The organism is Dactylosporangium sp. NPDC000521, from assembly GCF_042898305.1.
In the GTDB taxonomy this organism is placed as follows: domain Bacteria; phylum Actinomycetota; class Actinomycetes; order Mycobacteriales; family Micromonosporaceae; genus Dactylosporangium.
Genome location: NZ_JBIAYW010000009.1, coordinates 113,428 through 170,877, shown reverse-complemented (window position 1 = coordinate 170,877; position 57,450 = coordinate 113,428). Strand labels below are relative to the sequence as shown.

At 70.2% G+C, this 57,450-nt stretch carries 52 protein-coding genes and 1 pseudogene; 16 read left to right on the top strand and 37 right to left on the bottom strand.

Annotated elements, in window-relative coordinates; genetic code table 11:
• The first annotated feature begins 104 nt into the window (after positions 1-104).
• Complete coding sequence (locus tag ACFY3L_RS28695; RefSeq protein WP_389330521.1) at positions 105-911, top strand: DNA adenine methylase; 807 nt, start codon at positions 105-107, stop codon at positions 909-911.
• Here ACFY3L_RS28695 and eccB read toward each other — a convergent pair.
• Positions 898-2,205, bottom strand: a complete 1,308-nt coding sequence (gene eccB, locus ACFY3L_RS28690) for a type VII secretion protein EccB (protein WP_389330518.1) — start codon at positions 2,203-2,205, stop codon at positions 898-900. The genes ACFY3L_RS28695 and eccB overlap by 14 nt on opposite strands.
• 81 nt (positions 2,206-2,286) lie before the next feature.
• On the opposite strand from eccB, the gene eccE reads away from it, so the two are divergent.
• The 4 genes and pseudogenes from eccE (at position 2,287) to rarD (ending at position 7,172) form a co-directional block, all read left to right on the top strand.
• Complete coding sequence (gene eccE / locus ACFY3L_RS28685) at positions 2,287-4,350, top strand: type VII secretion protein EccE (RefSeq protein WP_389330515.1); 2,064 nt, start codon at positions 2,287-2,289, stop codon at positions 4,348-4,350.
• 990 nt (positions 4,351-5,340) lie between these two features.
• Complete coding sequence (locus tag ACFY3L_RS28680; protein WP_389330512.1) at positions 5,341-5,466, top strand: hypothetical protein; 126 nt, start codon at positions 5,341-5,343, stop codon at positions 5,464-5,466.
• A gap of 280 nt (positions 5,467-5,746) precedes the next feature.
• Positions 5,747-6,106 (top strand): annotated as a pseudogene (locus ACFY3L_RS28675) (phage holin family protein); the annotation flags it as partial.
• A 139-nt stretch (positions 6,107-6,245) separates the two neighbouring features.
• On the top strand, positions 6,246-7,172 hold the full coding sequence (gene rarD, locus ACFY3L_RS28670; RefSeq protein ID WP_389330509.1) for an EamA family transporter RarD: 927 nt from the start codon (positions 6,246-6,248) through the stop codon (positions 7,170-7,172).
• 55 nt (positions 7,173-7,227) lie between these two features.
• Here rarD and ACFY3L_RS28665 read toward each other — a convergent pair whose 3' ends face one another.
• Complete coding sequence (locus ACFY3L_RS28665; RefSeq protein ID WP_389330506.1) at positions 7,228-7,965, bottom strand: zf-HC2 domain-containing protein; 738 nt, start codon at positions 7,963-7,965, stop codon at positions 7,228-7,230.
• 19 nt (positions 7,966-7,984) lie between these two features.
• Positions 7,985-8,509: a sigma-70 family RNA polymerase sigma factor gene (locus ACFY3L_RS28660; RefSeq protein WP_389330503.1), complete on the bottom strand. Its 525-nt coding sequence runs from the start codon at positions 8,507-8,509 to the stop codon at positions 7,985-7,987.
• A gap of 143 nt (positions 8,510-8,652) precedes the next feature.
• Here ACFY3L_RS28660 and ACFY3L_RS28655 point away from each other — a divergent pair, with 143 nt between their 5' ends.
• The gene (locus ACFY3L_RS28655; protein WP_389330500.1) at positions 8,653-10,767 is read left to right on the top strand and encodes a PhoX family protein; all 2,115 of its coding nucleotides are present in this window, start codon (positions 8,653-8,655) and stop codon (positions 10,765-10,767) included.
• Between the two features lie 51 nt (positions 10,768-10,818).
• Here the strand turns inward: ACFY3L_RS28655 and ACFY3L_RS28650 are convergent, their stop codons facing one another.
• The 17 genes from ACFY3L_RS28650 to ACFY3L_RS28570 all read right to left on the bottom strand — a co-directional run bounded on the left by ACFY3L_RS28650 (position 10,819) and on the right by ACFY3L_RS28570 (position 30,178).
• A complete protein-coding gene (locus tag ACFY3L_RS28650) occupies positions 10,819-11,598 on the bottom strand; it encodes an IclR family transcriptional regulator (RefSeq protein WP_389330497.1) in 780 nt (259 codons plus the stop codon).
• Positions 11,599-12,034: 436 nt separating this feature from the next.
• Positions 12,035-13,108, bottom strand: coding sequence for a polyprenyl synthetase family protein (locus ACFY3L_RS28645; protein WP_389330494.1), 1,074 nt, complete (start codon positions 13,106-13,108; stop codon positions 12,035-12,037).
• Between the two features lie 52 nt (positions 13,109-13,160).
• Positions 13,161-14,699, bottom strand: coding sequence for an NADH-quinone oxidoreductase subunit NuoN (gene nuoN, locus ACFY3L_RS28640; protein ID WP_389330491.1), 1,539 nt, complete (start codon positions 14,697-14,699; stop codon positions 13,161-13,163).
• Positions 14,696-16,225, bottom strand: coding sequence for an NADH-quinone oxidoreductase subunit M (locus ACFY3L_RS28635; RefSeq protein ID WP_389330488.1), 1,530 nt, complete (start codon positions 16,223-16,225; stop codon positions 14,696-14,698). Before ACFY3L_RS28635 ends, nuoN begins: the two co-directional genes overlap by 4 nt.
• Positions 16,222-18,132, bottom strand: coding sequence for an NADH-quinone oxidoreductase subunit L (gene nuoL / locus ACFY3L_RS28630; RefSeq protein WP_389330485.1), 1,911 nt, complete (start codon positions 18,130-18,132; stop codon positions 16,222-16,224). The genes ACFY3L_RS28635 and nuoL overlap by 4 nt, the downstream gene beginning before the upstream one ends.
• A 10-nt stretch (positions 18,133-18,142) precedes the next feature.
• Positions 18,143-18,442, bottom strand: a complete 300-nt coding sequence (gene nuoK, locus ACFY3L_RS28625; RefSeq protein ID WP_033363255.1) for an NADH-quinone oxidoreductase subunit NuoK — start codon at positions 18,440-18,442, stop codon at positions 18,143-18,145.
• The gene (locus tag ACFY3L_RS28620; protein ID WP_389330482.1) at positions 18,439-19,212 is read right to left on the bottom strand and encodes an NADH-quinone oxidoreductase subunit J; all 774 of its coding nucleotides are present in this window, start codon (positions 19,210-19,212) and stop codon (positions 18,439-18,441) included. Before ACFY3L_RS28620 ends, nuoK begins: the two co-directional genes overlap by 4 nt.
• Positions 19,209-19,757, bottom strand: coding sequence for an NADH-quinone oxidoreductase subunit NuoI (gene nuoI, locus ACFY3L_RS28615; RefSeq protein ID WP_389330479.1), 549 nt, complete (start codon positions 19,755-19,757; stop codon positions 19,209-19,211). Before nuoI ends, ACFY3L_RS28620 begins: the two co-directional genes overlap by 4 nt.
• Positions 19,754-21,103 (bottom strand): NADH-quinone oxidoreductase subunit NuoH, encoded by a 1,350-nt coding sequence (nuoH, locus tag ACFY3L_RS28610; RefSeq protein ID WP_389330476.1) that lies wholly within the window; start codon positions 21,101-21,103, stop codon positions 19,754-19,756. The genes nuoI and nuoH overlap by 4 nt, the downstream gene beginning before the upstream one ends.
• The gene (locus tag ACFY3L_RS28605; RefSeq protein ID WP_389330473.1) at positions 21,100-23,559 is read right to left on the bottom strand and encodes an NADH-quinone oxidoreductase subunit G; all 2,460 of its coding nucleotides are present in this window, start codon (positions 23,557-23,559) and stop codon (positions 21,100-21,102) included. Before ACFY3L_RS28605 ends, nuoH begins: the two co-directional genes overlap by 4 nt.
• Positions 23,559-24,881 (bottom strand): NADH-quinone oxidoreductase subunit NuoF, encoded by a 1,323-nt coding sequence (gene nuoF / locus ACFY3L_RS28600; RefSeq protein ID WP_389330470.1) that lies wholly within the window; start codon positions 24,879-24,881, stop codon positions 23,559-23,561. The genes ACFY3L_RS28605 and nuoF overlap by 1 nt, the downstream gene beginning before the upstream one ends.
• Entirely contained in the window at positions 24,878-25,672 is a 795-nt protein-coding gene (gene nuoE / locus ACFY3L_RS28595) for an NADH-quinone oxidoreductase subunit NuoE (RefSeq protein ID WP_389330467.1), read from the bottom strand. Before nuoE ends, nuoF begins: the two co-directional genes overlap by 4 nt.
• Positions 25,672-26,988, bottom strand: coding sequence for an NADH-quinone oxidoreductase subunit D (locus ACFY3L_RS28590; RefSeq protein ID WP_389330464.1), 1,317 nt, complete (start codon positions 26,986-26,988; stop codon positions 25,672-25,674). The genes nuoE and ACFY3L_RS28590 overlap by 1 nt, the downstream gene beginning before the upstream one ends.
• Positions 26,985-27,683 carry an NADH-quinone oxidoreductase subunit C gene (locus ACFY3L_RS28585; RefSeq protein WP_389330461.1) on the bottom strand — a complete coding sequence of 233 codons (699 nt, stop codon included), beginning with the start codon at positions 27,681-27,683 and terminating at the stop codon, positions 26,985-26,987. The genes ACFY3L_RS28590 and ACFY3L_RS28585 overlap by 4 nt, the downstream gene beginning before the upstream one ends.
• Complete coding sequence (locus tag ACFY3L_RS28580) at positions 27,680-28,351, bottom strand: NADH-quinone oxidoreductase subunit B family protein (RefSeq protein WP_033363264.1); 672 nt, start codon at positions 28,349-28,351, stop codon at positions 27,680-27,682. The genes ACFY3L_RS28585 and ACFY3L_RS28580 overlap by 4 nt, the downstream gene beginning before the upstream one ends.
• 3 nt (positions 28,352-28,354) lie before the next feature.
• Positions 28,355-28,720, bottom strand: coding sequence for an NADH-quinone oxidoreductase subunit A (locus ACFY3L_RS28575; protein ID WP_344509015.1), 366 nt, complete (start codon positions 28,718-28,720; stop codon positions 28,355-28,357).
• Positions 28,721-28,903: 183 nt separating this feature from the next.
• Entirely contained in the window at positions 28,904-30,178 is a 1,275-nt protein-coding gene (locus ACFY3L_RS28570; RefSeq protein WP_389330458.1) for a geranylgeranyl reductase family protein, read from the bottom strand.
• A gap of 423 nt (positions 30,179-30,601) precedes the next feature.
• Here ACFY3L_RS28570 and ACFY3L_RS28565 point away from each other — a divergent pair, with 423 nt between their 5' ends.
• Positions 30,602-31,381 (top strand): hypothetical protein, encoded by a 780-nt coding sequence (locus ACFY3L_RS28565; protein ID WP_389330455.1) that lies wholly within the window; start codon positions 30,602-30,604, stop codon positions 31,379-31,381.
• Between the two features lie 728 nt (positions 31,382-32,109).
• Here ACFY3L_RS28565 and ACFY3L_RS28560 read toward each other — a convergent pair.
• Together ACFY3L_RS28560 and mqnC are read right to left on the bottom strand one after the other, a co-directional pair.
• Entirely contained in the window at positions 32,110-32,802 is a 693-nt protein-coding gene (locus tag ACFY3L_RS28560) for a demethylmenaquinone methyltransferase (RefSeq protein ID WP_389330452.1), read from the bottom strand.
• Positions 32,799-34,037, bottom strand: coding sequence for a cyclic dehypoxanthinyl futalosine synthase (gene mqnC, locus ACFY3L_RS28555; protein ID WP_389330449.1), 1,239 nt, complete (start codon positions 34,035-34,037; stop codon positions 32,799-32,801). The genes ACFY3L_RS28560 and mqnC overlap by 4 nt, the downstream gene beginning before the upstream one ends.
• Positions 34,038-34,117: 80 nt before the next feature.
• Between mqnC and ACFY3L_RS28550 the strand changes: the two genes are divergently transcribed.
• A complete protein-coding gene (locus tag ACFY3L_RS28550; RefSeq protein WP_389331376.1) occupies positions 34,118-35,065 on the top strand; it encodes an aldo/keto reductase in 948 nt (315 codons plus the stop codon).
• On the opposite strand, the gene ACFY3L_RS28545 is transcribed toward ACFY3L_RS28550, so the two are convergent.
• The 7 genes from ACFY3L_RS28545 to paaA are packed head-to-tail and all read right to left on the bottom strand — an operon-like array spanning position 35,055 to position 40,008.
• Positions 35,055-35,753, bottom strand: coding sequence for an anti-sigma factor domain-containing protein (locus tag ACFY3L_RS28545; protein ID WP_389330446.1), 699 nt, complete (start codon positions 35,751-35,753; stop codon positions 35,055-35,057). The genes ACFY3L_RS28550 and ACFY3L_RS28545 overlap by 11 nt on opposite strands.
• A complete protein-coding gene (locus tag ACFY3L_RS28540; RefSeq protein WP_389330443.1) occupies positions 35,753-36,361 on the bottom strand; it encodes a sigma-70 family RNA polymerase sigma factor in 609 nt (202 codons plus the stop codon). Before ACFY3L_RS28540 ends, ACFY3L_RS28545 begins: the two co-directional genes overlap by 1 nt.
• Positions 36,362-36,410: 49 nt before the next feature.
• Positions 36,411-37,544, bottom strand: a complete 1,134-nt coding sequence (gene paaE / locus ACFY3L_RS28535; protein WP_389330440.1) for a 1,2-phenylacetyl-CoA epoxidase subunit PaaE — start codon at positions 37,542-37,544, stop codon at positions 36,411-36,413.
• The gene (gene paaD / locus ACFY3L_RS28530) at positions 37,541-37,999 is read right to left on the bottom strand and encodes a 1,2-phenylacetyl-CoA epoxidase subunit PaaD (RefSeq protein WP_389331373.1); all 459 of its coding nucleotides are present in this window, start codon (positions 37,997-37,999) and stop codon (positions 37,541-37,543) included. Before paaD ends, paaE begins: the two co-directional genes overlap by 4 nt.
• Positions 37,993-38,733 (bottom strand): 1,2-phenylacetyl-CoA epoxidase subunit PaaC, encoded by a 741-nt coding sequence (gene paaC, locus ACFY3L_RS28525; protein ID WP_389330437.1) that lies wholly within the window; start codon positions 38,731-38,733, stop codon positions 37,993-37,995. The genes paaD and paaC overlap by 7 nt, the downstream gene beginning before the upstream one ends.
• Positions 38,730-38,999 (bottom strand): 1,2-phenylacetyl-CoA epoxidase subunit PaaB, encoded by a 270-nt coding sequence (gene paaB / locus ACFY3L_RS28520; RefSeq protein ID WP_389330434.1) that lies wholly within the window; start codon positions 38,997-38,999, stop codon positions 38,730-38,732. The genes paaC and paaB overlap by 4 nt, the downstream gene beginning before the upstream one ends.
• On the bottom strand, positions 38,989-40,008 hold the full coding sequence (gene paaA, locus ACFY3L_RS28515; RefSeq protein ID WP_389330431.1) for a 1,2-phenylacetyl-CoA epoxidase subunit PaaA: 1,020 nt from the start codon (positions 40,006-40,008) through the stop codon (positions 38,989-38,991). The genes paaB and paaA overlap by 11 nt, the downstream gene beginning before the upstream one ends.
• A 260-nt stretch (positions 40,009-40,268) precedes the next feature.
• On the opposite strand from paaA, the gene ACFY3L_RS28510 reads away from it, so the two are divergent.
• Positions 40,269-41,123 (top strand): hypothetical protein, encoded by an 855-nt coding sequence (locus ACFY3L_RS28510; RefSeq protein WP_389330428.1) that lies wholly within the window; start codon positions 40,269-40,271, stop codon positions 41,121-41,123.
• Between the two features lie 587 nt (positions 41,124-41,710).
• On the opposite strand, the gene ACFY3L_RS28505 is transcribed toward ACFY3L_RS28510, so the two are convergent.
• Positions 41,711-42,559, bottom strand: a complete 849-nt coding sequence (locus ACFY3L_RS28505) for a menaquinone biosynthetic enzyme MqnA/MqnD family protein (protein WP_389330425.1) — start codon at positions 42,557-42,559, stop codon at positions 41,711-41,713.
• A gap of 298 nt (positions 42,560-42,857) precedes the next feature.
• Between ACFY3L_RS28505 and ACFY3L_RS28500 the strand changes: the two genes are divergently transcribed.
• Positions 42,858-43,532 carry a hypothetical protein gene (locus tag ACFY3L_RS28500; RefSeq protein WP_389330422.1) on the top strand — a complete coding sequence of 225 codons (675 nt, stop codon included), beginning with the start codon at positions 42,858-42,860 and terminating at the stop codon, positions 43,530-43,532.
• Here the strand turns inward: ACFY3L_RS28500 and ACFY3L_RS28495 are convergent.
• Positions 43,438-44,688: an MFS transporter gene (locus ACFY3L_RS28495; protein ID WP_389330419.1), complete on the bottom strand. Its 1,251-nt coding sequence runs from the start codon at positions 44,686-44,688 to the stop codon at positions 43,438-43,440. The two genes, ACFY3L_RS28500 and ACFY3L_RS28495, sit on opposite strands and share 95 nt — an antisense overlap.
• 46 nt (positions 44,689-44,734) lie before the next feature.
• Positions 44,735-45,319 (bottom strand): ArsR/SmtB family transcription factor, encoded by a 585-nt coding sequence (locus ACFY3L_RS28490; RefSeq protein WP_389330416.1) that lies wholly within the window; start codon positions 45,317-45,319, stop codon positions 44,735-44,737.
• 85 nt (positions 45,320-45,404) lie between these two features.
• On the opposite strand from ACFY3L_RS28490, the gene ACFY3L_RS28485 reads away from it, so the two are divergent.
• The 4 genes from ACFY3L_RS28485 (at position 45,405) to ACFY3L_RS28470 (ending at position 50,142) form a co-directional block, all read left to right on the top strand.
• Entirely contained in the window at positions 45,405-46,175 is a 771-nt protein-coding gene (locus tag ACFY3L_RS28485) for a VOC family protein (RefSeq protein ID WP_389330413.1), read from the top strand.
• Positions 46,176-46,492: 317 nt separating this feature from the next.
• A complete protein-coding gene (locus tag ACFY3L_RS28480) occupies positions 46,493-47,446 on the top strand; it encodes a ricin-type beta-trefoil lectin domain protein (protein WP_389330410.1) in 954 nt (317 codons plus the stop codon).
• Between the two features lie 218 nt (positions 47,447-47,664).
• Positions 47,665-48,546, top strand: coding sequence for an endonuclease III domain-containing protein (gene nth, locus ACFY3L_RS28475; protein ID WP_389330407.1), 882 nt, complete (start codon positions 47,665-47,667; stop codon positions 48,544-48,546).
• Between the two features lie 372 nt (positions 48,547-48,918).
• Positions 48,919-50,142 carry a glycosyltransferase family 2 protein gene (locus ACFY3L_RS28470; protein WP_389330404.1) on the top strand — a complete coding sequence of 408 codons (1,224 nt, stop codon included), beginning with the start codon at positions 48,919-48,921 and terminating at the stop codon, positions 50,140-50,142.
• 306 nt (positions 50,143-50,448) lie between these two features.
• Here ACFY3L_RS28470 and ACFY3L_RS28465 read toward each other — a convergent pair whose 3' ends face one another.
• Both ACFY3L_RS28465 and ACFY3L_RS28460 read right to left on the bottom strand, forming a co-directional pair.
• The gene (locus ACFY3L_RS28465; RefSeq protein WP_389330401.1) at positions 50,449-50,769 is read right to left on the bottom strand and encodes a helix-turn-helix domain-containing protein; all 321 of its coding nucleotides are present in this window, start codon (positions 50,767-50,769) and stop codon (positions 50,449-50,451) included.
• Positions 50,756-51,139 (bottom strand): type II toxin-antitoxin system RelE/ParE family toxin, encoded by a 384-nt coding sequence (locus ACFY3L_RS28460; protein WP_389330398.1) that lies wholly within the window; start codon positions 51,137-51,139, stop codon positions 50,756-50,758. Before ACFY3L_RS28460 ends, ACFY3L_RS28465 begins: the two co-directional genes overlap by 14 nt.
• A 211-nt stretch (positions 51,140-51,350) precedes the next feature.
• Between ACFY3L_RS28460 and ACFY3L_RS28455 the strand changes: the two genes are divergently transcribed.
• Together ACFY3L_RS28455 and ACFY3L_RS28450 are read left to right on the top strand one after the other, a co-directional pair.
• Positions 51,351-53,285 (top strand): HelD family protein, encoded by a 1,935-nt coding sequence (locus ACFY3L_RS28455; RefSeq protein ID WP_389331370.1) that lies wholly within the window; start codon positions 51,351-51,353, stop codon positions 53,283-53,285.
• A 54-nt stretch (positions 53,286-53,339) separates the two neighbouring features.
• Complete coding sequence (locus tag ACFY3L_RS28450) at positions 53,340-54,092, top strand: VOC family protein (protein ID WP_389330395.1); 753 nt, start codon at positions 53,340-53,342, stop codon at positions 54,090-54,092.
• A gap of 6 nt (positions 54,093-54,098) precedes the next feature.
• Here ACFY3L_RS28450 and ACFY3L_RS28445 read toward each other — a convergent pair whose 3' ends face one another.
• Genes ACFY3L_RS28445 through mqnE form a run of 3 tightly spaced genes read right to left on the bottom strand, consistent with a single transcriptional unit; the run spans position 54,099 to position 57,391 of the window.
• Positions 54,099-55,886, bottom strand: coding sequence for a M14 family metallopeptidase (locus ACFY3L_RS28445; RefSeq protein ID WP_389330392.1), 1,788 nt, complete (start codon positions 55,884-55,886; stop codon positions 54,099-54,101).
• Positions 55,887-55,930: 44 nt separating this feature from the next.
• Positions 55,931-56,212: a DUF4229 domain-containing protein gene (locus ACFY3L_RS28440; RefSeq protein WP_389330389.1), complete on the bottom strand. Its 282-nt coding sequence runs from the start codon at positions 56,210-56,212 to the stop codon at positions 55,931-55,933.
• 9 nt (positions 56,213-56,221) lie between these two features.
• The gene (gene mqnE, locus ACFY3L_RS28435; RefSeq protein ID WP_360566418.1) at positions 56,222-57,391 is read right to left on the bottom strand and encodes an aminofutalosine synthase MqnE; all 1,170 of its coding nucleotides are present in this window, start codon (positions 57,389-57,391) and stop codon (positions 56,222-56,224) included.
• Positions 57,392-57,450 lie beyond the last annotated feature (59 nt).

Below are 57,450 nucleotides of genomic sequence, written 5' to 3'. Positions count from 1 at the left end.
TCTCTCGTGTCGCGGACCCGCCGACCGTATCGGCAGTCACCGATCCGCAACCAGACGTAATTCCTCCCTGTGGATAACTTCCGGCATTTCGCCTCTCCTTTACGATGGAGCGCGTGGCGGATGGCCGGTCGTTCATCAAGTGGGCCGGCGGGAAGACCCGGTATGCGACGCAGTTGGTCGCGATGGCGCCACCGTTCACGGGGCGCTATTGGGAGCCCTTCATGGGCAGTGCCGCGGTGTTCTTCGAGTTACGGCCGGCCAAGGCGGTGCTGTCTGACGCCAATCCCGAGCTCGTCGCCTGTTTCCGCGCCGTGGCCGCGCAGCCGGAAGCGGTCATGCGGCGGCTGGACGCGTTGCCGAACACGGCTGAGCGGTTCGCCGCGGTCCGGGCGCAGGACCCCGCCGGATTGACCGACATCGAGCGGGCCGCCCGGGTGATCTACCTCAACAAGACCGCGTTTCGCGGGCTGTGGCGGGTCAATCGGCAGGGCGGGTTCAACGCGCCTTATGGCGCTTACGACCGCCCGTACTATCGCCGGGAAACGCTGCTCGCGGCGTCGGCGGCACTCGCCGGGGTGGACATCCGGCTCTGCGATTTCGAGGAGCCGCTGCGCGAGGCGGCGGCGGGTGACTGGGTGTTTCTCGACCCGCCGTACCTGCCCGAGGGCGGGTTCGCGGATTTCAAGCGGTACACGCCGGGGCAGTTCCGCGACACGGACCACGAGCGCCTCGCCGCCGCGATGCGGGCCGCCACCGGACGCGGAGTCCTGATCACGATGACCAACAGCGACACCGACGCCACCCGCCGCATCTACGGCGACTTCACCGCCACGACGATGGCCACGCGCCGCGACATCAACCTGCGGTCCGACGCGCGGGCCAGCTCGGATCTGGTCCTCACGAACTACTGAGCGCGGCCTCCGGGTCGAGCGCGGGCCCGGCCGGCAGCAGCGCGACGAACTCGCCGGGCACGACGAACGGCTCCACGCCCTGATAGCCGAGGCCGGGCAGGGCGCCCGCCACGGGGAGGGCGTGTCTGCGGCCCAGATCGGTGACCAGTGTGAGGTTTCCGGAGTCGGTACGGACAAGCGCGCCCCCGCCCGGTGCCACCACGATCCGGTCGGCCAGCACGGTGCCCGAGGCCGACGCCGAGGGCGTCCGCAGTGCCGCCCCCAGGTCGGGCAGCGTGTTGCCGGTCGTGATGGTGGCCTCACTGGTCGTACACGCGACGCCGGAGACATCATCGAGAAGCTCGGGCACCTCGGAGGGCAGGCCGGCGCCGGGCGCGAGCGGGTGGACGGGCCGGTCCCGCACCAGCGCGGCGAACTCCCCCGGCGTCAGCGGCTGCGGCCTGACCTGCAGGAGCGCGGCCTGCAACGGTGTCACGGAGGCGAGCCCGCCGGCCGTCACGACGAACGCGTCGACCCTGTCCCCGGTCCGGACCTCGAACAACTGCCCGACCGTGCCCGCGGCGACCTTGCGCCCGCGCTCGGCGATGTCGGGAACGACCAGGTCAGGGCCGGATGGGATGGCGTGCAGGAGCGCTTGGGCGACCTTGACCTGGCCGCGTCCCGACCACACCAGCGCCGGCAGGATGCTGCCAGGTTGTCTGATGAGGTGTTTTCGCCCGTGTACGACCAGGTACAGGCTTTCTGTCGTTCCTTTCGCGAGCAGCGCCCTGGCCCCGAGCGGCGCGCCGTCGCGTGGCGCTCGCGCGCCGATGAACAGCACCGACTCGGCCTGCTGCGCGCAGATCGCCCAGGTCCCGCGATGGAGGTTCCTGGCGGGCGGCAGCGACGCGGGCGCACCCGGAATGCCGAGCGGCGCGCCGCGGGGCGCCTGGGCGAGCGCCTTGCTGCTGACCGAGACGGTTTTCGCTCCGGCGCGGTTGATGATGAGCAGCGCGGATGCCTGATTCAGGACTGGATGGACGCGTTGGTCGCGATATACAAATAGTGCGCCGGACTCCTTCTCCACAATGATCGCTGTTTCGTCACGCCATTTGCCGGAGGTGCCGGGGACGATCAGCGCGTAAGCCGCGGCAGCCCCGATGCCGAGCGCAGCGAGCAGCACCCCGACCAGCGTTGCCCCTGCTACGCGCCGAAACGGCGATCTCGGCGGGTCGCTCTCGCGCATGACCAACGCGGCCACGACGCGCTGGACCATGAACTGGTACGAATGCAGCTGGTCCTGCCGCGACGCCATGCGGCCCCCTCCGAAAATGTCGTACCGGCGCTTTACGATATTCCGTGGATCGCATAGGCGGGGGGCGATATGAGGAAAGTCGTGTACGTCGTGCTGGCCCAGGCCGCGCTGGGACTGTCCGTCCTGGCCTGGACGGTGCACCCGGCGTGGGCCCTGGGGTTCGTGGTGGCGCCGGTCGGCCTGCTCGGGCGCTTGCGTGGCACCGGGCCGTTGAGCGCCGTCCGGCCGTTCATGACGTCCGTCGACATCGACGGCGTGTCCGCGGGCGTGGTCGAGGACGCCGACGGGCTGGCCGTGATGATCCAGGTCGGCGACCTGTCCGACCTGCTCGGTGACGCCCCGCCGCCGCTCCCGCCCCTGAGCACGCTGCTGCCCCCGCCGACCCCGGACCTTCCGGAGACTCGCGTCCAGCTGCTGATCAGCGCGACCGCCGCCCTCAACCGCGACGCGTCCCCCTCCGCCGTGTCCTACCGGCAGCTCACCGATGGTCAGGTCCTCGCGCACCAGCGGGTCCTGCTGTGCGTGCGCGCCCGCCGCGCCGGCGGCTATCAGCGCGAGGACCTGGAGCACACCCTTGTCGCCGCGGTCCGCCGCGCGTGCCGCCAGCTCGCCAAGGCGCGCCTGCCCGCGCACCCGCTGACATCGCAGTCGGCCTCGGCCGCACTCGCAGAGGCCGCCGGCCAGCGGCCCGGCGTGCCGATCCGCGAGACGAGGCGCGGCCTGGAGATCGGCGGCCTGCACCAGGCGGTGTTCAGGCTGCGCCGCCACCCGAGCGAAGGCCGGTTCGCCACGCACCTGCTGACGCTGCCGTGCGCCGCCGTGACGGTCGCCCTCACCGCCGCCGGCGACGACCCGTGCCATGCCGAGCTGACGATCCGCCTCGCGGCCCCGACCCCGGCCGCCCTGGACCAGGCGACCGCCGCGCTGCACCGCCTGGCCACCGCCCACGGCGCCGCCGTCACCCGGCTGCGCGGTGCCCAGCTCGACGGATTGGCCGCCACGCTCCCTCTCGGCGGCGGCGCCACTTCGCCCGCCGCCGCGCTGGCCGGCCTGCTCACCGGCCGCGACGACCTGACCCCTGACGGCACACCGGCCCGCCCCGTCACCACCGCCGACCTCGCCTACCTCCAGCCCGCCCCCGCCCCGTCGGGCCTGATGCTCGGCCGCGACCGCCACGGCGCCCCGGCCGTCATCCACCCGTTCCGCAGCGAGCCCACCCGCGCCGTCCTGATCGGCGGCGCCCGCTGCGCCCAGCTCCTGACCCTGCGCGTCCTGGCCGTCGGCGCCCACGTCACGGTTCAGTCGTCCCGCCCCGACACCTGGTCCCCGTTCCTGCGCTCTCTTACCGGCGAGCAGATCACGCTGCTCCCAGCCGGCCAGCCCGCCGCCCTTCCCGCTCCGACACCCACGCACCCCCAGCTCCTCGTCCTCGACGCCGCTCCCAATGCCCGCTCCGCTCCCCCTGCTCGCTCCGCTCCCGCTGCTCAGCCCACTTCCGCTGCTCAGCCCACGCCAGCTGATCGGTCCGCTTCGGCGACTCGGCCCGCAGCAGGTGCTTGGCCCGCTCCTGCTGCTCGGTCCACCCGTGCTGGTCGGCCCGCATCTGCCGCTCAGCCCACCTCCGCTGCTCGGCCCACGCCCGCCGCTCAGCCCACGCCGGCTGCTTGGTCCGCTCCTGCTGCTCGGGCTGCTTCCGACTCGACTGCCACCGCCGGTTTCAGGGCAGCCGCTCCTGCTCACGCCAGCGGCCCCACGCCCGCTTCCGCTCCTGCACCGACGCCGTCGACCGGCTTCACGTCCACTTCCACGTCCACCGGCGGCCCTGACGCAGACCTCGTTGCGGGGGCTGGCTTCCCCGCCGTCTCGACCGAGTCCCCGTGGCGCGCCACACTCGTGATCCGTGACGAGCTGACGCTTGCCGACGCCGACCTGCTGACCGAGGCCGACCTCGTCTTCCTTCAGCCCTTGACCCCAGCCGAGGCCACCGTCGCCACCGACGTGCTCGGCCTGACCGCCTCAGCGTCCTGGCTGACCCGCATCCCACCCGAGATGCTCGGCACCGTGATCGACCACCACACCCTCCGCTGGACCCACCTGTCCCCGACACCCATCGAGCTCCAGCTCACCGGCGGCCCCACCCGCTGAGCACCGCCAACCCGGTCCAGCCAGAGACGCCGACCGCGACCAACACACATCGACCCCGACGACACCCTCGTCCCGCAGACCGGGTCCATCCACCACCCGCGACCACAACCACCGCGCATCGATCCCGACAACGCCCACGTCCGCGCACCGAAATCAGAACCGAGTTCGGCGGCACCTCCGGCACAGTCACCCGGGCGACGGCCCGGCGACGGCCCCGGAGCCGCGCGGCACCGTCGGCGACGCACCCCAACCCCGGCACCACCATCAGCACCACCGCGCGGTGATGTCCGCTTCGCCCACAGCGGTTCCGTGCCACAGCTGAGCACCGCCAACCCGGTCCAGCCAGAGACGCCGACCGCAACCAAAACACATCGACCCCGACGACACCCTCGTCCCGCAGACCGGGTCCATCCACCACCCGCGACCACAACCACCGCGCATCGATCCCGACAACGCCCACATCCGCGCACCGAAATCAGAACCGAGTTCGGCGGTACCCCCGGCACAGCCACCCGACGCCACCCCGGCGACGGCCCCGGAGCCGCGCGGCACCGTCGGCGACGCACCCCAACCCCGGCACCACCATCAGCACCACCGCGCGGTGATGTCCGCTTCGCCCCACAGCGGTTCCGCGCCACGCCGGCTGCTGCGCCGTAGCGGCTCCCGGACTTGTTCACCACCTGACTTCAACCGACGGGCCGCGTACCCCGCCGACGGCGGCCGCCTCGACCACCATCCATCCACCGCACCGGCCGAGAACCACCATCCCTGCCGGCCGTTCCCAACCCGGCAACGCCCGCGATCGACGCACCGCATCCCGCCCCAACCACGGAAGCATCACCGGCACCGTCCGCCGGGACCCGCTCCCGCTCGCCACTGGATCTCAACTCACCGGACGTGTACCTCGCCCGCCAGCCGTCCGCCGCGACTCTGCGCTGACCACAAACGTTCGTTGTGTCGCTCCGGGACGTACGTCGTCATGCTTCCCTCATGGGCCACCGCGACGATCTGGACTCCGACGTTCAACGGCTTCTCAACGAGCTGTGCATCAAGCTGGGATTCTGCCTGCCGCCGGACGAGCACCGCCGGCTTCAATGGTCGTCGATCAGCACATGAGCCGCTGGGCGGAGAACGAGCTTCGGGCGGGCGGAGCCTCAACCCCGTGAACATTCGTGGTCACCGCACGAGCAGCCCGGTAGCCGGCGGCTTGATCGAAGGATGGATCCGGCTGCCGACACGACCGGATCCATCCTTCGATCAACGTGCCGATGGGCACCGTGCCGATGGGCACCACGCCGGGTGAGCATCGCCGCCGGGGCCAGCCGCGGCAGCGGTGGGGCGGAAGTACAGCGCCGCAGCTAGCAGAGGGTTGGTGGGGCGTGGCACGATCACCGGCATGGGAATCCTGATCCGGCTCGGCGTGAGTGCGTTCACGGTGTGGCTGGCAACGCTGGTGATCCCGGGCATCACTGTTGAGGGGACGACCGGGCGCACCGTGCTCACCGTGCTCGTCGTCGCCGCGATCTTCGGGATCGTCAATGCGGTGCTGCGCCCGATCATCAAGACCATTGGGTGCATGGCGTATCTGCTGACGCTCGGGCTGATCTCGCTGGTCGTCAACGGGCTGCTGTTGATGCTGACGAGCTGGATCGCCGAGCAGCTGGACCTGGCGTTCCACGTCGACGACTTCTGGCCGTCGGCGGTGCTCGGGGCGCTCTTCATCGGTGTCGTCAGCTGGGTCATCAACCTCGTGATCCCCGACGGTGGCGACAATGACAGGAATCAGCGCCGGCAGCCCCCGCCGTCGCGGCAGCAGCAGTACTACCCCCGCAACTACCGGTAGACGAACGACCCTGTGAGGGGCGGTTGGCCGACCGCCCCTTACGGTAAGAGGCGTGGAACCGCAACGCCGTGGGTATTTGTCCGCCTTGTCCGCCAACATCATGTGGGGCGTGTTTCCGCTGTACTTCCGGGCGCTGCGGCCGGCGGGGGCGGTCGAGGTGCTCGCGCACCGGATCGTGTGGTCGCTGCTCTCGGTGGCGGTGCTGCTGACCGTACTGTCGCGCTGGCAGACCCTGAAGGCGCTGGTCAAGGACGGCAAACGGCTCGCCGGGATCGCCGCGGCGGCGGTGTTCATCGCCGTCAACTGGGGTGTCTACATCTTCGCCGTCGACACGGATCACGTGGTCGAGGCGTCGCTGGGGTACTTCATCAACCCGCTGTTCGTGATCCTGCTCGGCGTACTGGTGCTGCGCGAGCGGCTGCGGCGGCTGCAGTGGGTCGCGCTCGGCGTCGGTGTGGCCGCCGTCGTCGTGCTGAGCGTGGACAACGGGCGGCTGCCGTGGATCGCGCTGACGCTGGCCGGGTCGTTCGGGACGTACAGCCTGGTCAAGAAGCGGCTCGGGCTGCCCGCCGCTGAGGGGCTGTTCCTGGAGTCGGCGGCGCTGACGCTGCCGGCGCTCGCGTTTCTGGCGTGGCTGGCGAGCCGGCACCAGGAGACGTTCGGCACGGTGTCGACCTGGCACACGATCTTGCTGGCGGGCAGTGGCGTGCTGACCGCGGTGCCGTTGCTGCTGTTCGCGGAGGCGGCGAACCGGGTGCCGCTGTCCGGCCTCGGGATCCTGCAGTACCTGACGCCGACGCTGCAGCTGTTGCTCGGCGTGCTGGTGTTCCACGAGCCGATGCCGCCGGTGCGGCTGGCCGGGTTCGTCATCGTGTGGTGCGCGCTCGCGATCTTCACCGCCGACGCGATCGCGCACAGCCGCAAGAGAAGAGCGGCCGCCGTGGAGGAGCCGGCGACCGCCATCCGTGGAGCGGTGTGAGTAAGACAACGTAAGGCAACGTAGGACGACGCCGGACGACGCCGGACGACGAAGGTCAGGCGTCGAGAGCGAGCAGGGGCGTGCCGTCCGCGTTGCGGATCTCGATCTTCTGGATGTTGTCGCGCCGGTACTGGCTGTGCGCCTTGAGCTCGTACTCGTCGCCGGCGCCGGCGGTCCACGTGTCGAGCTCCTCGGGTTCGCCGGACTTCGGCACGACGTACAGCCTGTAGGTCCACTTGCCGTAGCCACCGCCGGGCTTGTAGGCGCACCGCATCCGCACCAGGGTCCCGTCGTCGAGCCCCTCGATCGCGAGGCTGGCGGTCACCGGTACCGTCGCCGCGACCTCCTGCATGGCGACGAAATCGGGCTGTCCGACCCCCGCGGACCGCACCCCCAGCACGGCGAGCACGCCCAGGCAGGCGGCGACGAGCGCCGTCCCCGCGGTCTGCCAGCGACGACGACGCCGGTCGGTGCGCCGGCTGCGCTGCGCCCGGTCGAGCACCCGCGGCAGCAACGGATCAACCCCCGAAGCGGCGGCCGACGAAGGCGCGACCGACGGACCCGCCCACGAAGCGGACGAGGACGCGGACGGGGAAGACGAGGAAGAGGGCACCGCCGAAGGACCGGCCCACGAAGCGTCGCCCAGGGACCGCGCGACGCCGGGATCGAGCTTCCCGAGCAGCTCCGGCAGGTCGCCGAACTCCGCCACCTCCGCCTGGCACTCCGCACAGTCCGCCAGGTGCCGCTCATACGCGTCGCGCTCCTCGGGCGACAGCGCCCCGAGCACGTACACGGCCGAGTCATGGAGGTGTTCACACCTCATTACCCACCCCCAACTCCTCCAGAACGACCTTCAGCGAACGCAGTGCGTAGTAGGTCCGCGACTTGACGGTGCCCGGGGGCACGCCCAGCCGTTCGGCCGCCTCGGCGACCGAGCGTCCCTGGTAGAAGCACTCCACCAGGACCTCGCGGTGCGGTCGGGAAAGCCGGGTCAGCGCCTCCGCCAGGACCCAGGACTCCACCGCGCGCTCGGTCTCGTCGACCGCGACCGGAGCCTCCGGCAGCTGGTCGGTGAAGACCTCGCCGACCCGTGCGGAGCGTCGCCGCCACGCGTCGATGGCGAGGTTCCGGGCGGTGGTGAAGAGCCAGGCCCGCACCGAGCCGCGGGCCGGGTCGAGCGCCTCCGGGTGCTGCCAGGCCCGCAGCAGGGTCTCCTGCACGAGGTCCTCAGCCCGTTGACGGTCTCCGCCGGTCAGTCGCAGCGCATGAACGAGCAGCGCATCTCCGTGCTCCTTGTGGAGCGCCTTCAGCAGCAGGTCAGCATCGTCTGTACTCACGCTTTGGCACTATCCGCATCCCTTCCACTGGCTTCTACGCACTAATACGCACAGCGGTTCAAGGCGGCGTCACATGTCATTCACCCGACATCCCTAGGGTGCCGTGGGTCCCCCGTCGCTGATCAGGAGCTGGAGCCCGTTTCATGTCGGAGAACCCACGACGACCGTTACCGATGGCGGTCGCACACGGCGGTCGCGATCGCATGACCTGCCTGTACCGCTGCGGCAACGCCTGCGAGCACCCAGTGCCCAACCAGTCCGCCAACCCGTACTTCATCGACCAGGTGAACGCGGTTTCGCGGAGGGGCGTCATGCGGGCCGGTGCGCTGGTGCTCGGCCTCGCCGGGGCGGGAGCCGCCGTCGGGACGCCCGCGTTCGCCTCGCCGGCAGGGGAGGCCGGCGAGCCTGACGTGGTGGTGCCCGAGGTCGACACGTTCGCGGCGAAGAGCCCCGAGCCGTCGCAGCTGACGTTCAAGGCGGTCACGCCCAACCAGGTCGACGGCATCGTGGTCCCCAACGGGTACGACCACGCCGTCGTCATCAAGTGGGGCGACGAGGTCGTGCCGGGCGCGCCGCGGTTCAACGTCGCGAAGCAGTCCGCCGACGCCCAGTCGAAGCAGTTCGGCTACAACAACGACTTCGTCGCGGTGCTGCCGCTGGACCGCCGGGGCGAGCGGGCGCTGCTCGTGTGCAACCACGAGTACACCAACGAAGACCTGATGTTCCCGAACTTCCCGGGCATCGACGGGCTGTCGGTCGAGCAGCTGCGCACCACGATGGCCGCGCACGGCATGTCGGTGGTCGAGCTGGAGCGGGTCGGCGACTCGGGCCGCTGGACCCCGGTGTCGCGCGGGTGGCGGCGGTACAACCGCCGGATCACCGCACTGGCGACGCACTTCAAGCTGACCGGCCCCGCGGCGGGCCACGACCTGCTGAAGACCGCGGCGGACCCGTCGGGCCGCGACGTCATCGGCACGCTCAACAACTGCGCCGGCGGCGTGACCCCGTGGGGCACGATCCTGTCGGGCGAGGAGAACTTCAACCAGTACTTCGTCGGCGCGGAGACCGCCGTCGAGCCGGCGAAGACCCGGTTCAACCGGTACGGCATCGACACGGTCAACCGCTACCCGTCGGGCAGCCGCAAGTGGGACCGCGCCGACGCCCGCTTCGACCTGACGAAGAACCCGAACGAGGCCAACCGCTTCGGCTGGGTCGTCGAGATCGACCCGTTCACGCCGGGCTCCACCCCGCGCAAGCACACCGCGCTGGGCCGCGTGAAGCACGAGGGCGCCAACGTCATCATCGCCAAGAACGGCAAGGCCGTGGCGTACATGGGCGACGACGAGCGCTTCGACTACCTGTACAAGTTCGTGTCGGACAAGAAGTTCGACAGCGGGAAGTCGTACTTCGCCCGCCGGCACAACCTGACCCTGCTGGAGTCGGGTTCGCTGTACGTGGCGAAGCTCGGATTCACGTCGGCGGCGGAGATCGACGGCAGTGGCAAGCTGCCCGCCGACGGCGCGTTCAACGGCACCGGCGAGTGGGTCGCGCTGGTCAAGGACGGCAAGTCGCAGGTCCCCGGCATGTCGGTCGAGGAGGTGCTGATCTTCACGCGCCTCGCGGGTGACGCGGTCGGCGCGACCAAGATGGACCGCCCCGAGGACGTCGAGCCCAACCCGAAGACCGGCAAGATCTACGTCGCGCTGACGAACAACACGGCGCGCGGCCCAGCCGGCAAGGCGCCCGCCGACGAGGCGAACCCGCGCACGAACAACAAGCACGGCCACATCTTCGAGATCACCGAGGACAAGGGCGACCACACGGGCACGACGTTCACCTGGACGATCCCGATCGTCTGCGGCGACCCGAAGGACCCGGCGACGTACTTCATGGGCTTCGACAAGGCCCAGGTGTCGCCGATCTCGTGCCCCGACAACGTCGCGTTCGACGGCGCCGGCAACCTGTGGATCTCCACGGACGGCAACGCGCTCGGCACCAACGACGGCCTGTTCGCGGTGCCGCTCGAGGGCCCGGAGAAGGGCCATCTGAAGCAGTTCCTGACGGTGCCCTACGGCGCCGAGACCTGCGGCCCGTGGATCCACGGCGACAACAAGAGCGCGTTCGTCGCGGTGCAGCACCCGGGCGAGATCACCGGCGCCTCGATCGAGAAGCCGGCGTCGAACTGGCCTGACGGCGACTTCGCCAAGCCGGGCGTCGCGGTGGCGTGGCGGGTGGACGGCCGCAACATCGGCGTCTGAGCTCGCACCTGGTGGCGGGTGTCTCCCCGGTACGAAGGGGAGGCACCCGCTTCACTGTTCGGCCAGGACCGTCGCCAGGTGGTGGGCGGTGGCCAGCAGGCGGGTCCGCACGACCTTCGCCGAGGACATCAGCTCGGAGGGCGGCAGCGCGCACGCCAGCACGACCCTGCGGTCCGGGTCGCGGTCGTTGACGACCATGACCGCGGCGCAGGCGAGTCCCTGGCGGAACTGCCCGATCTCGATCTGCATGCCGCGGCGGTCGCCGGCGGCGAGGTCGGAGTCGAGCGCCTCGGGCGAGGTCAGCGTCGCCGACGTGTAGGCGCGCATCCCGAACTCCTTCAGGAACCGCCACCGCTGGTCGGCGCTCATCGTCGCGAGCAGCGCCTTGCCCAGCGCGGTCGCGTGCGCGGCCTCGTCGTAGCCGGGCACCAGGTCTTCGAGCGGCGGGGTCCGCGGGCCCTCGGCCACCGCCGTCACGGCGATCCTGCCGCCGATGAAGCGCCCCAGGTAGTGGCTGTAGCCCGTCTCGGCGGCGGCGCGGCGCAGCCGGTCCGTGACGGCGCTGGGCCCTCGGAACGCGAGCACGAGCTCCCGGTAGCGGTCGGCGATCTCCAGGCCGACCACGTAGGTGCCGTTCTCGCGGCGGATGACGTAGCCCTCGTACGCGAGGGTGCGCACCAGGTGATAGGTAGTAGCGACCGTGAAGTCACACCGCCTGGCGATCTGCTTCACGGTGAGGCCGCGTGGTGACTGACCCACGGCCTCCAAGACTCGTAGTGCCCTCGACACGCTCCGGATGAGGTCCGAGGGTTCGGCCTGTGGATCCCGCACCGCCGCCCCTCCCCAGCCGCAGCAGTAACTGGATTCACACCATATGAAACTGGATAGGGTCCAGGGAACACTTTGATCATTTCTAGGGCGATGTCAGGGAATCCGACCGCTCTACACATAGCGATGAATAGCCCATTCTGGACATGGGTGATGTGCAGTCATGCCATCGACACGCCGTGTGATGTGAGTAATGCCCAGGATCGACCCATGGGATCTGTGGAAGTAGAAGGCGACCACTTGAGTAACTGTCGGGCGAGTTTCGACCGGCCACTCCTGGCTGTCATCACGCCATTGCGAGTTGTTGCGGGGCAGGTATCGACGCCAGATGGCCATGAGCAATGTGGCAGACGGTGGCGACGCGGCACGAAAGGGCCGGCGCAGGGCACACGGAAGGCCGGTGCGGCAGTCACGCCGCACCGGCAAACCGCGGAAACGATCAGTTGGTGCGGTCGGCGATGAAGTCGCAGAGCGACTCGAGGGCCGCCCGCGCCGGCACGTGCGGCAGCGGGGCCAGGGACGCCCGTGCGCGGTCGGCATAGCCCCGGACGGTCTCGCGGGCCTGCTTCAGCGCCGCGGACTCCCGGAGCAGCCCCAGCGCCTCCGCGTGCAGCGCGTCGTCGGTGACCGGCCCCGCGGACAGGATCTCGCGGAGGCGGATCGACGCGGCGTCGCCGTCGCCGGAGGCCAGCGCGTAGAGCACCGGCAGCGTCGGCACGCCCTCGCGGAGGTCGGTGCCGGGCGTCTTGCCCGACTGGGTGCTCTCGCTGGCGATGTCGATCAGGTCGTCGGACAGCTGGAACGCGATGCCGAACGTCTCCGCGAAGGTCGCGAGCGCCTCGATCTCCTCTGCGCTGCAGCCGCCGAACATGCCGCCGAAACGGGCGCTGGTCGAGATCAGCGAGCCGGTCTTCTGCGAGATGACCCGCAGGTAGTGCGAGATCGCGTCCTCGCCGTCCAGCGGGCCGGCGGTCTCGGCGACCTGGCCGTGCACGAGGCGGGAGAACGTGCTCGACTGGATCTTGACCGCCTCGAGGCCGAGCTCGGTGGCGCACGCGGCGGCACGGGCGAAGAGGTAGTCGCCGATCAGGATCGCGAGGGAGTTGCCCCAGCGCGAGTTCGCGCTGGGGGCGCCGCGGCGCACGTCGGCCTCGTCCATGACATCGTCGTGGTAGAGCGTGGCGAGGTGGGTCAGCTCGACGACCGCACCGGCCATCACGACGTCGCGCGAGCTCGGGTCGCCGAAGTGCGCGGCGAGCGCCACGAGCAGCGGCCGGAAGCGCTTGCCGCCCGCGTTGACCAGGTGGCGGGCCGCCTCGGTCACCAGCGGGTTGGCGCTGTCGACGGAGTCGATCAGCACCGTCTCGACGTCCTTGAGGATCGCCATGACGCTGGCTTCCAGCGCCGGATCGGCGAATGTCAAGCCGACAGACGCACCCGATTGCACGGTTCCCGTACTCACCACAGCTCCAACGATGCCATAGCCTGTCCGATCAGCTAGCGGCGCCCTCATACAGCGACGTCCCCACGTGGTTGGCCACGGGGGACGTCACGGTGTGCGGGGCCTATCTACCGAAGAATGCCCCGGCGTGCTCGGTCGCATCGAGCAGCACGCTCGGGGCGACACCAAGCACCAAGGTCGCGACGGTCCCGATGACCAGCGCCGCTGCCGTCATCGCGCCCGGGATCGACACCGCAGGGGTGGTCTCGCCCGGCTCCGACAGCCACATCATGACGACCACCCGCAGATAGGGGAAGGCCAGAATGGCGCTGCTCACCACGCCGGCGATCACCAGCCACGTCTGGCCGGCGTCGATGGCGGAGGCGAAGACGCCGAACTTCGCGGTGAAACCGCTGGTCAGCGGCAGACCGGCGAAGGCCAGCAGGATGAACGTGAAGAGCGTCGCGTACAGCGGCGAACGCTTCCCGAGCCCGGCCCAGCGGGACAGGTGGGTCGCCTCGCCGTCGGCGTCGCGAACCAGGGTCACCACGGCGAACGCGGCGAGCACCGTGAAGCCGTAGGCGACCAGGTAGAACATCGAGCTGGAGACGCCCTTGTCGAACGCGAGGACGCCGACGAGCAGGTAGCCGGCGTTGGCGATCGAGGAGTAGGCGAGCAGGCGCTTGATGTCGGTCTGCGTGACGGCCAGGATCGCGCCGATGAGCATCGTGATGACCGCCACGGCACCGAGCACTTCCTGCAGCGCCCACTCGGTGCGGGCGAAGGCGACGTTGGCCAGCCGCAGCAGCCCGCCGAACGCGGCCACCTTGGTGCAGGCCGCCATGAGCGCGGTGACCGGGGTCGGCGCGCCCTGGTAGACGTCCGGGGTCCACACGTGGAACGGGACCGCGGCGGCCTTGAACAGCAGGCCGATCGACAGCATCGCCAGGCCGACGTAGAGCAGGATGTCGTCGTTGGCGGAGCCCTGGATCGCGGTGTCGATCGCCTTGAAGTCGACCTGGCCGGCGTACCCGTAGATCAGCGCGATGCCGAAGAGGAAGAACGCCGAGGCGAACGAGCCGAGCAGGAAGTACTTGAGCGCGGCCTCCTGCGAGAGCAGCCGCCGGCGGCGGGCGAGGGCGCACAGCAGGTACAGCGGCAGCGAGAAGACCTCGAGCGCCACGAACATGACCAGCAGGTCGTTGGCGGTGCAGAAGAGCAGCATGCCGCCGATCGCGAACATCGCCAGCGGGAACACCTCGGTGGCGCCGTTGGTGCGGGCGGCCTGGTCGCGGTCGGCGTCCGTGTTGGCGGTGACCGCGGCCTGCGCGACGAACGCGCCGCCGGTCTCCAGCGTCCGCTCCCCGATCAGCAGCAGCGACACGATGCCCAGGACGATGACCGAGGCCGACAGGAACAGGCCCGGCTTGTCGATGGCGACCGCGGTGTGCGCCGTGAGCAGCGCCTCCTTGCCGCTCTGGTTGATCACCATGACGAGCGCGGCGACGAGGCCGAGCAGCGACAGGGACAGCTGCACGGTGTGCCGCACCCGCCGCGGCACGAAGCCCTCGACGAGCACGCCGACGCATGCGACGCCGAAGAGGATCAGCATCGGCGACAGGGCCGCGTAATCCAGGTGCGGCAGTTGGAGTTTGTCGTTCACTTGCCGGCCTCCACGGTGCCTGCGGTGGCTTTCGGGTCGGTGACGTGCATGTCCGTCATCGTCGCCTTGATCGCCGGGTTGATCACGTCGATGACCGGCTTCGGGTAGAAGCCGAGCACCAGGATCAGCACGATCAGCGGCGTGACGACGACGGCCTCACGCAGCGACAGGTCGCGGGTCATCGCCTTGACCTCGAGCAGCTTCGGGTTCGTGGTGCCCTGCGTGGTGCGCTGGATCATCCAGAGCACGTAGCCGGCGGCCAGGATGATGCCGGCGGTGGCGATGACGGCCACCGTCTTGTTCACCGTGAACGTGCCGATCAGCACCAGGAACTCGGAGACGAACGGCGAGGTGCCGGGCAGGGCGAGCGAGGCGAGACCGGCGATGAAGAACACGCCGGCGAGGACCGGCACGAGCTTGCCGGCGCCGCCGAAGTCGCTCACCAGGGCGCTGCCGCGCCGGCTGACCAGCATGCCGACGACCAGGAAGAGCAGGCCGGTCGCGAGGCCGTGGTTGACCATGTACAGCACGGCGCCGGTGCCCGCCTGGGTGGTGAAGGCGAAGATGCCGATGCCGATGAAGCCGAAGTGGGCGATCGACGTGTAGGAGACCAGCCGCTTCAGGTCCTGCTGACCGATCGCCACCAGCGCGCCGTACACGATGCCCACCAGCGCGAGCGTCAGCCCGAGCCAGGCGAAGTACTTCGAGGCGTTGGGGAACAGCGGCAGGCAGTAGCGCAGGATGCCGAACGTGCCGACCTTGTCCATGACGCCGACGAGCAGCGCCGCCGAGCCGGCCTGCGCCGCGCCACCGGCGTCGGGCAGCCAGGTGTGGAACGGGAAGAACGGCGCCTTGATCGCGAACGCGAGGAAGAAGCCCAGGAACAGCCACCGCTCGGCCGTGACGCTGAAGTCCGCGGACAGCAGCGTCGGCCAGTCGAAGGTGTGCCCGCCCAGCACCCACAGCCCGACCACGGCGGCGAGCATGAACAGACCGCCGACGAGGGAGTACAGGAAGAACTTGACGGCCGCGTACTGCTTCTGGTGCCCGCCGTAGGAGCCGATGAGGAAGTACATCGGCACGAGCATGACCTCGAAGAACACGTAGAACAGGAACACGTCCTGCGCGGCGAAGACGCCGATCATCGTGGCTTCGAGGGCCAGCAGCAGCGCGAAGTACGCCGGCACCGACCGCTTGCTCTTGTCGGCGTCGTGCCACGAGGCGAGCACGACCAGCGGCACCAGCAGCGCGATCAGCGCGATCATCACCAGGGCGATGCCGTCGACCGCGAACGTGAACTTGGCGCCCCACTGCGGGATCCACGTGTACGACTCGCGGAACTGGAACCGGTCGCCGTTGGGCTTGAACTGCAGCCACAGTCCGACGGTCAGCGCCAGGATCAGCAGCGACCAGACAAACGCGGCGCGCTTGGCCAGCTCCGGCTTGTCCTTCGGCAGGAACGCGATCCCGGCGGCGCCGACGAGCGGCGCGACCGTGAGCACGGTCAGGTACGGAAAGGAGCTCATCCGAACGTCACCGCCAGCATGGCGGCCACCACGAGCACCGCGCCTCCAAGGATGGACAGGGCATAGGAGCGCACGAAACCGGTCTGCGCCCGGCGGAGCCGGCCGGAGCCGCCGCCAACACCCGCGGCGAGGCCGTTGACCAGCCCGTCGATGCCGCGGTTGTCGAGGTAGACCAGCGCGCGGGTCAGGTAGCGGCCGGGCGCCTCGAAGACCGCCTCGTTGAACGAGTCGGTGTAGAGGTTCTTGCGGGCCGCGGTCACCAGCGGGCCGGCCGGCTGCTCCTGCAGGGCGGTGCCCTTGTTGAACAGCGCGATGGCCAGGCCGGCGCCGGCGAACGTCATGACGAGCGACAGCGCGGTGATCAGCCAGTGGCTCATGACCGGCTCGTGCTCGGCGTGCTCGCTGCCGTAGACCGGGGTCAGCCACTCGGGCACGGAGGTCGACAGCAGGTAACCTGCCGCAACCGAGCCGATCGCCAGCAGGATCAGCGGGATCGTCATGATCTTCGGCGACTCGTGCGGGTGCCGGATGTCGTCGGTCCAGCGCTCCGGGCCGTGGAACGTCAGCCAGAAGAGCCGGGTCATGTAGAACGCGGTCAGCCCGGCGCCCAGCAGGGCCGCGCCGCCGAACAGCCAGGACGTCCAGTCGCCGCGCTCGAAGGCCGCCGCGATGATCGGCTCCTTCGAGAAGTAGCCGGACAGGAGCGGGAAGCCGATGATGGCCAGCCAGCCCAGGCCGAACGTGGCCCAGGTGATCTTCATGTACTTCCACAGTCCGCCGAAGCGGCGGATGTCGGTCTGGTCGTGCATCCCGTGCATGACCGAACCGGCGCCGAGGAACATGCCTGCCTTGAAGAAGCCGTGCGCCAGCAGGTGGATCAGGGCGAGCCCGTAGGCGGCGCCGCCGAGCCCGACCGCCAGGAACATGTAGCCGATCTGGCTGACCGTCGACCAGGCCAGGACCCGCTTGATGTCGTCCTTGGCGGTGCCGATGATGCAGCCCATCAGCAGCGTCAGCGCGCCGACCGCGACCACGACCGTCTGCGCCGTGGAGCTGGCGTCGAAGATCGGGTGCGACCGGGCGACCAGGTAGACGCCGGCGGTCACCATCGTGGCGGCGTGGATGAGCGCCGACACCGGGGTCGGGCCCTCCATGGCGTCGGGGAGCCAGGCCTGCAGCGGGAACTGGCCGGACTTGCCGGCCGCGCCGAGCAGCAGCAGGAGCGCCATCATCAGCACCACGCCGCTGCTGAGCTTGTCGACGCTGTTGAAGACCTCGGCGTAGTCGACCGTGCCGAGGTAGGCGAACATCATGAAGATGGCGATCGCGAAACCGGCGTCACCGACGCGGTTCATCAGGAACGCCTTCTTGCCGGCGGTCGCCGCGCTCGGGCGCAGGTACCAGAACGAGATCAGCAGGTAGGACGCGAGACCGACGCCCTCCCAGCCGAAGTAGAGCATCACGTAGTTGTTGCCGAGAACCAGCAGCAGCATCGCCGCGACGAACAGGTTGAAGTAGCCGAAGAACTTCCGGCGACCCGGGTCGTGGTCCATGTAGCCCACCGCGTACAGGTGGATCAGCGAACCGACGCCTGTGATCAGCAGGACGAACATCGCCGACAGCGGGTCGAACAGCAGACCCAGCTCGACCTTGAAGTCCCCGACGCCGATGTAGTCCCACAGCTTCAGCTCGACGCCGCTGCGGTTCTCCAGCCCGCGGAGCGTGAAGAAGTAGGTCAGTCCCAGCACGAAGGACGTGGCGACGCTGAGCACGCCGAGCCAGTGTCCCCAGCGGTCGGCGCGCTTGCCGAGCAGCAGCAGCACCGCCGCGCTCGCCAGCGGGATCGCGATGAGCAGCCAGAACGAGCCCAGCCACCCGGACGCCGCCGTGTAGGCGATTTGTTCCACAACCCGCTCCCTAGTACTTCAGCAGGTTCGCGTCGTCGACGCTTGCGGAGCGTCGAGTCCGGAAGATCGACATGATGATCGCCAGGCCGACGACGACCTCGGCCGCCGCGACGACCATGACGAAGAACGCCATGATCTGGCCGTCGAGCGTGCCGTTGATCCGGCTGAACGTGACCAGCGCGAGGTTGGCCGCGTTGAGCATGAGCTCGATGCACATGAACAGCACGATGGCGTTGCGCCGGATGAGCACACCCACCGCGCCGATCGTGAACAGGATCGACGCCAGGACGATGTAGTACGTCGGTGTCACTTCTCGGTCCCCTTCGGTGCGACGTCTGCCGACGTCAACTCCCGGGTCGGGAGGATCTTGGAGATGCTGCGGTCCGACGGGGTGCCGTCGGGCAGCCGCGCGGGCGTCGCCACCGAGTCGGACGTGGCGAACACGCCCGGGCCGGGCTTCGGCGCGGGGTAGTTGCCCGGCCGGAACCGGGCGAGCATCCGCTCCGGCTGGCTGATCTTCTCTTCCTTGCGCTTCTCGATGTGCGCCAGGATCATCGCGCCCACCGCCGCCGTGATCAGCAGCGCCGAGGTCACCTCGAAGACGAACACGTACTTGGTGAAGATGAGGCTGGCCAGGCCGGTCACGTTGCCGGCCGCGTTCGCCTCGGTCAGCCCCTTCGGGGTGCTCTCGCCGAGCGCGCGGTACAGCCCGACGCCCATCAGCAGGGCCAGCCCGACGCCGAGCAGGATCGCCACCATCCGCTGGCCGCGCAATGTCTCGATCAGCGAGTCCGAGGAGTCGCGGCCGACGAGCATCAGCACGAACAGGAACAGCATCATGATGGCGCCGGTGTAGACGATGATCTGCACCATGCCGATGAACGGGCCGGCCTGCAGGACGTAGAACACGCCCAGGCACATCATCGTGATCACCAGGAACAGCGCGGAGTGCACGGCGTTGCGCGCCCAGACCATGCCGATGGCGCCGAGGACCGCGAGCGGGGCGAGGATCCAGAAGGCGGTGGCCTCGCCGCCCTTCACGTCACCCGCGGCGGCCAGCAGCTCGAGGGAGTAGTTCACGCCTGACCCCCCTTGTAGTGCTCGGCACCCGCGGACGTGCCGGGGTTGTCGAGCGCGCCGACGTAGTAGTCCTTCTCGGTGTCGCCGAGACGCATGTCGTGCGGCGGGCGCTCCATGCCCGGCAGCAGCGGCGCGAGCAGCATCTCCTTGGTGAAGATGAGGTCGCGCCGGTTGTCGCGGGCCAGCTCGTACTCGTTGCTCATGGTCAGCGAGCGGGTCGGGCAGGCCTCGATGCACAGGCCGCAGAAGATGCAGCGGGCGTAGTTGATCTGGTACGTCTGGGCATACCGCTCACCGGGCGAGAAGCGCTCCTCCTCGGTGTTGTCGGCGCCCTCGACGAAGATCGCGTCCGCGGGGCAGGCCCACGCGCACAGCTCGCAGCCGATGCACTTCTCCAGCCCGTCCGGCCACCGGTTGAGGATGTGCCGGCCGTGGTACCGCGGGGCCGGAGGCTTGCGCTGCTCCGGGTACTCCTCGGTGACCACCTTCTTGAACATGTGCGAGAAGGTGACCCCGAACCCCTTCAGAGTCCCACCGATGCTCATGCTGACTCCTTGCCGGTCGAGACGGGCTCCCGCTCGACGATCACGCGCTTGGCCCGCGGGCTGGGCGGCACCTCGAGGTTCATCGGCGGCAGGGGGAAGCCCTTGGTGCCGCCGACCCGGCCACCCGGGTGCGCCTGCGGGATCTCGACCGCCTTGACGCCGCGACGCGACAGGCTCAGGGCCACGAGGCCGACCGCCAGGGCGGCGACGATGATCGCGACGGAGACGACGAACTTGGTCGTCGAGCTGAAGCTGTCGGTGTTGATCGTCAGCAGGATGCCGGCGAGGGACAGGATCCAGATCAGGTTGGCCGGGATGAGGACCTTCCAGCCGAACCGCATGAACTGGTCGTACCGCAGGCGGGGCAGCGTGCCGCGCAGCCAGACGAACACGAACAGCAGGAGCAGGACCTTGATGGTGAACCAGAGGACCGGCCACCAGCCCTGGTTGGCGCCGTCCCACAGCGAGATCGGCCACGGTGCCCGCCAGCCGCCGAGGAACAGCGTCGTGCACAGGCCGGAGACGGTGACCATGTTGACGTACTCGGCGAGGAAGAACAGCGCGAACTTCAGCGACGAGTACTCGGTGTGGAAGCCACCGACGAGCTCCGACTCGGCCTCGGGGAGGTCGAACGGCGCCCGGTTGGTCTCGCCGACCGCGGAGGTGAAGTAGATCAGGAAGCTCGGCAGCAGCAGGATGCCGTACCAGGCGGGCAGGTCCGCGCTCCAGCCGCCGATGTCGACGGTGCCGTTGCCGGCCTGCCTCTCCACGATCTGCGAGGTCGACATCGTGCCGGAGACCAGGAAGACCGAGACGATCGACAGGCCCATCGCGACCTCGTACGAGATCATCTGGGCGCTGGAGCGCAGGCCGCCGAGCAGCGGGTAGGTCGAGCCGGAGGCCCAGCCGCCGAGCACGACGCCGTAGATGCCCATCGACGAGCACGCCAGCACCAGCAGGACCGCCACCGGGATGTCGGTGAGCTGCAGCGGGCTGTGGTGGCCGAAGATCGACACCGTCGGGCCGAACGGGATCACCGAGAACGCGGTGAACGCGCAGATCGTGGAGATCACCGGCGCGAAGAAGAAGACCACCTTGTCCGCGAGGCGCGGCATGATGTCTTCCTTGAACGCCAGCTTCAGGCCGTCGGCGAGGGACTGCAGGAGGCCGAACGGGCCGTTGCGGTTCGGCCCCGGGCGGACCTGCATCCGGGCGACGACCTTGCGCTCGTACCAGATGGCGAAGAGCGTCATGACGACCAGGAACGCGAAGATCACGACGACCTTGGCGAGCACCAGCCACCAGGGGTCTTTGCCGAACTGGTCGAGGTTCGCGGCGAGGATCATGAGTTGGTACCCCCAGTGCTGATCTCGACCAGCGCACCTTCGGCCACGCCGAGCGTGCGCCGCAGGGTCGAGCCGGGCGAGTTCGTCGGGACCCAGACGACGCGATCGACCATGTCGGTGACCAGCGCCGGCAGGGTGATCGCGCCCCGTGCCGTGCCGACCGTCACCGGGTCACCGTCGACGACCCCGAGGTCGGCGGCGGTGCTCTTGGAGATCCGCGCGACCGGCGTGCGGGCGGTGCCGGCCAAGTGGCCGTCGCCGTCCTGCAGCGAGCCGCTGTCGATCAGGTGGTGCCAGGACGCCAGGACCGCCTGGCCGCCGGCCGGCGTGGCAGGCGCACCCGCGGCCACCGTCGGCACCGCGGCCCGGACGCTGGCGCGCAGCGCGGTGCCGGCCTCGGCGGTGCCCGGCAGCGGGAGCTCCGCGAGCGCGGCGAGCTGTGCCCGCGCCGCGACGACGTCGCCGACGCCCAGCTCGACACCCAGCTCACGGCCGATCGCGTCCAGCACCCGGGCGTCGCTCATCGCAGCGGTCTTCAGCACCGTGTCGAACGGCCGGACCCGGCCTTCCCAGTTGACGTAGGCGCCGCTCTTCTCGACCGCCGGGGCGATCGGCAGGACCACGTCGGCGCGCTTGGCGACGGCGCTGAGCCGCAGCTCCAGGCTGACCACGAACCCGACCGCGTCGAGCGCCTCCTCGGCCGCCCGCGGGTCGGCCAGGTCGCCCGGGTCGACGCCACCGACGAGCAGCCCGCCGAGCTGGCCGGCCTTCGCGGCGGCGATGATCGCGTCGGTGTCCCGGCCCGACGCGCTGGGCAGGACGCCCGCGTCGAGCTGCCACGCGACGGCGACCTCGCTGCGCGCGGCCGGGTCGTACACCGGACGGCCACCCGGCAGGAGGGTCGGCAGCGCACCGGCCTCGACCGCGCCGCGGTCACCCGCGCGCCGTGGCACCCAGGCGAGCTTGGCGCCGGTCTCCTCGGCGATCCGCGCCGCGGCGGACAGGCCGCCCTCGACGCTCGCCAGCCGCTCGCCGACGAACAGGATCGCGCCCTCCGCCGACAGCGCCTCGCGCAGCTGCTCGGACTCGCCGAGCACCCCCGCCTCGGCGCCCGGCGCGGTGAGGATGACGGTCGCGCCGAGCTTCTCGAACCCGCGGCTGACGAACGGGGCGACCGCGTAGCTGGCCAGCCCCCGCTTCAGGTAGGTCTTGCGGGCCCGCAGGAAGATGATCGGGCACTCCTCCTCGGGCTCCAGCCCGACGAAGACGACCGCGCCGGCACGCTCGATGTCGGCGTAGGTGACCTCGACCCGGCCGGCCACCGACGAGCCGAGGAACTCGGCCTCCTCCGCGGACAGCGGGCGGGCCCGGAAGTCGATGTCGTTGGTGCCGAGGGCGACCCGGGCGAACTTCGAGTACGCGAACGCGTCCTCGACCGTCAGCCGGCCGCCGGTCAGGACGCCGACGCCGCCGTTGTCCTTCGCCGCGGCGAGCCCGGCGGCCGCGACCGTGAGGGCCTCGGGCCAGCTCGCCTCGCGCAGCTCACCGGTCTTCGCGTCGCGCACCAGCGGCTTGGTCAGCCGGTCGGTGGCGTTGGTGTACTGGAACGCGAAGCGGCCCTTGTCGCAGTTCCACTCCTCGTTGACCGCCGGGTCGTCGCCCGCCAGGCGGCGCATGACCTTGCCGCGGCGGTGGTCGGCCCGCTGGTCGCAGCCGGCCGCGCAGTGCTCGCACGCGTTCGGCGTGGAGACCAGGTCGAACGGCCGGGCCCGGAAGCGGTACTGCGCGCTGGTGAGCGCGCCGACCGGGCAGATCTGGATCGTGTTGCCGGAGAAGTACGAGTTGAACGGCGCGTCGTCCTCGGGCGACTCGGGGTTGCCCCGGAAGACGCCGATCTGCTCGTTGGACGAGCGCTCCATGAGGTCGATGAACTTGTCACCGGCGATCTCGTCGGAGAACCGGGTGCAGCGCTGGCACAGCACGCACCGCTCGCGGTCGAGCAGCACCTGGGTGCTGATCGGCAGCGGCTTCGGGTACTCCCGCTTGTGCTCGACGAACCGGCTCTCGGCTTGGCCGTTGCTCATCGCCTGGTTCTGCAGGGGGCACTCGCCGCCCTTGTCGCAGACCGGGCAGTCCAGCGGGTGGTTGATCAGGAGGAACTCCATGATGCCCTCTTGGGCCTTCTTGGCCACGTCGGAGGTCATCTGGGTGCGGACCACCATGCCCTCGGCGACCGGCTGCGTGCACGAGGCCACCGGCTTGCGCTGGCCCTCCACGTCGACCAGGCACTGGCGGCACGCGCCGGCGGGGGCCAGCAGCGGGTGGTCGCAGAAGCGGGGGATGGAGATGCCGATCTGCTCGGCGGCCCGGATGACGAGGGCGCCCTTGGGTGCCTCGACCTCGATGCCGTCGATGGTCAGCTTGACCGTCTCGACCTTCGGAACGACGTCCGTCATCAGTGGGCTCCTACCAGTTCGCCCTTGAACATCGGGGCCTTGCGGCCTTCGATGTAGTCCAGGTAGTCCTGCTTGAAGTACTTGATCGAGGACGTCACCGGGCTGGTGGCACCGTCGCCGAGCGCGCAGAACGAGCGCCCGAGGAGGTTGTCGCAGGCGTCCAGCAGGGTGTCGAGGTCCTGGTGGGTGCCCTGGCCGGCGAGGATGCGGTGCAGGATCCGCACCATCCAGTAGTTGCCCTCGCGGCACGGGGTGCACTTGCCGCAGGACTCGTGGTGGTAGAAGGCGATCCACCGGTACGTCGCGTAGACGATGTCGTCCTGGTCGGAGAAGACCTGGACGGCGGTGGTGCCGAGCATCGTGCCGACGCTCATCATGCCCTCGAAGTCCATCGGCGTGTCGAGGTGCTCGTCGGTGAGCATCGGCGTCGACGACCCGCCCGGGGTCCAGAACTTGAGCTTGTGACCGGCCTGCATGCCGCCGGCCAGGTCGATGAGCTGCCGCAGCGTGACGCCGAGGCCGCACTCGAACTGGCCCGGGTTGTTGACCCGCCCCGAGATCGAGTAGATCTTCGGGCCGGGCGACTTCTCGGTGCCCATGCTGCGGAACCAGGCCGAGCCGCCGAGGACGATGTACGGGACGCTGGCGATCGTCTCGACGTTGTTGACGACCGTCGGCGAGGCGTAGAGCCCGTGCGTCGCGGGGAACGGCGGCCGCAGCCGGGGCTGGCCGCGATACCCCTCCAGCGAGTCCAGCAGCGCCGTCTCCTCGCCGCAGATGTACGCGCCGGCGCCGCTGTGGACGACCAGGTCGAGGTCGAAGCCGCTGCCGAGGATGTTCTTGCCGAGGTACCCCTTGGCGTACGCCTGCTCGACCGCGGCGCGCAGCCGGCGGGCGGAGTGGACGGCCTCGCCGCGGATGTAGATCGCGGCGAAGCTGGCCCGGATGGCGTAGGAGGCGATGATGACGCCCTCGACCAGCGCGTGCGGGTCGGCCATCATGAGCGGCAGGTCCTTGCAGGTGCCCGGCTCACCCTCGTCGGCGTTGACCACCAGGTAGTGCGGCTTGCCGTCATTCTGCGGGATGAAGCCCCACTTCATGCCGGTCGGGAAGCCGGCGCCGCCGCGGCCGCGCAGGCCCGAGTCCTTGACCAGCTGGATCAGCTCGTCGGGGTGGGCCTTGAACGCCTTGCGCAGCGCGGTGTAGCCGTCGAGCCGCTCGTACACGTCGATCTTCCACGCGTCGGGCGAGAGCCAGCGCTTGGTCAGCACCGGCGTCAGCTTCGACAGCGACTCCTGGGAAGGCTGGTAGTCGAGGGTCACGCCTTCGCCTCCTTCACTGCGTCTTTCTGAGGCGCGGGACTGTCACCGGCCGGCTTGGCGTCCGAGGCGGCCTTCGGCATGGTCTCGGCCGGCTTCGGCGCTTCCTCGGCCTTCTTGGTGATCGGCGTCTCCGGGTCGAAGCCGGGGACGGCGATGCCGAAGCGCTCCGCGAGCCGGTTGCCGGCGAGGGTCGGCTCGCCCGCGGGGCCGTCGGCGATGACGTCGTCGCCCCGGTCGTCGGCGAAGCCGGCCAGCTGGACCGCCATCTCCTTGAGCGTGCACAGGCGCGTGCCGCGGGTCGGCTGCGGGCGCTCGCCGTTCTGCAGCTGCTTGACCAGGGTGAGCGCGCTGTCCTCGGTGATCTGGTCGAAGAACTCGTAGTTGACCGTCATCACCGGCGCGTAGTCGCAGGCGGCCAGGCACTCGGCGTGCTCGAGCGTGATCTTGCCGTCGGCGGTCGTCTCGTCGTGGTCGACACCCAGGTAGTCGCGCAGCGCCTCGTACGCCTTGTCGCCGCCGAGGACGCCGCACATGGTGTTGGTGCAGACGCTGACCAGGTAGTCGCCGGTCGGCTTGCGCTTGTACATGGTGTAGAACGTCGCGACCGCGCCGACCTGCGCCTTGGTGATGCCCAGGGTCTCGGCGCAGAAGGCGATGCCCTCCGGCGAGACGTAGCCCTGCTCCGACTGCACCAGGTGCAGCAGCGGCAGCAGCGCCGAGCGCGAGCGGCCCTCGGGGTACCGCGCGATGATCTGCCGCGCGCGTTCGCGCGTGACCTCACTGAACGCCATTAACGATCACACCCACCCATGACGGGGTCGAGCGAGGCGCCGCCCACGATGACGTCGGCGAGCAGCCCGCCCTCGGCCATCGCCGGAATCGCCTGCAGGTTGACGAAGCTGGGCTCCCGGTAGTGCACCCGGTAAGGGCGGGTGCCGCCGTCGGAGATCGCGTGCACGCCGAGCTCGCCGCGGGGCGCCTCGATCGGCACGTACACCTGGCCGGCCGGCACCCGGAAGCCCTCGGTGACCAGCTTGAAGTGGTGGATCAGGGCCTCCATCGACTGGCCCATGATCTTGGCGACGTGGTCGAGGGAGTTGCCGAGACCGTCGCCGCCGATCGCCAGCTGCGCCGGCCACGCGATCTTCTTGTCGCCGATCATGATCGGGCCCGGCTCGAGCCGGTCCATGGCCTGCTGGATGATCCGCACCGACTGGCGCATCTCGTTGAGCCGGACCTTGTAGCGGCCCCACGCGTCGCCGGTCGGCTCGGTCGGGACCTCGAAGTCGTAGGTCTCGTAGCCGCAGTAGGGCTGCTGCTTGCGGATGTCCCAGCCGAGGCCGGCGGAGCGCAGCACCGGGCCGGTGATGCCCAGCGCCAGGCAGCCGGTCACGTCCAGCACGGCGACGCCCTGCGTGCGCTCTTTCCAGATCGTGTTGCCCGACAGCAGATCCTCGTACATGTCGATGCGATCAGGCATCCAGCCGAGGAACTCCCGGATCTTCGCCAGGGCCTCCTCGGGCACGTCCTGGGCGACGCCGCCCGGCCGCACGTAGGCCATGTTCATCCGCAGGCCGGAGACCATCTCGAAGATGTCGAGGATGTACTCGCGCTCGCGGAACCCGTAGATCATCATCGACAGCGCGCCGAGCTCCATACCGGTCGTCGCCAGCCACACGAGGTGGGAGGCGACCCGGTTGAGCTCCATCATCAGCACGCGGATGGTCTTGGCGCGGGGCGTGATCTGGTCCTCGATGCCGAGGAGCTTCTCGACCGCCATGCAGTAGCCGGTCTCGTTGAAGATCGGCGCCAGGTAGTCCATGCGCGTGACGAACGTGGTGCCCTGCGTCCAGTTGCGGAACTCGAGGTTCTTCTCGATGCCGGTGTGCAGGTAGCCGATGACGGTCCGGGCCTCCGTGACCGTCTCGCCCTCCAGCTCCAGGACCAGCCGGAGCACGCCGTGGGTCGACGGGTGCTGCGGGCCCATGTTGACGACGATGCGCTCCTCGGAGCCCGCCTCGTTGACGACGGTGTCCCAGTCGCCGCCGGTGACGGTGAAGACCCGGCCTTCGGTGGTCTCGCGAGCGCTGGCGTAATCGGTGGTCACTGGTAACTCCTCCGCTGGTCCGGCGGTGGGATCTCGGCGCCCTTGTACTCGACCGGCACACCGCCGAGCGGGTAGTCCTTCCGCTGCGGGAAGCCCTCCCAGTCGTCGGGCATGAGGATGCGGGTCAGGTTCGGGTGGCCGTCGAAGACGATGCCGAACATGTCGTAGGTCTCCCGCTCCTGCCAGTCGGCGGTCGGGTACACCTGGGTGACGCTCGGCAGGTGCGGGTCCTCGGCCGTGACCGCGGCCTCCAGCCGAATCCGGCGGCGGAACGTCATCGAGGTCAGGTGGTAGACGGCGTGCAGCCGCCGGGCGTCGGCACCGAGGTAGTCGACGCCGGACACCGACGACAGTAGCTCGAAACGCAGCGCCGGGTCGTCGCGCATGATCTGGGCGACCTCGGCGATGCGCTCGGGCACGATGTGCAGCGTCAGCTCGCCGCGGTCGACGACGACCCGCTCGATCGCGTCGTCGAAGCCCGGGTATGCCTCCTCGAGCGCGTCGACGACCTCGTCGAAGTACCCACCGAACGGCCGCGGCGAGTCCAGCTCGACCTCACGGCGCCGGCGCAGACCGCCGAAGCCGGAGGTGTCGCCCGTGCCGTGCACGCCGAACATGCCCCGCCCCGCGGTGCTGGACGGGGGATACTGCGCCGGAGCGCCGAGCTCGGCGCCGACCGGTTCTACCTCAGTCACTTCGCTCCTCCGGACAGGTTCGCCCGCTCTTCCATCCACTTCTGGATGCGCAGCTGCTCCTCGCGGCCCTGAGCGACGGCCTTGGTCCACTCGGCGCGCTTGGCCTTGTCGAACCGGTAGCTCGACGGCATGGCGCCCGGCGCCACGATCGGCGCGCCGTCGCGCTCGACCCGCGCCTCGATCATGCGGCGGCGACGGTCACCGAGCGGCTCGGCCATCACCTTGTCGTGCAGCCGCAGGATCGCGTCGATCAGCATCTCGGGCCGCGGCGGGCAGCCCGGCAGGTACATGTCGACGGGCACGATGTGATCGACGCCCTGCACGATCGCGTAGTTGTTGAACATGCCGCCGCTGGACGCGCAGACGCCCATCGAGAGCACCCAGCGGGGCTCCGGCATCTGGTCGTAGATCTGGCGCAGGACCGGGGCCATCTTCTGGCTGACCCGGCCGGCCACGATCATCAGGTCGGCCTGGCGGGGGCTGGCCCGGAAGACCTCCATGCCGAAGCGCGCCAGGTCGTAGCGGGCCGCGCCGGTCGCCATCATCTCGATGGCGCAGCAGGCCAGACCGAAGGTGGCGGGCCAGAAGCTGGCCTTGCGCGACCAGTTGACCAGCTTCTCGACGGTCGTCAGCAGGACGCCGGTCGGTACCTTTTCCTCGATGCCCATGGCTCAGTCCCAATCCAGCCCGCCGCGCCGCCACACGTAGGCGAACGCGACGAACACCGTGACGATGAACAGGACCATCTCCACGAACCCGAACACCCCGAGCATGCCGAAGTTCATGGCCCACGGGTACAGGAAGATGATCTCGATGTCGAAGACGATGAAGAGCATCGCGGTCAGATAGAACTTGACCGGAAAGCGGCCACCGCCGACGGGCTGCGGAGTGGGCTCGATGCCGCACTCGTAGGCGTCGAGCTTCGCCTTGTTGAAGCGGCGCGGCCCGACGAACGGGGCCGCCGCCACCGAGAACAGCGCGAAGGCTGCGGCGAGGGCGAAGAGTCCGAGGATAGGTACGTACGGCGCGAGCGACATTGTGCTGCTCCGTCCTTTCGGCGAGCCCGGCGGGGCTGCCGCCCCAGGGGACCACTCAAGCTGTATGCGGTTTAACACTATTCGGTGAGGTCCGGACTACTCCGTCCGGGGCGGTGCTTTTGGCGGTGCTTTGGCTGTTCAGTTGCGGTTTTCGGGATGTGCCGTCATATGTCGGCCTTGTGGCTAGGCTGCCGGTGCGATGCGGGTCATCGCGTTGATCACACGGTCCATGGCGTCGCCACCTCGCGGGTCGGTGAGGTTGGCGAGGAGCTTCAGCACGAACCGCATGAGCATCGGGTGGGGCATGCCGTGCTTGGTGGCCACCCGCATCACCTGCGGGTTGCCGATCAGCTTCACGAAGATGTTGCCGAGCCGGTAGTAGCCGCCGTAACGCGCCTTGAGCTCGGTCGGGTAGTTGGCGAGCACCCGCTCGCGCGCGGTGCCCTGCGGGCGGGCCAGGGCCTGGATGGCGATCTCCGCCGCCAGCTCGCCCGACTCCATCGCATACGCGATGCCCTCGCCGTTGAACGGGTTGACCATGCCGCCCGTGTCGCCCACCAGCAGGACGCCCCGGGTGTAGTGCGGCACCCGGTTGAAGCCCATCGGCAGCGCGGCACCCTGCGGCTTGCCCTCGGCGTTGGCCGGGTCGGACAGGCCCCACTCGGCCGGCGTGTTGTCGACCCAGTCGGAGAGCAGCGTCTTGTAGTTGGTCTTGCCATAGGCCACGCTGCTGTTGAGCACGCCCAGGCCGACATTGACCCGGCCGTCGCCGAGGCCGAAGATCCAGCCATAGCCGGGCAGCAGCTTGTCGCCGGACTCGCGGCTGCGCAGCTCCAGCCACGACTCCAGGTAGTCGTCGTCGTGCCGGAGCTCGCTGCGGAAGTATTGGCGGACGGCCACACCCATCGGCCGGTCCTCCCGCTTGGCGATGCCGAGCGCGAGCGCGAACCGGCCGGAGACCCCGTCGGCCGCGATGACCAGCGGCGCCCGGAACTCCAGCGGCTCCTTGCCGGGGCCGGTCGCGGTCACGCCGACCACCCGGCCGGTGCGGTCGAGGATCGGCCCCGTCACCGGCGTGCCGGTGCGCAGGATCGCGCCGGCGTCGGTGGCGGCCGTGGCCAGCATCTGGTCGAAGTCCATGCGGGTGCGGGTCAGCCCGTAGTCCGGGAAGCTCGCGAGGTCGGGCCAGTCGAGCTCGAGCCGGATGCCGCCACCGATGACGCGCAGGCCGCGGTTGTGCAGCCAGCCCTTCTCCTCGGTGGTGTCGATGCCCATCTTGATGAGCTGCTTGACCGCGCGCGGGGTCAGACCGTCGCCGCAGACCTTCTCCCGGGGGAACTCGGTCTTCTCCAGCAGCAGGACCCGCAGCCCGTGCCGGGCGAGGTGGAACGCGGCGGACGAGCCGCCGGGACCGGCGCCGACGACGATGACATCTGCGTCTTGCCGAGTGTCGGTCACAGCCGTCACCTCCTGCCCTTCGTCAGTCTGACCGGTGGCTTCCGGGCTCGTTCCCGGTCGTTGTCCGGCTCGTGAAAGTCTTCACAAAGTCATCTGGTGCGAGTCTAGAACCGCGAAGAGGTCCCCTGTCGGTTAGGCGACCCTAAGTTTTCACCCGAGCGGTCACCTAGATCGGCAAATAGGACGACAAGGCAGTGGTCGGTCGGGTCTGAGGCCGTGGAGACGGTGATCATGGCGCCGGGTTATCCACAGAAAATTGTTGTGCGTCGACTTCGCGTGGATGCGTGACGATCCTCGGTCATCATGAACCCCGGGCAGCCGGACCGTGACCGGCTCGACGCACTTGCCGCTGACCAACGCGGCCTTTTCACTCGCGCACAGGCTCTGAGCTGCGGTTTCACCACCCTGCGGATCAGGACCAAGGTGCAGGCCGGCGACTGGTCCCCTGTCGTCCGGGACGTCTTCGCCGACCGCGGCCTGCCGGTCACTCCCCGGCTGCGCGACGTCGCCGCGCAGCTCGCCCTTCCCGGCGCCGTGCTCGCCGGCCCGTCCGCCGCCCGCTGGCACGGCTGGGAGGTGCCGAGCAGCGAGACGTTCGTCGCATTTCCCGGCCGCCGGCCCCGGCTCAGGCATGTCCACATCGTGCCGGTGGACCTGCCCGCGTCGGACGTCTGCACCGTCGACCAACAGCAGGTCACGACGCCGTCACGCACCGTCTTCGACTGCGCCCGCCTGCTGCCCGACGGTGCCGCCTCGGCCCTGCTCGCGACCGCCCTGCAGGAGTGCTGGACGACGATGCCCGACCTGGCGACCCGCATCCGCGACGCCACCGGCCGGCACGGGACACCGCGGCTGGTCCGGCTGGTGCGGGTGGTCGCTCTGGGCAACCGCACGGCCGCGCAGAAGCTGGCGGGGAAGCTGCTGCAGCGGGCCGGGATCTGGGGCTGGTCACCGCACGAGCCGATCAGCGACCGGTGGGGCCTGATCGGCCTCGGCGACCTGGTCTTCCCCGAGGCGAAGCTGGTCATCGAGCTGGGCATCGACGAGCTGGAGCCGGCGCCGCTGCGGGAGCGGCACACCCGGCTGGCCGCCGCCGGTTGGACGGTCGTCAGCTATTCCTGGACCGACCTGACCACCCGCCCGTCCGATCTGGTGGCCGAGCTGCGCCAGCATCTGGACCGCTTGACCCCGGTGCGGTGGTGACGGTGGTGCCGCCGTCGCTCGGCCTGCCGCACTGGAAGGCCCGGCCGGGGGCCCGCCCTCCGCCCGGCTTCCTTTTGATCCCGTGCGGTTCCGGTAGCCCTGACTGCTGGAACCGCACGGGATCACGGGTGAGCCGCGCGTCGCGGCGGCGGGAGCCATGGCCGATGGCAGCCGGCCATCGGATGCTGCGCGGCGGCGATGCCGGTGCGGGCGCGGGCGGGTCTGCACGCTGAGCATTCCGCGCGGGTTTGGGTGAGGATCCCGCGAGTGCGCCCCTGAAGCGGCACGTGGCGTCCGGCGACGGACAGGTCGACCGAGACCCGCGAGTGCGCCCCTGGAGCGGCTCGTCGCGTCCGGCGACGGACAGCTCGACCGAGAACGGCCGGCAGCGGAGAGGAGGACCGGATCCGACGGACCTGCCGCGTGGTGCGGCGCGGGCATCCCCCGACAGGGCCGGCCGCCGCGGTTGGGATGGGCGCCTTACGACGGACCTGCCGCGCAGTGGGGCTGCGCGGATTGGGTGAGCGTCCCGCGACGCACCTGCCGGCAGTGCGGAAAGAGTGTCCCTGGCGGGCCGCCGCGCACTGCCCCGGCCGGGGGCGCCATGCAGACTCAGGAGCTTCCCCGACGGACCTGCCGCGTCACGGGGAACGGGTCTCCCCCGGCGGGGCCCGCCGGGGTCCAGGGCGAGTGCCCGCGGCCGGGTCTGGCGTTGGGCGGCGGTCGGGCTAGACGCGGAAGCCGCGGTGCAGGGCCACCACGCCGCCGGTGAGGTTGCGCCAGGCGACCTTGCGCCAGCCGTTGGCGGCGACGCGGGCGGCCAGGCCTTCCTGGTCGGGCCAGGCGCGGATGGACTCGGCGAGGTAGACGTAGGCGTCGGGGTTGCTGGAGACGCGCTTGGCGACCTGGGGAATGGCCTTGACCAGGTAGCCGAGGTAGGCGCCGCGGAAGGGGCGCCAGGTCGGGTGGCTGAACTCGCAGATGACCAGGCGACCGCCGGGCTTGGTGACGCGGGCCATCTCCCGGAGCGCGGCGTCGGTGTCGACGATGTTGCGCAGGGCGAAGGAGATGGTGATGGCGTCGAAGGTCTCGTCGGCGAAGGGCAGGGCCAGGGCGTCGCCGGCGAGCAGCGGGACGGCCGGGCGCTTGGCGTGGCCGGCCTGGAGCATGCCGATGGAGAGGTCGACGCCGACGGCGAAGGCGCCGGACTTGGCGAGCTCCTCGGTCGAGACGCCGGTGCCCGCGCCGAGGTCGAGGACGCGTTCGCCGGGCTTGAGGCCGAGCGCGAGGCGGGTCTCGCGGCGCCAGATGCGGTCCTGGCCGCCGGAGATCACGGTGTTGGTGAGGTCGTAGCGCTTGGCCACACCGTCGAACATGGCGGCGACCTCGTGGGGCTGCTTGTCCAGCGAGGCGCGGCTCATGACGACACCGGCGTCAGCGGGATGGAGCGGCCGGTGCCGCCGCCGGGGAGGGCGATCGAGGAGAAGTGTGACTGCACGCGGTCATCCGTGGGGTCGTCGGCGGGGGTCAGGTGTACGCGCAGGTGGCGGTACTGGGTGTCGCGCTGCGCGGGGATCCGGTCGGCGTCGCGGATCATCTGGACCAGCTCGGTGAGGCGGGAGCGGTGGCGGGCGCCGGCGGAGGAGATGACGTTCTCCTCCAGCATGATCGAGCCGAGGTCGTCGACGCCGAGGTGCAGCGACACCTGACCGACGTCCTTGCCCGTGGTGAGCCACGAGGACTGCAGGTGGGCGATGTTGTCGAAGAACAGCCGCGAGACCGCGACGAGCCGCAGGTATTCGAGGCTGGTCGCCTGGGTGCGGCCCTTCAGGTGGTTGTTCTCCGGCTGGTACGTCCAGGGGATGAACGACCGGAAGCCGCCGACGGTGCCGTCGAGGTCCGCCTCGGTCGTGTAGCCGTTGGCGACGGCCTTGTCCTGCACGTCGCGGATCATGCGCAGGTGCTCGATGCGCTCGGCGTTGGTCTCGCCGGTGCCCATCATCATCGTGGCGGTGGAGGAGACGCCGAGGCGGTGGGCCTGGGTCATGACCTCGAGCCAGCGCTCGCCGGACTCCTTGAGCGGGGCGATCGCCTTGCGCGGGCGCTCGGGCAGCATCTCCGCGCCGGCGCCGGCGATGGAGGCGAGGCCGGCGGCCTTGATCCGCAGGATCGCCTCCTCGATCGAGACGCCGGAGACCTTGGCCATGTGCAGGACCTCGGACGGGCCGATCGAGTGGATGACCAGCGCCGGGAACGCCTGCTTGACGGCGGAGAACAGCTCCTCGTAGTACTCGACGCCGTAGTCCGGGTGGTGGCCACCCTGCAGCATCACCTGGGTCGCGCCGAGGTCGACCGCCTCCTGGCAGCGGTGCAGGATCTCCTCGGTGCCGTGCGTCCAGCCCTCGGCGTGCTTCGGCGCCCGGTAGAAGGCGCAGAACTTGCAGGCCGTGACACAGACGTTGGTGTAGTTGATGTTGCGGTCGATGAGGTAGGTGACGATGTTGTCCGGGTACCGCCGGCGGCGCACCGTGTCGGCCGCCTCGCCGAGCGGGTGGAACGGGGCGTCGGTGTAGAGCAGCAGCGCCTCCTCCGCGCTGATCCGCCCGCCGTCTGCCGCACGCTGCAGGATGTCGCTGATCACCGGAGTCTCCGTCACACCTCCGAGACTACGTTGGCGGCAAACGGGTATGGCAGGGCCCCGTTCCCTCTCGTGCCTAGGATCACCAAGTGACTGACATGCGTTATCGACGCCTCGGCTCCTCTGGCCTGACCGTCTCCGTCGTCGGCATCGGCTGCAACAACTTCGGCGGCCGCATCGACGCGGACCGCGCGGCGAGCGTGGTCCACGCCGCGATCGATCTCGGGGTGACCCTGTTCGACACCGCCGACGTGTACGGCGCGACACCGGGCGCCTCGGAGGAGGCGCTGGGCAGGGCGCTGGGGAAGCGCCGAGACGAGGTCGTCGTCGCGACCAAGTTCGGCATGGACGCCCGCGGCTCGAACGGGCCCGACTGGGGCGCACGGGGCAGCCGGCGGTACATCGCGAAGGCCGTCGAGGCGTCGCTGTGGCGCTTGAAGACCGACTACATCGACCTGTACCAGCTGCACGCCCCGGACCCGGGGACGCCGATCGAGGAGACCCTCGACGCCCTCGACGCGCTCATCAAAGCGGGCAAAGTCCGGTACATCGGACACTCGAACTTCTCCGGATGGCAGGCGGCCGACGCGGCATGGACCGCGAAGACCACCGGGAAGGCGCCGTTCGTCAGCGCACAGAACTACTACTCGCTGCTGGAGCGTGGCATCGAGAAGGATCTGGTCCCGGCGCTGGAGCACTACGGAGTGGGTCTGCTGCCGTTCTTCCCGCTCGCGCACGGGCTGCTGACCGGCAAGTACCGGCGCGGCGAGGCCGCCCCCGAGGGCACCCGCCTGGCGCGGGACGGCTTCGACAAGGTCCTCGCCGAAGCGCCCTGGGACACGATCGAGCGCCTGGAAGCGGTCGGCAGGGAGCGCGGCGTCGACCTGCTGACGGTCGCGATCGGTGGGCTGGCCGCCCGGCCGGCGGTGACCAGCGTGATCGCCGGCGCCACCAGCCCCGAGCAGGTCAGTGCCAACGTCGCGGCCGGATCCTGGATCCCCACCGCCGAGGACCAGGCCGCGATCGAGGCCGCCCTCACAAGTTGATCTTGCCCACGGTGTCCAGCGACGGTGAGGCGGATCCGCCGGCAGGCTCCCTGGTGACGGCGAAGGTGGGCGCGAGGCCGGAGATGTACTGCCGGCCCGTCCCACCGGCCACGACGCCGGCATTGTGCGCCGCGTCGTCGACCATCCACAGCTGGTAGTCCTTGTCCGCGCCCGGGTCGTCGAGGCCGTCCAGCACCGCCACCGCGGCGTTCCGGGACGGCGAGACGATCAGCGTCACCCGGCCGCCCGCCATCTCGGACGAGACCAGGCGGGCGTCCGGGGCGGCGAGGACGGCGTCGATCCGCGCGTTCTCCCGCTGGACGTCCCGCTGCGCGACCGTCCAGGTGCCGACGCCCACGCCGGCGGCCAGCACCGCGGCGGCCACCGCGCCGGCGGTCCAGCGCAGCAACCGGGAGCGCCGGGACCGGCCCGCGCCGGAGGCCCCCCGCCGGGGACGTTCCTGCGCGGTCCGGCCGATCTCAGCCAGTACAGACTCCCGCAAACGCGGCGGGGGTGCCTCGGCGACCGCGTGGGTCAGCCACGAGGCCGTCTCCCGCAGCTCGGCGACCTCGACCGCGCATGCCCCGCACTCCCGCAGGTGCCGGTCGAAGGCGGCGCGCTCCAGGTCGTCGACCGCGTCCAGCGCGTACGCGCCCGCCAGCGCGTGGATGTCCACCGTCTCGGCCATCAGAACGCCACCCCCAAGCAGTCCCGCATCCGGATCAGCCCGTCACGCATGCGGGTCTTGATGGTCGGCAGTGCGGTGCCGAGCAGGTCGGCGACCTCGCGGTAGCTGTTGCCGTTGTAGTACGCGAGCGTGATCGCCTCGCGCTGCAGGTCGGTGAGTCCGTCGAGGCAGCGGCGGACCTGCTGCTGCTCGATGCGGGCCGTCGCGGTCTCGACGACGTCGTCGAACGGGGTGTCGACGCTGCGGGCGGCCACCCGCTGCGCCCGGTCGCTGCTGGCCTGCTCGGCGCGGACCCGGTCGACGGCCCTGCGGTGCGCGATCGTGAAGACCCACGCGGTCGCGGAGCCGCGGGTGCCGTCGAAGCGGCCGGCGTTGCGCCACACCTCGACCATGACCTCCTGCGCGACCTCCTCCGACTGGGCCGGGTCGCGCAGCACACGGCGGATCAGTCCGTACACGCGGGGCGACAGCAGGTCGTACAGCTCGGCGAACGCCCGCTCGTCGCCGCGGGCGACCCGGCTCAGCAGCTCGTCGGCGTCGACCCGGCGCTGCGGTGCCGGCACGGCGACGAGTCGCTGGGTGGGCAGCTCCTCGTGTTCGGGTCTCATGCCGGTGATTCGGAGCGGCCGCGGCCGCGGATGGGATCGATCCCGAGCGTCATGCGTCGTAGTCCACCACGACCTTGTCCGTGATCGGCAGGGCCTGGCAGGTGAGGACATAACCGGCGGCGACCTCGTCGGGCTCCAGCGCGAAGTTGCGGGCCATCTCCACGGAACCGGACACGACCTTGGCGCGGCAGGTGGAGCAGACGCCGCCCTTGCACGCGTAAGGCAGCTCGGGTCGCTGCCGGAGCGCGGCGTCGAGGATCCGCTCATCAGGAGCCATCGCGATGGTCGACGTCCGGCCATCGAGCACAATGTCGACCGTCACGCCCGCTGTTTCGAAGATGGCACGGGCAGGCGCTGCCGGTACATCGGCGACATGAAACAACTCCGTGTGCACGGCGTCGTCGGACACGCCCCGGAGGCTCAGGGCGACCCGGGCGTCGAGGACCATGCCGTGCGGCCCGCACAGGAACCACTCGTCGACGGTGCCCGCCGGCAGCAGCGTGTCGAGGATGGCGCCGATGCGCTCCTCGTCGAGGCGCCCCGACAGCAGCGCCGACTCCTGCGCCTCCCGCGACAGCACATGGACGACGTGCAGCCGCTCACGGTAGCGGTCCTTGAGGTCGGCGAGCTCCTCCGCGAACATGACGGTGCCGGCGGCGCGGTTGCCGTAGACGACGGTGAACCGGCTGCCCGGCTCGACCTCGAGGGCCGTCGCGACCAGCGACAGGACCGGCGTGATGCCGGAGCCGGCGACCAGCGCCGCGTAGTGCCGGGTGCGGGACGGGTCGAACGCCGTGGTGAAGTGGCCCAGCGGCGGCATCACGTCGATCTCGTCGCCGGGGCAGAGGCCGGCGACCGCGTAGGACGAGAACGCCCCGCCGGGCACCGCCCTGATCCCGACCCGCAGGACCCCTTCGGCGGCGAGCTTCGACGGGCTCGAGCAGATGGAGTACGAGCGGCGGATCTCGGTGTCGCCGTGCCACCTGCGCACGGTGAGGTGCTGCCCCGCCTGGAACGCGAACGCGGCGCGCTGTGCCACCGGGACGTCGAACGTCACCACGACCGAGTCGTCGGTGAGCTGCTCGACGTCGACGACGGGCAGTCGCTGGAACGCCGGACGCCGTTTGCCGGTCGGGCCGCCCTGCTGCTCGCCGGCCTGACCGGTCTGCGTCTGGCTGGTCATATCGCCTTCACCGCGTCGAAGGGCTCGAGGCAGGCGGTGCAGCGCCACAGCGACTTGCACGCGGTCGAGCCGAACCGGGACAGCTGCTGCGTCGCCGGCGACCCGCACCGCGGGCACCGGATCGACAGCTGGACGGTCACCCTGGTGGAGTTCGGCGGCGCGATGCCGGCCGCGGCCAGCTTCGACCGCCCTGCCTCGGTGATCATGTCGGTGGTCCAGGGCGGGTCGAGCACGGTCCGCACCTCGACGTCGGCGACGCCCGCGTCGTGCAGGGCGGACTCGATGTCGGCGCGGATCAGGTCCATGGCGGGGCAGCCCGAGTACGTCGGGGTGATCGTCACCGTGACGGCGTCGCCGTCGACCGAGACGTCGCGGAGGATGCCGAGCTCGGCGACGTTGAGGACCCGCAGCTCGGGGTCCTTGACGGCGGCGACCACGTCGAACAGCGTCACCAGCGGGCTCCCGGGTGCGCGCGGTGCAGGACCTGCATGTCGGCGAGCAGCTCGGCGAGGGCGTCGGTGTGCTCGCTCCTCGGCGCCGCCGCCGCTTCGGTCGTGGGTCTGGTCAGCATCGCTTCGGCGAGGACCGCGTCGATCGTGTCGAGCCAGGCCGGGCGCAGCGTCGACGGGGCGACCACGACGCCGGTGAGGGCCAGGGCGTGCACGGCGGGGTCGGCCCCGAACAGCTGGTGCGTGTAGGGCCAGATCTGGTCGACGGCGGCCTGCATGCGGCGGTGCGACTCCTCGGTGCCGTCACCGAGCCGCATCACCCACCTGGAGCTGTGATCGACGTGGTACGCCGACTCCTTCCTGGCCTTGGCGGCGACCGCGGCGATCCGCTCGTCGCCGGCGCCGATCGACCGGTCGTAGAGCAGCCGCTGGTACACCGACAGGAACAGCAACTTGGCCATGGTGACCGCGAAGTCACCGTTGTCGAGCTCGACCAGCTGGACGTTGCGGAACTCGTGCGCGTCGCGCAGGTATGCCAGGTCGTCCTCGGTGCGGCCCTGGCCTTCCAGCTCGCCGGCGTAGCTCAGCAGCATCCTGGCGACGCCGAGCTGGTCGAGGGCGATGTTGGCCAGGGCGATGTCCTCTTCCATCTCCGGCGCGCGCGAGCACCACTCGCTCAGCCGCTGCGCGGCGATCAGCGCGTCGTCGGCGAGGCCCAGCACGTATCCGAAGTGGCTCATATGTGGCTCGCACCTTCGGGCACGTCGTAGAACGTGGGATGCCGGTACACCTTGTCGGCGGCGGGCGCGAAGAAGGCGTCCTTCTCGTCCGGGCTGCTCGCGGTGATCTCCGCGGCCGGCACGACCCAGATCGAGACGCCCTCCTGGCGGCGGGTGTAGACGTCGCGGGCGTTGCGCAGCGCCATCTCGGCGTCGGCCGCGTGCAGGCTGCCGACGTGGGCGTGCGACAGCCCGCGCCTCGGCCGGACGAATACCTCAAACAACACTGTTCTCTCTTTTCACCGCGTACGCCATGGCGGCCTCACGCACCCAGGCGCCCTCCTCATGGGCGCGCCGGCGGTGCTCCATGCGCTGCCGGTTGCAGGGTCCGTCGCCCTTGATCACGCGCATCAGCTCGTCATAGTCGGGCTGGGTGTAGTGGTGCTGCTGGCGCTCCTCGTCCCACCGCAGGTCGGGGTCGGGGATCCGCAGCTCGAGGACGCCGGCCTGCTGGACGCACATGTCGACGAACCGCTGCCGCAGCTCGTCGTTGGAGAACCGCTTGATCTTCCAGGCCATCGACCGCTCGGAGTGGGTCGAGTCGCCGTCGGGCGGGCCGAACATCGCCAGCGACGGATACCACCACCGGTCGACGGCGTCCTGCGCCATCGCCTTCTGCTCGGGGGTGCCGTGCGACAGCGTGTGCAGGATCTCGAACCCCTGCCGCTGGTGAAACGACTCCTCCTTGCAGACGCGGATCATCGCCCGCGCATACGGTCCGTAGGAGCACCGGCACAGCGGCACCTGGTTGACGATCGCGGCCCCGTCGACGAGCCAGCCGATCGCGCCTACGTCGGCCCAGGTCAGGGTCGGGTAGTTGAAGATGGAGCTGTACTTCTGCCGCCCGTCGATGAGCATCTCGACCAGCTCGTCGCGGGAGATGCCGAGCGTCTCGGCGGCGGCGTAGAGGTACAAGCCGTGACCGGCCTCGTCCTGCACCTTCGCCAGCAGGATCGCCTTGCGCTTCAGCGACGGCGCGCGGGAGATCCAGTTGCCCTCCGGCTGCATGCCGATGATCTCCGAATGCGCGTGCTGGGCTATCTGCCGGATCAGCGTCTTGCGGTACGCCTCAGGCATCCAGTCGCGTGGCTCGATCTTCTGGTCGGCCGCGACGATCGCGTCGAAGTAGCCCTGGAGGTCTTCCCCGGCCGCGACGTCCCGGCCGGCGGCGTCGTGAAGGTCCCGCTCGGCGCTGTCCACCTGCTCGAGGAGCGGGGCGAAGTCGTTGCCGTACACACCCTCAGTGTTACAGCAACCGACCGTATCGGCAAGAAGGTGTCACAGCCATCGAGGCAACTACCAGTGACTTTGAGCGCGTCCGCGCTGCGAGGAATGCGTTGGAAGGAGAGACTGTCCGGGATCGTCACGTGGCGTCACCCCCTGATCGCTTACGTGCCGGTTACACCAGCTACATCTGCTCATGACCAGCGGTCGATGCAATGGGTGCGACCGCCAGGGAGGACCACCGACCCATGCTCAAGCGCGTCGGATTCACCATGCTCGTACTGTTGGCCGTCGCAGTGATGATCGGCGTCCCGTTCGTGTGGGGCAGCGACATGATGGACGACCGCACCTCCAGCGCCGCCGCGCCCGCCGCCGTGACCGAGTCCGCGACGCTGCGGGTCGAGGCGACCCGGAAGGCGGCTCCGGCGGCGCCGGCCGCCCCGTCACTCCCACCGGCGCTACTGCACCCCGCCGCGGTCACGGTCGACGCCGCGGGCTTCTGGTCCTGGACGGTCCTGGACCGCCGCACCGGCGACATGGCCGGCTCCCCCAACGCCGCCACCACCCAGCGCACCGCCTCGATGATCAAGGCCTGGCTGGCCGCCGACTACCTGCGCCGCACCCCGGACCCCAGCGCCGCGAACCTCCGCCAGCTCACGTCCATGATCCGCAACAGCGACAACACCGCCGCCTCGCACTTCTGGACCCTCAACGACCGCTCGGCCAGCATCACGCGGCTCGTGCAGCTGTGCGGGCTGACGGACAGCAAGGCATACATCGACTGGGCCAGCACCCTGCTCTCGGCCCGCGACGCCGCCCGGATGGGCGCCTGCATCGGCGACGGCCGCGCGGCCGGCCCGAAGTGGACCGACTGGGTCCTCAACGAGATGCGCAACGTCTCCAGCAGCCAGGAGTTCGGCATCGTGCCCGCCCTGCCGACCGCGGAGCAGGCGACGACGGCGGTCAAGAACGGCTGGATCGCCCGCAGCGACGGCCAGTGGCACGTCAACTGCCTGGCCATCGGCACCGAGTGGGTCCTCAGCGTCCTGACCGTCTACCCGTCCTCGAAGGGCATGGACTACGGCGCCGGCATCTGCGCCAGCGTCACCCGCCAACTCCAGGCCTGAGCGAACGCCGCCCGCTCTGCGTTCGCCTGCCTGTGGCGCTCGCCTACGGTGGCGTTCGCCTGCGGGCGGCGTTTCCCTCTGCCCGGTGCTCGCCTGCGCCTAGCCCGTTCCCGCCGCAGGTGACTCTCCCGGCGCCCGTATCCGTTCGCCGCCCGATCACCCGCGCCGACGCCCGTGCCCACCTGGGTCTTCCGGCAGCGGGACGAGGTCCCGCAGGGCCGAACCGTGCGTCTCGCCGGCGACGGCACATACGCTCGCTCAGCTCTACCGAGCGCGCGAACCCGGGCATCCCACCAGGCGCGAGCCGAGCGTCCCGGCCGAGCCCGGCATCCCAGCCCGGGCGTCCCAGCCGAGCCCGGCGTCCCAGCCAAGCCCAGCGTTCGAGCCCGGCGCGCGGGTCACGCGCGCGGTCGGGCAGCGAACGGGCGACGGCTCGACTCGGGGACGTCTGGCCGGGGTCAGGCGTCGGGCCGACCGGAAGGCGGAGCGGCGGTCACGGTGGCGCTCCGCTTTCTCTTCACCGTACCTGACGCATACAAATTGATCACTGAACTCGTATACGTCTCCGTCACCATCCGTAGTAGTGGCTAGCCGACGAAGAACTCCGGGCCGTTCGGAGGGAGGGCGGGCACGACGCCGCGGGCGGCGGCGCGGCGGGCGAACTCGCGGATGCCGTCCACCTGGCGGGCGCCGAGGGAGAAGTCCAGCACGCGGAAGTAGTGGGCGAGGGTTGCCGCCGACAGGGTCTCCCAGCGGGCGGCGGCCTCGGCGACCTCGTCGAGCTCGGTCAGGCAGAGCTCCTTGGAGCGCAGGAACGCCTGGTGGACGTCCTTGACCAGGCCGGGGTGGGCCTCGGCGAAGGAGCGCCGGACGCCCCAGGCGGCGAAGACCATCGGCAGGCCGGTCCAGTCGCGCCAGGCCTGGCCGAGGTCGGTGACGGTCCAGCTGTGCCGCGGTGCGTCGTGCATCGCGCGCAGGGCCACGTCGCCGATGATCACGGCGGCGTCGGCCTCGTCGAGCATGCGGGCCAGGTCGGGCGGGCTCTGGAAGTAGGTGGGCGTCACGCCGACCTTCGACTCCAGGTACATCTGGGCGAGCAGGACGCCGGTGCGGGACGTGGCGCCGAGGGCGACCCGCCGGCCGGAGAGCGAGGTCAGCGGCACCGTGGAGACCAGGTTGACCGACAGCACGGGGCCGTCGCTGCCGACCGCGATGTCCGGCAGCAGCAGCAGGTCGGACGCGTTGCGCAGGTACTCGACCAGCGTGATCGGGCCGACGTCGAGGTCACCGGCGACGAGGGCGGCGCTCAGCCGCTCGGGGGAATCCTTGTGCAGGTCGACGTCGATCAGTGCGCCGGAGCGCATCAGCCCCCAGTAGAGCGGCAGGCAGTTCAGGAACTGGATGTGGCCGACGCGGGGCCGCTGCAGTGCAGGCACACCGCCATGGTGCCCCAGGATTCGTCGCTCAAGCAGGGGAGGCGGCCATTGTCACAGTGCGTGACTCGGCGGGACGCGCAAATACACACACGGCGCGTACCCTCAGGGGGTGCGACGCCCCCTCGCCATACTCGTCTGCGCCCTGCTACTGGCGGGCTGCAGCGCGTTTGACGGACAGAAGCCGCAAACGGCCCAGCAAACCCAGCAGGCGGCCGCGACAACCGCGGTGAGTGAAGGCGCGGCGAGTCCGGCGGCGAGTCCGAGCCCCAGCGGCCCGCTGTTCACGCCGACCAATCCGGTGACGATGAACGTGAAGGGCTTCTGGTCGTGGGCGTTCTACGACCTGAAGGAAGACAAGATGTACGGGTCGACCCCGTACACGACCAGCGACACCGCCAGCATGGCGAAGGCCTGGGTCGCCGCGGACTGGCTGCGCCGGCAGGCGGAGCAGAACAAGCAGCCCGCGGCCGCCGCGCTGCAGGAGCTGTCGCGCATGATCCGCGACTCCGAGACGGAGAACACGTTCAAGTACCACGTCCAGAACGGCAACCTGACCTCGATCAAGCGCATGATCACGACCTGCGGGCTCACGGAGACCAAGGGCACGCAGAACTCGTGGAGCCTGACGCAGATGTCGGCGCGCGACGTGGCCCGGCTGGCGAAGTGCATCGGCGACGGCCGGGCGGCGGGGCCGAAGTGGACCGGCTGGCTGCTCAACGAGATGCGTAACGTGCGCGGGCCGGGGCGGTTCGGGCCGATCGAGGCGCTGCCGGTGGACGTACAGAAGACGACCGCGATCAAGAACGGCTGGCTCGCCCGGGACGACGGCCAGTGGCACATCGCGTGCATGGCCGTCGGCGACGGATGGACGATCGGCGTCATGGCGCACTACCCGAGCACGCTGGGGAAGGACTACGGGACGAAGACGTGCCGGGAAGTGACGAAGCAGCTGCTGACCCAGCCGCCGCGCTGACCCGCCACATCCAGCTGCCGAGGATCGCGGCGGCGGTGACGCCGGCGACGCCGCAGCCGATGACGATCTGCCGCGGCTCGAACCGGCCGACGAGGACGCCGCCGGCCGCGTAGCCGATGAGGTTGGCGGCGTTGATCACGGCGCCGAACCGGGCGAAGAACGCCCCTCGCACGGCCGCGGGGACGCGCCTGGCCGCGATGACACCGAGGAAGTTGTTCTCCGCTCCGTTCACGGCGCCGCCCAGCAGCCACAGCGGGTACATGAGCCACACCGCGGAGACGAAGCCCGATCCCAGCACGACCAGGGCCGTGGCCAGGTGCATCAGCACGAGGAGGCGGCCGAGCAGCCCGTCGTCGCGGGCGCGGGCCGCGGCGAGCCATCCTCCGGCCAGCATGCCGGCCGTCCACGCCGCTTCGACGAACCCGAACTCGGCCGGGCTGCCGCCGAGCGTCTCGCGGACGAAGAAGACGCCCACGACCATGTCGACGTTGATCGTGAGCACGATGGCCCCGACGAGGCAGGTCAGTGCGAGCAGGAATGTGTCGTCGCGGATTTTCCAGGGTGTACGACCAGCGCCCGCCGCTTCCGTCGGCGCCGCCGTGCGGCGGGTGTGCAGCAGGAGCCCGGCGGCGACGACGGCGAGGTAGGTGGCGGCGTCGATCAGCAGCGGGATGCGCAGGCCGAACGCGCCGACGAGCAGCCCTGCGAGGGCGGGACCGGCGAGCGAGCCGACCGAGTTGGCGGTCTGCCCGATCGCCATGGCCCGGCCGACGCCGTCGGGTCCGGCGCAGTCGGGCAGCAGCGCGTTGAACGTCGGCGACGTCACCGCGACGCCGGTGGCCAGCAGCGCGACAAGCGTGATCAGCAGCCACGTGCTGTCGGTGAGCGCCATCGCGGCGCAGCAGGCGGCCTGGCCGAGGCCGACGGCGGTGAGCAGGACGCGGCTGTCGACCCGGTCGACGAGCCGGCCGACGAGCGGGGCGAGCACGACGACCGGCAGGACCGACGCGATGAGGACGGCGGCGACGGCGGGTCCGCCCGCGCCGCGTTCCTGCAGCGCGAGCAGGATCGCGGTGGCGGCCATGAAGTCGCCGAGGAACGAGACGCCCCGCGCGACCGCGAGCAGGTACACGTCACGGGCGGATGTGAAGGACATGCTTCGAAGTTAATCCTTCACATCTCGTGATCACCAGACGGTTGCCCTAACTGCGGGGGAAGGTCCGGTACGTCACGTTCACCTGGCGCGAGCCCTCCGGCGGGTCGGGGCGGCGGGACCGCGCGTACCGCTCGAACAGCGCGAACACCTCCTCGTTGAGCGCCTTGAGCTCGTCGGCGGTGACCTGGATCTGCATGTCGGCCGAGGTCGCGGCCGTGTACCACGCGTAGGGCTCCTCGTCGCGGCGGGCCAGCCAGGCCCGCGCCCGGGCGTCCTCGATCTCCAGGAACATCAGCGACAGCTCCCGGTCCGCGGCCCGCTCCGCCGCGCCGCCCTCCGGGCCGGGCTCGATGTTGAGCCCCTGCAGATGGCTGCGCCAGACGCGCTCCCGGCCGTCACCGCGGCTCGGCGCCTGCTCGATCAGGTTGACCTTCGCCAGTTCGCGCAGGTGGTAGCTGGTCGCGCTGGGCGACAGGCCGCAGACCTCGGCGAGCTCCGTCGCCGTCGCCGGCTCCCCGCCCTCGAAGAGCCGGTCGAGGATGGCGATCCTCGCCGGGTGCGCGAGCGCGCGCATGGTCGAAGCGTCGCGGATGTGCGCCCGCACCGGCGTCTCGGGGGTCTCATCAGCCACGTACCCAGGGTATTCATGTCCCTTCGGATGATCTAAGGTCAGACCTTTTTTCTTATCGTGAGGGATCTTCAACTGAGGGGGATCGGTGCGAGTACGTGGTTATGCCCCTGCTACGCCCTGCTGGACCGTGCTGACCAGCGCCGATCCTTCGGCCTCCGCCGACTTCTACACCGGGCTCTTCGGCTGGACCCTGGCCCCCGCCGACGACGGGACCAGCGCGTTCCTGCTGCGCGACCTGACGGTCGCCGGCCTGGCCGCGGCACCCGGCCGCCCCTCGGCGTGGCTGACCTACGTGTCGACCGACGACGCCGAAGCGACCGCGGACCTGGTCGCCGACGCGGGCGGCCGCACGCTCGCTCCACCGGCGCAGGCCGGGACGCGCGGACGCAGCGCCCTCTTCGCCGACGCGAGCGGCGCGGTGTTCGGCGTCTGGCAGCGCGGGACGTTCGCCGGTACGCAGGTCGTCAACGAGTCGAACGCGATCTGCTGGAGCGAGGTCGTCACCCCCGACGTGACCGCGGCGGTGACCTTCTACGGGAAGGTCTTCGGCTGGACCGAGCGCGCCGGGTCGGCGGGCGCCAACCAGGAGTACCACGAGTGGGTCGCGACGAACCGCGTGGTCGGCGGCATGAGCCCGATGGGCGCGCTCTACCCGCCGGGAACGCCCGCGCACTGGCGCACGATCATCCTGGTCGACGACTGCGCCGCGACCGCCTCCCGCACCGAGTCGCTGGGCGGGCGGGTGATGGCCGGCCCGGTGGACGCGGGCATCGGCCAGGGCGCGTTCCTGACGGACCCGACTGGGGCCGCGTTCCTCGCGTTCGAGCTGCTTCCCGAGCTGAGGGACCACTTCTAGGCATGTCTTCGCCGGTACGGCCGGCGCATCGCACCCGGCGGCCACACCTCGAGCCGGGTGCGCCTTCCACGGCCGCCGCGGCTGGGTCGGCGGCACCAGCTTCGCATCCGCCATACCGATGCAGGTCAAGAACAACAAGACGCTGACCGTGAACATCACCGTCAGCTGACGATCGCCCGCGGGTGAGTCCGGAGGGTGATTTCTGAAATCACCCTCCGCAATCTCATCAGTACTCACCGATGGCCGTTACGGTCGGCGTCATGCGACCGCCGGTCCTGGCTGAGCCGGCGGCCCCGGGTGGAGGGAGCGGCCGGCGAATGACCGATCCCGGCATGACGAACGGCATGGTCGAGCCGGAACTCGACGGCGAGCCGCTCCTGGTGCGCCCGTACGTCCGCCTGCTCGCGGACCAGCACGCGGAGCCCACGGCCGAAGAGCCCTTGACCGAAGTGCCCCTGGGCGGTGAACCGGCGTCCGCCGGGCGACCCGAGGACGACGGCCGGCCCGCGACGACGCCCACCGACGTCCGCCTGACCCGCGCCCGTCCGGTCGGACATGTCCGCCGGCGCTACCTTGCCATCGGCTCGGGCATGCTGGTGCTCGTGCTGTGCGCCACCGCGCTCGGGCTGGGCCTCGGCGATCGGCCCGCGGCTCCCGCCGCGGGCCCGGCGGGGATGGCAGCGCCGAGGGGTGGCCTGCTCGGGACAGCCGCCGTGCCGGCCCCGCCGGCGTCGGACGCGCCGGCGACGGCCGGGGCGTCGACCACCCAGGCGATGGCCGGGGCGTCAGCTGTCGCGGGGACGTCGTCTGCGCCCGGGGTGTCAGCCGGCCCAGCGGATGCCGTCCCGACGACCGGTGCTCCCGAGCTCAACGGCCAGCCCGCCGTGTCGCCGACGCCCGCGGGCGAGTCCCGCACGGGCCGGATCACCGGCGCCTCCGGGCTGTGCCTCGACGGCACCGCCGACCGGGACGACGGTGGCGACAGGGTCCGGAGGTCGGACTGCAACGGCACCTCCGGCCAGGCATGGACCGTGGCGCAGGACGGCACCGTTCAGGCCCTCGGTCGATGCCTGCAAGCAGCAGGCGACCAGCCCCGGCTGCGGAGCTGCGACGGCGGGCCGGTCCAGCGGTGGCGGTCCGGGCCTGCGGGCTCGCTGATCAACCAGGCGTCGGGGCTGTGCCTCGGGAGCTCGGACAACGGGAACGGCAGGCCCCCACTGCGGATGGCGGCCTGCGACCGGTCCGATGCGCAACGATGGACCCTGCCGTGATCATGACCTGCCTGTCTGTAACGGGGTAGGCACGTAGAGCGCTACTTCTGGAGGGCACACCTCCGAAGTGGCATCGGCACCGGCGCGTGGAGCGCCGCTGGGCGGACCCGATGGCATCTCGGTCGTTCCTCGCCGTCCTGGACCCCTGCCGATGAGGTGTACGGATGCTGACCGCACTACGCCTGGCATGCGAAACCACGCCCGATCTCGCGGCAACCATGAGACTGCAGATCCCCGCGCTGGCCTGGCACACGACCGAGGCCGGCGTATGGCAACGCACCTTCCACCCGCACGGGCCGGGCATCCCGGTCCGGGTCGAGGCCGACCACGGCGGCCTGCGGTTCTCCTTCCGGTCCAGCACGGAAGAAGCGTTGCTGCGTGACGTGCTGATCGCCATGTTCCGCAACGGCGAACAGGTCGGTGGCATGGCCCTCGCCGGTCACCCGGCGTTGAGCACGCTGCGCCGGCACCACCGGGGCATGATCCTGCTGACCGGCTCGCCGTTCGAGACGCTCGTGCTGGCCATCCTGGCCCAGGGCCGGCCCGCCGACGCCGTGCGGAAGCTGTTCCCGGAGCTCGTCGCGGCGTGCGGCGGCCTCACCCCGCAGCGACTCGCGGCCCTGCCGCTGCCCAGACTGGCCCAGCTGGTCAGGCCGCTCGGCGAGGTCAAGGCCTCCCGCCTGCACGCCACCGCGGCGATCCTCACCAGGCGGGGCGCGACGGCATTCGACCGGCTGATCACCGGCTCCGGCTCGCGCGCACTCAATTACCTGATGTCGCTGCCCGGCGTCGGCACACATACCGCCGCCATCGTGATGGCGATCGTCAACGACGTGCCGGACATGGTGCCGATCGACCAGCATCTGCTGCGGGTCGCCCACCGGCTCGGCCTCACCGACCACGACGGCGGTCTCACCAGACCGGGAAGCCGCCGGGTCGCCGCGGACCTGCTCGCCTACGGCCCGGACCTGGCGCGCGTCCACCCACTGCTCCAGCAGGTCGCCTACGACACGTGCACCGCGGTCACCCCGGACTGCCGCCGCTGTTTCCTCGCCGAGTCCTGCCGCTATGCCGCCCGCACCGCGAATGCCCGGGTGTGACCCGAGAGATCGAATGGCCGCGCGACATCCACTTCCGGCCGGCGGCGTCGTGCCCGAACGGCAATTCGCACCACCGCCGGAAAAGACTCGATCACCTCAATCGAAATTCGTTCTTCCGGCAGAATTCGACGTAATCGCCCACCGGCGCCGCTGATTCATTCGACCGATTTCACCCGGGTGAAACGGCACCGAGTGCCTTGCGACCCCGCAATGACTTCAAGCAAAGTCGACTCCGCAAACAACATGCATTCGCGTCCGTCGTGCCGCCATCCCGTCCCGGGTCGACGGTTGATGAACAGCCACGCGAACCAGCGGAGACCCCTTTGCGAAACGAGGGTGTTGCCCGCACAAACCCCGAAGGGCGATCCAGTCGTGCGCTTCAACCTGACCGACGAGATGATCGACGTCGATCGCGACGCACCCGGGCGCGGCCAGCAGATCGACGGCGACCCCACCGTCGTCGTCCGCGCATTCCCGACGCAGCGCTCCCGCCACGGCCGGCCCACCACAAAGATCGTCGCCCTGGTTCCCGCCTACAACGAATCCGCGACCATCACCGGCACCATCCGTGCGCTGCAACGGCAATGGTCCCCGCCGATCGACCGGATCGTCGTCGTTCCGAACAACTGCAGCGACGACACCGCCCAGGTCGCCGCCGCCGCGGGCGCCGATGTGTTCGAGTTCCCCGGCCACAATCCCCACAAGAAGGCCGGTGCGCTGAACTGGGCCGTCATGAACCTGTTGCCCGGTCTCGCCGACGACGACTTCCTGCTCGTCACCGACGCGGACAGCATCCTCCATCCAGACTTCACCCAGCATGCCGTCAGAGCGCTCACCCGGCCCCGCGCCGGGCGCCGCTGGCGGCGACCCGTCGGTGCCGCCTGCGCCAGTTTCCACACGTCGCGCAACGGCACCACCCTGCTCGATCGGCTGCAGCGCAACGAGTACGCCCGGTTCGCGCGGCAGGTCGCCCGGCGCATGGACAAGGCGCTCGTGCTGTCCGGAGTCGCCACCCTGCTCCAGGTTCGCGTGATCCGGGACGTGCTCATCGCCCGCGGTCAGGGCCGGCTCCCCGGCTACCGCGGTGAGCTGTACCACCGCGACACCGCCACCGAGGACATCGAGCTGACGTTCGCGGTTCAGGCGCTCGGCTACCGACCGGTGGCGCCGTCGAAAGCGACCGCGATCACTGAGTCGATGCCGACCTGGAAGGCGTTGAAGGATCAGCGGATCCGCTGGCAGCGGGGCATGCTCGACAGCCTCCGCCTGTACGGGCTGAACCGGCGCACGTTCGGCACCTGGGTTCGCCAGCTCGCGATCTATGTCGGGTCGCTGTTGGCACCGGCCTATCTCGCGTTCCTGGCCATCTTCCTCGCCGTGACAGGCAGTTTGCCGTTCGACCCGCGATGGCTGCTGTTGACGGGTCTTTTCTTTCTCGAGCGTGTCTGGACGGTCCGGTCGGGTCGTCCCGGTGACATCGCGCTGGCGGCGGCGATGCTGCCCGAGTGGCTGTTCGAACAATGGCGCGCCGGCGTGTATTGGCTGGCGATGTGGAAGACGGTCCGCGGTGCTGACCGTGAATGGATCAATCCCTGAGGAGGAGTTCTCTTGTACGGAGGAAGTGTTGCCGGCGGGGTCGGCACCGGTGTTGCGACACTGCCGGTGACCGGTCTGGCGATCGGTTGGCAGCTGGTGCTCGCCGCCACGTTGATCATGGGCGGTTGCGCGCTGCTCCGGTTGGCGCCCCGCGTCCGGCGGCATCGCTGACGGCCGCTGGGGCCGCGCACACGTCGGCACGGTGCGCATGAACAACAACGGTGGCTGATCGGCTACACCGATCAACCACCGTTTCGCACCTGTCGCGACCTCGAAATCTGGCGCACTGCCGGCCCCGCCGAAGAGTCAGGCGACCTTGAGCTGTTCGTCGCCGAAGTCGGCGATCAGCTTCAGGGTGCCGCCGAGCGCTGCGATGTACCGGCCCAGCACATCCTGGGTGGAGACACTGCCGGCCTCGATCTGCGACACCCGCGCCACCGACACACCCATCCGTGTCGCGACCTGCTCCTGGGTCATCTCACGCCGCTTCCGCAGCTCCGCCAGCCGCCAGCCGCGAGCCTCGTCCAGCATCGCGCCGACGGCCGCCTCGAACGCGACCTGGCCACCCGCGGTGTCGACCGCACGCTCCAGGTGATCCGTGTCCCGCCAACGCTTAACGCCGCTCATCGCCGATCTCCTTCTCTCGCTCCTTCAAGTATGTGTCGTAGAGCTGCTCTGCCTCCGGTATCGCCTCGCGATACCAACGACTCCACTGACCGGACTTGTCACCGGCGATGAGCAGAATCGCGGAGCGCCACGAATCGAATACGAACAGAATCCTGATCTCGCTCCTACCGACCGACGGCGGTCGGAGCTCCTTCATGTTGGTGATCCGTGAGGCAGCGATGCTGTCGACGAGGGGCCTCCCCTCGCTTGGACCGCTTCGCTCCAGCACCAGGATGGCCTGATTGACCAGACGGTGCGTCTCCCGATCGACCTCGTGGAGCACATCGAGAAACTCCTCGACCTGCGACGTCATCAGAATCTCCCACTCCACCGCATCACCTCCTACTTAAGAATATTATTAACATCGCCGCACCTGGGGCGGCGACCGGCGGAAATTGGTGGAAGAGGGAGGTGCGCGGGGCGTAAGGTGGTGGACCGCTTGACGGCCGCGGTGAGGTAGGCACCGCAGCGGACGTCCCTACGCGCCGGGTCGACAGGTCCGGATACGCGAGCGAGCAGCTGCTGAGATTCCCCTGAAGGAAATCACCGTGCCCGCACTGGAAGACGAGCTCGCCGCTGAGCGAGCGCACCTGGAAGCCTCACGCAAGGCGCTGCGCCGGATGCGGGAGCACGCCGAAGACCTGTTCTCGACCGGCGACCAAGTGGCCGGGGACCCGTTCGCGGCGGAGACGCTGGGGCGGCACCTGGCCCGCAGGATCGCCGAACTCGCCGACAACCCCGACACCCCGCTGTTCTTCGGGAAGCTGGAGATCGAGGACGACAAGTTCCACGTCGGGCGGCGGCACGTCACCGACGTGGCCGGTGAGCCGATGGTGCTCGACTGGCGGGCACCGATCTCGCGGAAGTTCTACCAGGCCAGCGTCAAGGACCCCCAGGACGTCAGAGCCCGCCGCCGGTTCGGGTTCGTCAAAGGCGAGCTGACCAGCTTCGAGGACGAACATCTGCAGGCAGGCGAGGAGCTCGGCACGACCAGCCGGATCCTGCTGGAGGAGATCGAGCGGCCGCGCGTCGGGCCGATGCGGGACATCGTCGCGACGATCCAGCCGGAGCAGGACGAGCTGGTGCGGGCCGAGCTGGACGAGTCGATCTGCGTCCAGGGGGCGCCGGGGACCGGGAAGACGGCGGTGGGGCTGCACCGGGCGGCGTACCTGCTGTACCTGCACCGGGAGCGGCTCAAGCGGTCCGGGGTGCTGATCGTGGGGCCCAACAGCGCGTTCCTCAGCTACATCGCGAGCGTGCTGCCGGCGCTCGGCGAGATCGAGGTGCAGCAGTCCACCGTCGAAGGGCTGCTCGGTACACCGGCGACAACGGACGACGACGAGGCCGCGGCCAAGGTGAAGCACGACCCGAGGATGGCCGCCGTCCTCGCCAGGCGGCTGCACGGCAAGATCCGGAAGCCCGAGGAGCCGCTGACGGTGTCCGACGGGTCCTACCGGTGGCGGGTGTCGGCGGAGGCGCTGCGGCGGGTGGTCGACGACGTGCGGCGGGAGGCGCCACCGTACGGGATCGGCAGGGAGCGGGTGCGGGCCAGGATCGTGTCGCTGCTGATGCGGCAGTCGGAGGCGCGGCGCGGCGACTCGCCGAGCGAGGGCTGGCAGCGGCGGATGGGCAGGTCGCAGCCGGTGGTCGCGGTGCTGGACCACGCGTGGCCGGCGGTCACGCCGGAGCAGCTCGTGTTCGAGGTGCTCAGCGACCCGGCCGACGACCTTCTCGAGCCGCACGAGCAGGCGGCGATCGCCTGGTCCAAGCCGCCGAAGACGGCGAGGTCCGCCCGTTGGTCGCCGGCGGATGCGGTACTGGTGGACGAGGCCGCCGGACTGATCGATCGGGTGCCCTCGTTCGGCCACGTCGTGGTGGACGAGGCGCAGGACCTGTCGCCGATGCAGGCGCGGGTGATCGCCAGGCGCTCCGAGCACGGGTCGATCACGCTGCTCGGCGACCTCGCGCAGGGCACGGCGCCGTGGGCGGCGCTGGAGTGGCGGACCCTGCTGGCGCACCTGGGCAAGCCGGACGCGCGGGTGGTGCCGCTGACGACCGGGTTCCGGGTGCCGGCCGCCGTGGTCGCCCTGGCCAACCGGCTCCTGCCGGCGCTCGGTGTCGACGTGCCGGAGGCGCGGTCGCTGCGGACCGACGGCGCGCTGACGATCGGCGCGACGCCGTTGCAGGACGCGGTGCGGCAGGCGCTGACCTTCGAGGGGTCGATCGGTGTGATCGCGGCGGACGCGGCGGTCCCGGCGATCGCCGCCTCGGTGCGGCACGAGCGGGTCACGGTGCTGCCGGCGAGCCTGGCGAAGGGCCTCGAGTACGACCACGTCATCGTCGTGGAGCCGGCCGACATCGTCGAGGCCGAGCCGCGCGGGCTGAACCGGCTCTTCGTGGTCCTGACGCGGGCGGTGTCGCGGCTGGACGTCTTGCACGAACGTCCGCTTCCTGCGCCGTTGGATAGGGTGTCGTGATCACGCCCCGGATGTCACTATCTCGAAACAGTGTGACAACCGGGAGGACGCGGAATGCGAGTAAGGGGTTACGCGCCGGGTACGCCGTGCTGGGCCGAGGTCGGCAGCCCCGACCCGGTCGCCGCGCGGGCGTTCTACGGCGGCCTCTTCGGCTGGCAGTTCAACGACGACGGGCACTTCACGCTCAACGGCCGTGCCGTGGCCGGCCTGCGCACCGCGGGCCGGCCGGTCTGGCTGGTCTCGATCTCCACCGACGACCCGCCCGGCATCGCCGAGGCGGTCCAGCGGGCCGGTGGGTCCGTGAAGGTGCCGCCGGCCAGCGTGCGGGACCTGGGCACGGCGGCGGTGTTCGCCGACGCCGGCGGCGCGGTCTTCGGCACGTGGCAGCGCAGCAGGTTCGGCGGGGCGCAGGTGTCGTTCGAGCCGGGCGCGATCTGCTGGTATGAGCTGGCCTCCCACGACCTGGACCGGACGAATGCCTTCTACGGCGAGGTCTTCGGGTGGCACGCGGTCGGGACGGAGAACGCCGAGCCGTACTTCGAGCTGCACCACCACAACGACGCCGTCGGTGGGCTGCTGCCGATCGACGACCGGTTCCCCACCGGCCTGCCGGAGCACTGGACGGTGTGCTTCATGGTCGAGGACGCGGTCACGGCGTGTGAGCGGGTGGTCGAGCTGGGCGGCACGGTGGCCCGCAAGCCGATGGTGTCCTCGGCCGGCTGGTACGCCCGCGTCGCGGACCCTGCGGGCGCTCATTTCGCACTGATCGAGATTTCCGACGAGTACGGCTTTTCGGGCGGCCTCTAGAGAACGCTAGCCGCGGGTGATCTTGACGTCGTCGACGGCGGCCTCGATGAGGCTGGCGCCGGCGGCGTCGGTGGCCTCGATCAGCAGCTGGATCGTCTTGCCGGCGTAGGGCGTGAGGTCCGCGCTGCCCTCGGCCCACGCCGCGTCACGGTCGGCGGCCGCGCCGGTCCTGGTGAAGACCGCGGTCTTGGAGCCGTTCCGCACCACGCTGATCTTGAAATGGTCGGCGGCCGACGCGTTCGCGCCGTGCGCGAAGTACCACGACCAGGCCAGCGTCAACGGGCCGGCGGCGGGCAGCGCGATGGACGGCGACCGTGCCCCGGTGGTGCCGCCGTCGACGTCGTAGCTGCCGGCAGCGGTGCCCGCCCTGCGGCCGGTGACCAGGTCGTTGTCGCCGCTGACGGCGTCGCCGAGCTGCTTCGGGCCGTTCTGCCTGGTCGCCTCGGGGTTGCCGCGCTCCCACCGCCCGGCGGTCGCGGTGCCGCCGGTGGTCCAGCCCTTGGCACTCTCGAAGTCGTCGGCCCAGACCGTGTCGCCGCCGCCGCAGTACTGCGCCTGCTTGCCGATGATCCGGTAGACGCAGTCGGCGTACTCCGCGAGCTGCAGGCTCGCCTCCTTGTTGCGGGCCGTCTGCGCCGCGATCACGCTCGCCGGCGGGTAGAAGCCGCTGCCGTCGCCGACGCCGGGGTACATCTCGAACGTGTAGGCGAAGATGCCCTGCGTCGCCCACAGCCAGTCGATGACCGAGCCGTCGGTGATGTAGAGGTCGCTGGACTGCTGGGCGGTGTAGCCGTTGGACTTCGCCATCCCGGTGCCGAGGGCCTCGAACGCGGCCTGCTGGTCGGCGTTGAGCCCGGGCGTGGTGTCGGCGAACGTGTAGCCGAACGGCCAGAGGATCAGCTCCGAGAACGTGTGGAAGTCGATGCTCGCCTTGATCTGCTGGACCCCGTTGACGCGCCGGCTGAGCACGAAGTCGCGCAGTCGCTGGGTCTCGGGCGCGGAGAACGCCGCGTCGCCGTGGTAGGTCTCCGACGACGGGTTCGCCGACGACCCCCCGCAGCACCCGAACTGGTAGCTCCAGTTGCGGTTGAGATCCGTGCCGATGCTGCTGGACCCGGCGTTCGGCTGGCGGTTCTTGCGCCAGTTGCGGTATGCGCCGGTGGCGATGTCGTATTCGCCACCGTCGGGGTTGAGGTCCGGCACGATCCAGAGCTCACGGCTGTCGACGAGCTTCGTGATGCGGGGATCCTTGCCGTAGCCGTCGGTGTACAGCTTCACCAGGTACAGCGCCATCTCGACGGTCAGGTGCTCGCGGGCGTGCTGGTGGGCGCCGTAGAGAACCTCCGGCTCGTCCTCGTCCACCGCGACGTTGTCGGAGATCTTGATCAGTGGCATGTCGCGGCCCTGGTACGACGTGCCGATGCTGGTCTTGCGGGCGATCGCCGGGTGGTCGGCGACGGCCTTGTCCAGCTCCGCGACCATCTCGGCGTAGTTGTGGTACCCCGAGTCGGCGACGGGGAAGTCCTCGGTGCGGACCTCGGTGACGGCGTAGCCCTGGCCGCGGAGCCTGCGCACCTCGGACGGCAGGGCGGTGATCTCGGCCCGCCCGTGCTCGATCGCGTCGATCGCGGCGCCGCTGCGGGCCACCCGGTTGCGGTCCTCGAGGGTACGGACGCCCTCCACCACGTAGCTGCCGGACCGCTCGGCGGGCGCGGCGCCGGCGGGGTTGACCCCCACGAGCAGCAGCAGGCCGACGCCGGCGAGTGAGAGCGATACGGACAGCTTGCGGGCCATCGTGACTCCTTGGGTGGTCTGCACCAACCAAGGTTTAAGCGCTATTAGCCCGCTTTGGTGGTGCTTTCACCCCCATCTTCATCCCCGTTGAGCGCGGCGCGCAGACGTTCGCGCTTTTCCGTGCGGCGCTGGGCGGCGCCGACCGCCTGCACGGAGGCCTCCTCGCGGAGCCCTTTCAGCAGGAAGAAGGCGAGCGCGGCGGAGACCACCACGGCGATCATCAGCTTCAGCAGCACGCTGATGTCGAGCGGGACGGCGAACATCACCGCGGCGGCCAGGACGAACAGCCCGAGGCGGGCGAGGGAGTACTTCAGCAGTGCGGACATGATGTCGTTCTACGCCCAAACCTGCTGCGGCTCCGCCCGGCGCGCGGCGAGGGGCGTCGGCTTCTCGTACTCCCGGACGACCTCATACCGCGTGTTCCGCTCGACGGGCTGGAAGCCGGCGTCCCAGATCAGGTGGAGCAGGTCCTCGCGGTGCATCGTGTTGGGCGTGCCATAGCTGTCGGCATCGTGGGTGATCTTGTACTCGACGACCGAGCCGTCGAGGTCGTCGACGCCGAAGTTGAGCGAGAGCTGGGCGACGGACAGGCCGTGCATGACCCAGAAGCACTTGACGTGCGGCACGTTGTCGAACATCAGCCGTGACACGGCGAAGGTCTTGAGCGACTCCGCGGGCGAGGCCATCTTCGTGCGGGCCTGCAGCTTGTTGCGGATCTTGCCGTCGGCGGAGTCGACGAAGTCGTGCTGGTAGCGCAGCGGGATGAAGACGGTGAAGCCGCCCGTCTCGTCCTGCAGCTCACGCAGTCGCATGACGTGGTCGACCCGGTGCCGGGGCTCCTCGATGTGGCCGTAGAGCATCGTCGACGGGGTGCGCAGGCCCTTGCTGTGGGCGAGGCGGTGGATGCGCGACCAGTCCTCCCAGTGGCAGGCGTGGTCGACGATGTGCTGACGGACCTCCCAGTCGAAGATCTCCGCGCCGCCGCCGGTCAGCGACTCGAGGCCGGCGTCGATCAGCTCGTCGAAGATCTCGTCGGCGGGCAGGCCGCTGATCTTCTCGAACCACTGGATCTCGGTGGCGGTGAACGCCTTGAGCTTGACGCCGGGCAGCGCGCCCTTCAGCTCGCGGAGCACCTTCGGGTAGTACTTCCACGGCAGGGTCGGGTGCAGGCCGTTGACGATGTGCAGCTCGGTGAGCTGCTCGTCCTCCATCTCCTTGGCCTTGGCGACCGCCTCGTGGATGCGCATCGTGTAGGCGTCCTTCTCGCCCGGCTTGCGCTGGAACGAGCAGTACGCGCAGCTGGCGGAGCAGACGTTGGTCAGGTTGAGGTGCCGGTTGACGTTGAACATCACCCGGTCACCGTTGAGCTCGGTGCGCTTGTGGTGCGCCAGCTTGCCGAGCCAGACAAGATCGTCGCTCTCATACAGAGCGATGCCGTCTTCCCTGCTCAGCCGCTCGCCGGCGACGACCTTGGCTTCGAGTTCACGCTTCACACCTGCATCCACGAGGCCAGCGTACGTCGGCCCGGCCGGCGGGGAAGAGGCCCGGGCGCCAGTGCGGCGTT

Bases quoted from the DNA above. Each gene is read 5' to 3' on its own strand.
- nuoI (WP_389330479.1), bottom strand. From the start codon at position 19,757: ATGAGCATCGGTGGGACTCTGAAGGGGTTCGGGGTCACCTTCTCGCAC.
- ACFY3L_RS28655 (WP_389330500.1), top strand. From the start codon at position 8,653: ATGTCGGAGAACCCACGACGACCGTTACCGATGGCGGTCGCACACGGC.
- nuoH (WP_389330476.1), bottom strand. From the start codon at position 21,103: ATGATCCTCGCCGCGAACCTCGACCAGTTCGGCAAAGACCCCTGGTGG.
- ACFY3L_RS28560 (WP_389330452.1), bottom strand. From the start codon at position 32,802: ATGAGCCGCGCCTCGCTGGACAAGCAGCCCCACGAGGTCGCCGCCATG.
- ACFY3L_RS28495 (WP_389330419.1), bottom strand. From the start codon at position 44,688: ATGTCCTTCACATCCGCCCGTGACGTGTACCTGCTCGCGGTCGCGCGG.
- ACFY3L_RS28550 (WP_389331376.1), top strand. From the start codon at position 34,118: ATGCGTTATCGACGCCTCGGCTCCTCTGGCCTGACCGTCTCCGTCGTC.
- ACFY3L_RS28695 (WP_389330521.1), top strand. From the start codon at position 105: ATGGAGCGCGTGGCGGATGGCCGGTCGTTCATCAAGTGGGCCGGCGGG.
- ACFY3L_RS28680 (WP_389330512.1), top strand. From the start codon at position 5,341: ATGGGCCACCGCGACGATCTGGACTCCGACGTTCAACGGCTTCTCAAC.
- ACFY3L_RS28450 (WP_389330395.1), top strand. From the start codon at position 53,340: ATGCGAGTAAGGGGTTACGCGCCGGGTACGCCGTGCTGGGCCGAGGTC.
- eccB (WP_389330518.1), bottom strand. From the start codon at position 2,205: ATGGCGTCGCGGCAGGACCAGCTGCATTCGTACCAGTTCATGGTCCAG.
- ACFY3L_RS28465 (WP_389330401.1), bottom strand. From the start codon at position 50,769: ATGAGCGGCGTTAAGCGTTGGCGGGACACGGATCACCTGGAGCGTGCG.
- ACFY3L_RS28480 (WP_389330410.1), top strand. From the start codon at position 46,493: ATGACCGATCCCGGCATGACGAACGGCATGGTCGAGCCGGAACTCGAC.
- nuoE (WP_389330467.1), bottom strand. From the start codon at position 25,672: ATGGCGTTCAGTGAGGTCACGCGCGAACGCGCGCGGCAGATCATCGCG.
- ACFY3L_RS28510 (WP_389330428.1), top strand. From the start codon at position 40,269: ATGCTCGTACTGTTGGCCGTCGCAGTGATGATCGGCGTCCCGTTCGTG.
- ACFY3L_RS28440 (WP_389330389.1), bottom strand. From the start codon at position 56,212: ATGTCCGCACTGCTGAAGTACTCCCTCGCCCGCCTCGGGCTGTTCGTC.
- ACFY3L_RS28540 (WP_389330443.1), bottom strand. From the start codon at position 36,361: ATGAGACCCGAACACGAGGAGCTGCCCACCCAGCGACTCGTCGCCGTG.
- ACFY3L_RS28545 (WP_389330446.1), bottom strand. From the start codon at position 35,753: ATGGCCGAGACGGTGGACATCCACGCGCTGGCGGGCGCGTACGCGCTG.
- nth (WP_389330407.1), top strand. From the start codon at position 47,665: ATGAGACTGCAGATCCCCGCGCTGGCCTGGCACACGACCGAGGCCGGC.
- paaE (WP_389330440.1), bottom strand. From the start codon at position 37,544: ATGACCAGCCAGACGCAGACCGGTCAGGCCGGCGAGCAGCAGGGCGGC.
- ACFY3L_RS28445 (WP_389330392.1), bottom strand. From the start codon at position 55,886: ATGGCCCGCAAGCTGTCCGTATCGCTCTCACTCGCCGGCGTCGGCCTG.
- ACFY3L_RS28635 (WP_389330488.1), bottom strand. From the start codon at position 16,225: ATGAGCTCCTTTCCGTACCTGACCGTGCTCACGGTCGCGCCGCTCGTC.
- paaC (WP_389330437.1), bottom strand. From the start codon at position 38,733: ATGAGCCACTTCGGATACGTGCTGGGCCTCGCCGACGACGCGCTGATC.
- ACFY3L_RS28580 (WP_033363264.1), bottom strand. From the start codon at position 28,351: ATGGGCATCGAGGAAAAGGTACCGACCGGCGTCCTGCTGACGACCGTC.
- ACFY3L_RS28605 (WP_389330473.1), bottom strand. From the start codon at position 23,559: ATGACGGACGTCGTTCCGAAGGTCGAGACGGTCAAGCTGACCATCGAC.
- ACFY3L_RS28645 (WP_389330494.1), bottom strand. From the start codon at position 13,108: ATGAGGGCGCCGCTAGCTGATCGGACAGGCTATGGCATCGTTGGAGCT.
- ACFY3L_RS28575 (WP_344509015.1), bottom strand. From the start codon at position 28,720: ATGTCGCTCGCGCCGTACGTACCTATCCTCGGACTCTTCGCCCTCGCC.